A 55,723-nucleotide genomic window follows, 5' to 3' on the forward strand; every position below is an offset into this window, starting at 1 on the left:
CTTCACCTCCGTGAAGGTGATGCCGTAGAGCCGGCCCGCCAGGGTGAAGGCACCCTGCCGCACGGCATCGAGGGCGAAGTACGGCTTCACCGATTCCTCGTCGAAGTCGTACTTGGCCTGCTTCACCTTCTCCGCGTAGTAGCGCCAGTCCCAGGCTTCCAGCTTCTGGCCCGGCAGGTCCTTGGCCATCATGGCCTGCAGCTCGGCGCGCTCCTGCTTGGCGACCTCCAGCGCGGGCTTCCAGATCTGGTCCAGCAGGCCGTAGACGCCCTTGGGATCCTTGGCCATGTTCTCTTCGAGGACGAAGTCCGCCCAGGTGCGGTAGCCCAGCAGCTGGGCCTTCTCGACGCGCAGGGCGGCCACCTGGGCCACGATGGCATTGGTGTCCGTGTCGCCGCCCTGGTTGCAACGCTCCAGGTAGCCCGTGAGGATCCGCTTCCGCAGCTCGCGGTTCTGGGCGTACTCCAGGAAGGGCCAGATGCTGGGGCCATCCAAGGTGAACAGCCACTTCCCGTCCTGCCCCGCCTTCTTCGCCGCGGCCGCCGCGGCCAGGCGCGTGCCCTCGGGCAGGCCCGCCAGGTCGGCCGGGTCCGTCACCACCATCTGGAAGGCCTTGGTGGCCTTGAGGAGGCGGTCGCCGAAGTCGACGCCAAGCTTGGACAGCTCGGCATTGATGGCCCGCATGCGGGTCTGCTGGGCGGGCGTGAGCGCGGCGCCGGCCCGGACGAAGCCCTTGTAGGTGCGCTCCAGGAGGCGGGCCTGGTCGGGCTCCAGCTTCAGCGCGGCCCGGCCGTCCCACACGGCCTTCACGCGACCGAAGAGCTTCGCATCCAGGTTGATGTCGTCGCGGTGGGCGGCGAGGAGGGGCATCACCTCGCGGTTCACAGCCTGGAGCTTCGGGTTCGTCTCGGCACCCGTGAGGTTGAAGAAGACCGACCCGATGCGGTCCATGAACTGGCCGGACAGGTCCAGGGCCACGATGGTGTTGGCGAAGGTGGGAGCCTCCTTGGCCTCCGCGATGCTGGCCACTTCGGCCTTCTGGCGGGCCATGCCCTCCCTGAAGGCCGGAAGGAAATGCGCCTCCTTGATTTCCGCGAAGGGCGGCACGCCGAAGGGCGTCTTCCACTCCGAGAAGAAGGGATTGGCGGCGACAGACGGATCGGCGGCGAGGGCGGGCAGGGTCATGAGGGCGGCCAAGGCGGAAGCGGGACGCATGGAAGGCTCCTGGGGGGTCATACCCCACTCTAGCATCATCTTACGAGGGGTCGCCTCCCGGATGAGCCCCGGGAAGGGTCGGGTATTCTCGAAGGATGATCAGCCACATCTCCTCGCGCATCTCCCGGGCCGGGGCCCTGCTGGGTCTCGCCCTGCTCCTGGCCTGCCAGCCCCAGGCCCCCGTGGTGGTGCCTCAGGTGCCGCCACCCCAGGCCCAGCCCCCGGCTCCGCCCAAGCCGCAGGGTCCTCCGCCCAAACCGAAGATCGCCCTGGTGCTGGGCGGCGGTGCCGCGCGCGGGTTCGCGCACATCGGTGTCATCCGCACGCTCGAACAGGAGAAGATCCCGGTGGACCTGGTGGTGGGCACCAGCGTGGGCAGCCTGATCGGCGCCATCTACGCCGCGGACCGCAACAGCTTCGAGCTGGAGTGGACCGCCTTCCAGCTCCAGAAGGAGGACCTCTTCGACTTCGGCGTCCTCTCCACGGTGGCGGGCATGGGCTTCGCCAAGGGCGACAAGCTCGAGACCTGGGTCAAGGGCCACATCAAGCCGGCCAACATCGAGCAGCTGAAGATTCCCTTCGCCGCCGTGGCCACGGACCTCAACTGGGGCCAGAAGGTGGTGCTGGACCGCGGCTCCGTGGCCCGTGCCGTGCGAGCCAGCTCGGCGATTCCCGGCGTGTTCCAGCCCGTGCAGCACATGGGCAAGATCCTGGTGGACGGCGGCGTGGTGGACAACATCCCTATCTCCGTGGCCCGCGCCAAGGGAGCCGACCTGGTCATCGCCGTCGACATCAGCGCCAACGTGGGGAACACGGACATCACCAACCTGCTGGGCGTGAGCCTCCAGGCCGCCAACATCATGTTCGCCCTCAACGTGGAGCACTCGAAGAAGGACGCGGACGTGCTGATCTCACCGGCCATCGGCGACGTGGGCACCCTGGACTTCACCCAGAAGAAGCGTTGCATGGAGGCGGGCATCGTGGCCGCCCAACAGGCCATGCCTGCCGTTCGCCAGGCCATCGACAAGTGGGTGGCCGCCCGGATGGCCGCCCAGTCCACCGGCCAGTGAAGCGCTTCACGTTACGAAGATCATGTCCCCCATGGGGGTAAGGTCGAAGCGCTCGATCTTGAAGGCGTCGAACGAGCTGCAGCCGGCACGGGCCGGCGCCGCCAGCAGCTCGGCCCTGGCCACACGCCGTCCGGCCTATTCTAGGACCCGCTTCCCTCTCGGGATCGGGAGCTTGGCGAAGACCCCGGTGCCGTGGATGGTCGAGACCTGGACCCGGGTGAAGTCCCTGTCCATTCCTTGGCCTTTGGAACCCGGCAGGCCACCTCCTGGAGCGGCGGGGCAGAGGGGATGGAAGCGGCCCTCAGAACGGCGTGAGGGCTGATCGGCCGGAGGAGGTCCCCACCACGATCGCCCCCTGTCTGTGTAAACAGGAAATTCGGGCGGTTCCGGTCGCTCTCTCGGGACTGGCCCAGCGGTAATCCACGGACGTAGAATCCGGTCATCCGCAGAACGAAAGAAGCCCCCTTCTCATCCGAGCATTCCACGCCGAGGATGCCATGCCCGCGCCCCAGCCCCGACTGACGCCTTCACGGATCCTGTGGCCCGCCGCGCTCGCGGGGCTCCTGGCGGCCTGCGCCACCCGCCCGCCGATGGTCCGGCCGACCCCGGCACCAGCCCCCTCGCCCGCTCCGGCGCCCGCTCCCTCCCCTGCCCCCTTGCCCACTCCGGCGCCCCCGCCGCCGCCTCCGCCCGCGCCTTCCGCCCGCCCCCCCAGGCCCGAACCCCTGGCGGAAGCCGAAGCATCCCGGCCGCCCGAGGACCACCGCATGGCGGAAAGGGCCGAGATGCCCCGGCGAGCGGCTTCCTCCCGCCCGTCCCTGCCCCCTCCACGCCCCACCCCCGTGGGGGCCAACCCCAACGTGGACCAGACCCAGGCCTATGCCCGCGTATCCGTGATGTTCGGCACGGACCGCAAGCTCGATTCCCGCGCGGGGACCTTCGGCGGCGGGCGCGGCGAGCGGATCTCCTACGGCGAAATCACCGTCAGCATCCCCCACGGCCACAGGACCGGTGAGTTAGAGGCGCCGTCCCTCTGGAAGCTGGAGCTCAGCGAGGATCCCCGCAAGCACGTGGCCGTCCTTGACTGGTCGCCCCTCACGCGGCTCGGGTTCCTGAACCGTGTGAGGGCCCGGGTTCAGGCGCAGGGCGCTTCCGGATCCAGCTTCGTGTTCGTCCACGGCTACAACGTGGCCTTCGCGGACGCGGCCCGCCGGACCGCCCAGATCACCTACGACCTGGACTACCGGGGCGTGCCCGTGTTCTACAGCTGGCCCTCCCAGGGCACCCTCCAGGGCTACACCACGGACGAGAACAACGCCCAGTGGAGCGAGGCGAACCTGAAGCGGTTCCTCGTGGACTTCGCCCAGAAGAGCGGCGCGGCGGACATCTACCTCATCGCCCACTCCATGGGCAACCGCGTCCTCACGGGCGCCCTGCGGCAGGCCTTCGCGGAACAGCCGAAGCTCAAGGGCCGCTTCAAGGAGATCATCCTCACGGCCCCCGACATCGACGCCGAGATCTTCAAGCGCGACATCGCCCCCGCCCTGGTGGCGGGCTGCGACCGCATCACCCTCTATGCCTCCAATGGCGACAACGCCCTGCTGGCCTCCAAGAAGGTCCACGGCTACCCGCGGGCGGGCGACACCGCCGAGGGCATCGTCGTGGTGCCGGGCATCGAGACCATCGACGCCTCGGGCCTGGACACCAGCCTCCTGGAGCACTCCTACTTCGCCACCGCCCCGCCGGTGATCAGCGACATCCGCCGGGTGCTGCTGGACGGCCTCCGCGCCGCCCGCCGCGGCCTGGAGCCGCGCACGGCGGGCGGGGGGAACTACTGGAAGCTGAAGGCCGCGAAACCCTGAGCTACTTGGCCTTGTGGGCGTGGACCCGCGCGAAGAGCGCCGCATCGGCCTTCGCGCCATGGCACTTCCGGCAGAAGTCGAGGGTGGGCAGGACCAGGCCCGCGGCCTTCGCTGCCGCCGGGTTCTTCATCACAGACATGGCCTTGTAGTCGCCACCATTGCCGTGGCACGCCTCGCAGTCGAGCCCCTTCTTCGCGTGGGCCGAAGCGGACCAGGAGTCGTGCTGGACGCGATGGCACATCCTGCAGGCACTGGCCCCGACGGCCGAGTGGCCGTTGCTGGCCATGGAGGGCATGGGCCCGGCGGCGGACGCGGGCGCTGGCTTGGGGGCTGGCGCCGGGGCCGCGGCGGGAGCGGGTGCGGGGGTTGGCGCAGCGGCCACGGGCGCAGGAGCAGGCGTGGTCGCGGGCGTGGTGGCGGGCGCGGGCGCGGCGGCGGGAGTCGGCGCTGGAGCCGACGGGGCCGCGGCGGGTTTCGGAGCCATCTCGGCGGCCTTGGGAGCCGGAGACGCTGGCTCTGCCTTCGCCCCGGCGGGGGCCGGCTGGGAGGAGGGCTGTGACGACGGTTGAGCCGCGGGCGTGCCAGCCGCCGGGGCCGTCCCCGGGGTCGCTGCCGGAGCCGGCGCCTCCTTCTCGGCGCAGGCCAGCAGGCAGGCGAGCATCAGGGCAGGCAGGACCGTTCGACGCATGGTTTCTCCGGGGACTGACCCGATGCTACTTCCCGGTGTTCCCGAATGCCAGGTTCCGCACCAGGTCTTCGGTCTTCCAGGGGGCGGCGCCGCCGCCCAGGTACTTCTGGAACCACTCGAGGTGGGCGTTGTAGTAGACGGGCATGGACTTCAGGTTGTCCGGCCAGTGGCCGTCGTTCTTGAAGACGATGAGGCGGCTGGGCACACCCATCTCCTGCAGGTCCGTGAAGAACTGAAGGCTCTGCGTGTAGGGCACGCGGTAGTCCCGCTCGCCGGTGATGACGAGGCAGGGCGTCCTGAAGGCCTTCACGTGGCTGCTGGGGTTCATGCGCTCGTAGGCGGCGGCCTGGTCCCAGGGCGTGCCGGTGAGGTCGTGCTCGGGGAACCACAGCTCCTCGGTGGCGCCGTGCATGGATCGCAGGTCGTAGACGCCCATCATGGCGGCGAGGGCCTTGAAGCGCGTGGTGTGGCCCTCCAGCCACATCATGGCGTAGCCACCCCAGCTCCAGCCCATGGCGCCCATGCGGTCCTTGTCCACGTAGGGCAGCGCCGCGAGGTGGTCGGCCACCTTCGCGATGTCCGTCTGCACCTTGCCGTCCCAGTCGCCGCTGATGGCGTCCGTGAAGGCCTGGCCGTAGCCCGTGGAGCCGTGGGGGTTCGGGAAGGCAACGATGTAGCCCGCGCCGGGATACACCTGCCAGTCGCCGCGCAGGGTGTCGGACCACATCATCTGCGGCCCGCCGTGGACGTTGAGGATCAGCGGGTACTTCTTGGCGGGGTCGAAGCCGTGGGGCTTCACCAGGAACACCTGGATGTCCTTCCCGTCGGCACCCTTCACCCACTGCTCCTCCGCGGGCCGGATGTCCACCTCCTCGGCCACGGCCTGGTTGAAGGCCGTGAGGCGCTTCAGCTCCTTGCTGCCGAAGGCGTAGCGCCAGACCTCCACGGGCTCGCCCACGCGGGTCTTGCTGAGGTAGACCGCCTTCTCGTCGGGGCTCACCTGGAACTCGCGGATGCTCTGGCCCTCCAGCATGCGGGCGGTCTTCCCCGTGGCCACCTCCACGCGGAACAGCGGCCAGCGGCCCTTCTCCTGCACGGTGAACCAGAGCGCCTTGCCGTCGGCGGACCACTGGAAGGTGTCCACCCAGTTGTCGATGGCTTCCGTCAGCACTTTGCGCGTCTTGGTCTGCCGGTCGTAGACCGCCAGGCGGAAGCGGTCGGACTCGTGGCCGGGCCGGGTCTGGAAGCGGTAGGCGATGAAGCGGCCGTCCGGCGAGTACTTGGGATCCTGGTCGGCCGCCGGATTGTCGCCGGTGATGCGCTTCGGCGTCCGGTCGCCCTCCAGGGGGATCAGGAACAGGTCCTGGTTCGTGCTGCGGGCCGGCACGGGATCGGTGTTGGTGGTGACGCAGACCTCCTTGCCGTCGGGGCTCAGGTCCCAGGTCTGCCAGAAGGCGGGGAAGTCCTGGGCGCCACCGGTGAGGGCCTCGACCTTGCCCTCGAAGGTGGCCTTGAAGAGGTGGCTCACCTGGAAGTCCCGCCACTCGGTCCAGTGGCGGTAGAGCAGCGAGTCCGCCAGGTGGGCCTGCACGGGCCCTTTCTCCAGCTTATCCGCCAGCTCCTTCTGCTTGGCGCCGTCCGCCATGGCCTCGGGGAAGACGGAGGCCTCGAACACCACCTGGTTCCCGCCGGGCATCAGCCTGGGCGCGCTCACGCCGGCCTCGAAGCTGGTCACCTTGCGCGCCTCGCCGCCGGCGAGGTCCAGGGCCCAGAGCTGGCTTCCGCCGGCGCGGCTGGAGAGGAAGTAGAGGGTCTTCCCGTCCTTCGACCACTGGGGCGCCGTGTCGGACTTGCCCGAAAAAGTGAGCTGGCGCGAGGCGCCCGTGGCCGTGTCGAGCACCCATACCTGCGTGTTCCGCGTGGAAGCCTTCAGGTCCTGCGTGGACACTTCGAAAGCGAGTCTCGATCCGTCCGGGCTCAGGGCCAAATGCTGCACGCCCTTGAGGCGGTAGAGGTCCTCGATGGTGAAGGCGCGCTTCTCCGCCGCGGACGCGGGAAGGGACAGGATCAGGGAGGCGATGGGGACGAGGCAGAACCGGCGCATGGACCCTCCATGGAACCCCCCAGCATCGCATGAGTGGGTGAGGGCCTTGTGATCATGTTCACAACGCCTGGGATGGAACCTGAGTCATCTCTCCAGCCCGCCGATCTGTTCCATATCCAGCGGAGGCTCCATGCTGATCGCCGCCCTCGTCGCCTGTCTCGCCCAGGCGCCCGCGCCCCCGGCGGCTCCCGACGGGACTTCCCTGCGGCCCGCCCTGGCCACCCTGGCCGCCAAGGCACCCGGTCAGCCTGGATACGGGCTCCACATCACCACGGCCGAAGGCGCGTTCATCGCCACCAATCTCAGGTATGACGCCGAGAAACCGGACGGCGCCGCCAGCTTGTACCGTATTGCAGGCCCCGCGGGGATGGGCCCGTACCGCCTGGGCGCGGAGCTGGCATTCCGGTCCCAGGGCCGGGCCCAGCTTCCCAATGGAACGCTCGTCTGGGTCAACCCGCGGTTCCGGGTCATGAAGGTGGTTCCAGGCGGTGCCGCGGAGCGGGCGGGCCTGGACGACGACTGGGAGATCATGAAGGTAGACGGGCGGGTTTTCGACGGAAGCCTGGAGGCCCTGGTCTCGTACCTGACCAACCGGCCATTGGTGGATGTGCAGGCCTACAAGCACAAGGGATGGGGCTCGAAGAAGGAGAAGCACTTCGAGATCCACCTCGTGAAGGAGGAGAAGGCCGCCGACCCCGCGGACGGGAGACTGGTCGAGGAGCCCGTCGAGCGAGTCCCGGCCCTCGCCTCCCTCTTCGGGGCCCAGACCACCTGGTCGGAACTCATCCGTCTGCGTTCGCAGCACCCCCGGTTCCGCGCGGTCCAGGTGGAGGGCGCGGGGGAGACCCTCTGGGCCGTCCAGGGCGTCCCCAAGCCAGTCTCCGTGGTCCCGGCGGGAAGAAGCCGGGGCCGGGCGTTCGACGAGTTCTTCAAGACGGGAGGCTCCGGCGGAAGCGGGGCTGGTCCCACTTTCCTCGAGTTCTGGAGCGAGGATCCTGCCGCCGGGCCCCGGCAGACAAAGCCCGTGGCCTTGTGGGCCGAGCCCGCGGACGGGCTTCGGCCGAACCGGCTCCTGCGCCTGCGCACCCGCTGGTTCCGCATCCAGGAGGTGGCCCTGGAACCGCCGGATGGCGGTCTGGCCAGGCTCCGGCTCCAGCCCTGGACGCCGGACATTCCGAGTCTGATCGCCGGCGCGACCCTGGCCCAGGACCTCGGGCCCAGACCGGATCCCGCCCTCCGCGAGGCCCTGGAGCAACTCGCCAATGAGGACCTTGTGGCGTGGAAGACCCGCACCCTTCCGGGTGTGCTGGCCAGCCAGTCCCTCGCCTCGGCAGAAGAGCTGGTGGTGAGCCTCGAGAAGGGCCTGCTCACCCTGGACCTCGACGTGAAGGGCATCCGGACCCGCCTGGACGCCGCGGCCCGGGCCGAGGCCGAGCGCAAGGCGCAGGCGGAGCTGACGGGCAGGCAGGGGCGCCCGGCGCCTGCCGCCCTGCCCCCATCCGCCGAGAGCGAGCGCCTCGCCGACCTTCTCGACCAGCGCAAGGCCATCCTCATGGCCATCCTCGGCAACGCCAAGCAGTCCCTCGCCAGCCTCCGGAGATGACATGAGCCCGGTCCGCACCTCCTTCGCATGCGCGGCCCTGGCCTCCCTGCTGAGCGCACAAACCGCGCCTTCGCCCGCCGCCATCTGGGAACCCGCCTCGCCCGTCCTCGCCAAGAAGGCGCCCGGCAGCCCCGCCTACGGTCTGGTCCTGACCACCTCCCTGGGGAAGCTGCTGGCGACCTCCCTGGCCTTCGACCCCGGGACCCACAAGCCCCAGGCGCGGGTCTACCGCATCGACGGCCCCGCCGGATGGGGGCCCTACCGCTCCGGCCTGGAGCGGAGCCTCATGTTCAGCCCGGCCATGAAACGGCCGGCGGACAACAACGCCCTCCACTGGAGTTGGTACCGGGACTACTTCTCGTTCACGCCCGCCGAGAAGGGATCGGCCGCGGATGAGGCCGGCCTGGACCAGTCCAAGTACGCCCTGACCCGCATCAAGCACGTGGATCAATCAACCTTCCAGTGGGACGTGGCGGCCCTCGTCTACCACATCACCCAGAGTCCGGCGATCGTGGTGCAGACCATCAAGCTTCCGCTGCTCTTCGGTCCCAGCGAGCGCACGTACACCATCCAGAACCGCCGCGTCACCACACTTCCCGCTCCCGATGACGCCGACCTCGTGAACGCGCCGCCCAACCTGGAGGCCCAGAAGGCGCTGGCCTCCCCCGAGCCCTGGCGGGAACTCCTCAAGCTCCGGTCGCAGACGGCGACCCACGCCCCGCTCCCCGGGGTCCTGGATGGCCGGAAGGTCTGGATCGTCCGCCTCCCCACGCAACCGGCCAACGACAAGCAGGCTGGCCAGCCCGGCGCTCTGGAATTCTGGAAGACCGATCCGGGCACCGGAGCCTTCGAGGACGGCCTCGTTGAGGTTTACCCCGAACCGCCGGGAGGATTCGGCGCCGGGCAGTCCCTCCGCGTCAGCGGCGTGTGGTACCGCCTTCAGGCCCTCTCCCTGGAACCCGCCACCGGCCGCCTGACCCGGCTGGCCCTCGAGCCCTGGAAGGCCAATGTCCCCGCGCTCCTCGCCGGTCGCACCCTCGCCTCCGAGCTGGGCTCCCAGCCCCAGCTTCCCTTGTGGGAATCCCTGGAGCAGACCGCGAATGACACGCTCCTGGAGTGGAAGACCCTCACCTTTCCCGGAGAGCTCGAGGCCCTGGATCTGAAGTCGGCCGGGGCCCTGGTCGTGCGGATCGAGAAGGGCATGCTCGCCCTGGACCTGGAGGTCAAAGGCATCCGCACCCGCCTGGATGCGGCCACGCGGGCCACCGCCGAATGGAAGGCCCAGGCCGAACTGGCCGCCAAAGAAGGACGGCCCGCCCCTGCGACGCCGGCTCCGTCCGCCGAGAGCGAGCGTCTCGCCGACCTCCTCGACCAGCGCAAGGCCATCCTCATGGCCGTCCTCGGCAACGCCAAGCAGGCGCTCGCCAGCCTCCGGAAGTGACCCGTGCGGACCCTCACCGTCCTCCTCGCCGCATCCGCCTTCCCCCTGGTCCTCTCGGCCCAGGCGGGCCTGCATTGGGAGAAGCCGGATCCCAAGCCGTCCACCGGCCAGGGCTCGGACGCCCTCAGCCAGCTGGAAGCCCTCAGCGGCGGGAAGGTGGACCGCAGCAAGGTGGGCACCACCTTCAAGGTCCGGCCGCCCGCCCCACGGCCCAAGACCGTGCACCGCCAGCCCACGGCCAACCAGCAGGCCGCTTCACTCCTGGGCGGGATCTTCGGCAGCCTGCTGGCCCAGGCCCTGGCGCCCACAGGGCCTTCCGGGCCGAGCCCCGCGGAGCTGGCGCGCATCGAGGCCGAAAAGCAGGAGACCCTGCGGCGGGAGCAGGCGGAGCTCCAGGCCTGGGCCAGCGCCTACTCCTCACGGATGAGCAGCCTGGTGGCGCGCCAGCGCCAGGAGCGGGCGGCCCGGAACCAGGCCAGCATGGAGGATCTCCGCGCTTCCCTCTCGAGCGGATGGGACTCGGGCGGGGCCCAGGCCGGCGGCGGACTGGCCGCGGCCCTGAGCGATCCCGTGCCAGTGGTGGACCTCCGCGGAAGCCGGACCCTCACACCCAGCATCCTGCGGAACGCCGACGGCACGAAGCGCACCGAGCCCATGGCGCCCGACGAATTGCTCAAGCGCCGGGAGGCGGCGCAGGCCCGGCTGAAGGCGATGATGGCGGAGAATCAGGACCTCCGCCTGCTGGGCCAGCGCTTCTACGAGCTGGAGGCGCAGCTGGCGCGGCTGAAGCGGGAGGGCCAGAGCCTCGGCACCGAGGGCCGTGCCATCCAGCGGGAGATGGACTACTGGGGCTGGCGCATCGAGCAGGCCACCCAGGCCTGCATGGAGCGCGGCACCAGCCTGTTCACCGACGTGCTCCTGCCGAAGGGGACCGCCGCCGGGCTCAAGCGGCTCCAGGCCAATCCGAAGCTCTGGCCCCGCATGGTGGAGTCGCTGTCGAACGTCAACGACTTCTCCGAGTTCGCGGGCGGCCTCGTGGACCGCTACGACGCCGCGGGCCAGGCCCTCGACTGGGCCCAGGCCAAGCGGAACCTGATGAAGGACGTGGACTTCATCGCCTCCAACGCCCAGAACGTCACCTCGAAGCTGGAGCCCGTCAGCCTCCACTGGCAGGTGGGCAAGACCCTGGTGGGCACCAGCGTGGACCTGGCCGCCGAGATTGACGGCTGGGGCGCCATCCTCGAGCGCCAGGGCGACACCGCCCTCCTGCTCCAGAAGCAGAGGGCCCTGCAGGGGCGCCTCGAAGCCGTGGTGAAGGAACTCCAGACCAGCCGCACCCAGATTGCCGCCCGCCTCGGCGTGAAGCCCGAGGACCTGATCCCCGTCCAGGCCCGGCCCAAGGGCCTGGGCTCTGTGGTTCCTCCCCTTTGAGGTCCGACATGAACCTGCGATCCACCCTCCTTGCAATGGCCGTGGCCTGCGCCGCCCTGCCCCTCGGCGCGGGCTGGAAGAAGCCCGTACCGCTCTACCCGCCCCTGACGAAGCCGGAGGAGCTCCGCGAGACGCCCCTGCCCGAAGCCTGGGGGCCACAACTTCCGGGCGCGCCGTTCACCGGGGCCGTGCTCACCACCTACCTGGGCCGCTTCGCCATCCACCCGACCCGCTTCGACGCGCAGGGCCGCCTGCGCTGGCGGGCCCTGCGCGTGGAGGGCCCCGCGGGCCTCGGCCCCTACGACCACGGGCTGGAGGTGGAGATCGTCTCCGCTCCAGGTAGCGGCACGGACGTGGCGCGGATCACCGCCATCCGCGAGGAGCCGGGCATGGACCGGGTCCACGCGTGGAACGCGGGCGACTTCATGGAGCTGCCCGCCCAGTTCAACCCGGACCAGCCGGACCTGAGCCTCGGCGTCTTCCTGTTCCAGTACCGGCTGTCGAACCGGGACACCTTCTGGTTTCCTGCCTACGTGCCCAGCCGCGTGTTCCTCGTGAAGCGCTTTCCAAGCGGCACCTGGGCCAAGGCCCGCGCCGGCACGCCGGCCGACCTGCCCGCCACGTTCAACCCGGAGGGCCCCCTCCCCGTGGAGGCCGGCCCCTGGTTGAAGCAGGCCTCCGCCCGCCTCCTCGCCCTCCGCCGGGCCCAGCCCGCCTATCAGCCCTTGCGGATCGCGTGGGCCGGCCGGTCCTGGGATGCGGTGGGCCCCTCCCGCCCCGGCGCCTCCACCCAGCTTGAGTTCTGGCCGGCCGCGCAGACACCGGGGGCCCTGGCTGACGGGCCCGAGAGCACCCACGACCTCCCCAGGACATCCCAGGCCGCGGGGACTGTCTTCCCCCTTGGCGGCCAGGCCGCGCGCATCCGCGAGGCCGGTTGGGATCCTGCCACCGGGCGTCTTGCCCGGCTGGACCTCGAGCCCTGGGCGCCGGACGCTCTCGGGTTCCTGCTCGGCACCGTTACCGGGGGCACGGCCCAGGCGACCCTCGCCCAGGCCCTCAACGATGCCTTGGTGGACTGGAAGGTGAAGGGGCTGGGAGCCTACCTCCAGAACCAGACCGTCGGCGCCGCCGAGGACTTCATCGCCCGGCTGGAGAAGACCCTCCTCCGGATAGACCTGGAAAACCGGAAGCTGCGGCAGGCCGGGGATTCCCAGGAGCGGGAAGCCGCGAACCGCCAAGCCTCGGAGGGACTCCAGGCCGTACGGCAGGACGGTGGCCGCCGGTTCTTCCTCCTGCCCGCCGAGCGCCGCGACCTCGGCGAAGAGGATGGCCGGATGGCCACGGGCGCCTCCCCCGACCTCCTGGACCTCCTCGAGCAGCGGAAGGCCATCGTCTCGGCCATCCTCGCCAATGCCAAGCAGGCCCTCGCCACCGCGAGGCGCTGAGCCGGCCCAGCCCTCCAGGGCCCGGTGGTTCAGCCCTCCAGGGCCCGGTGGATATCCGCGAAATCGGCGCGGGAGGTGGCGTCCAGGCTCAGGGGCGTCAGGGCCACCACGCGCTCGCGGACGAGGGCGTGGACATCGGAATCCGGCTCCAGGGCGTCATGGTCCACCTGCACCGTGATGCGTCCGTCCTTCAGGCGGCTGTGGAGGCTCGGATCCTCGAAGGCGAGCTCGAAGTAGCGCTGCCGCGACAGCCGGCTTAGCCGCCAGGGCGTCTCCGGCGTGGCGCCCTCCGGCACGTCCAGCTTCAGCAGGTCCACGTCCTTCGGCAGCCGAGCGCCCACGAGCTTCCGGGCGAACAGGCGCAGGAAGTGCTCCGCGGCGCCCCAGTCGCGGGACACGTGGCGCATGAAGTGGTCAGGGTGCATCTGCTGGGATGCCGCCAGGGCCGGAATGCCGCGGGCGGCGGCCTCCATGGCCGCTCCCACCGTGCCCGAGGCGCCGATGCTGATGCCCACGTTCTCGCCGTAGTTGATGCCGGAGACCAGCAGATCAGGGCGGCGGTCCCGGCACAGGAGGTGGAGGCCATGACGCACCACCGAGGCGGGCGATCCCTCGCAGGCGTAGGCCCGGACCGCCGCGCCGTCCACCTCGAAGGGCACCGCCTCCAGCGCCGCCTCGGGCCGGCCCGTGAAGCTGCGACCCATGGCCGTCTGCTGCGTGGCCGGCGCCACCACCAGCACCTCGCCCAGGTCGCGCACGGCCCGGACCGCCGCCCGGAGGCCCGGAGACCCGATGCCGTCGTCGTTGGTGAGGAAGAACAGCGGGCGGTGGGTCATGCGCGGGCTCCACGTCCAGACTGGAGCCTGGAGAGGCCTGCGTCCACCACCCGCCCTTGGTATCCTGCCCCATGGCCGAATCCGCTTCCTCCGCGCCCTCCGATCTTCCCCGCGGCCGCGGCATCTTCTGCAACCGGACGCTGAACCTGCGCTCCGTGCGGGCCATCGGCTACGACATGGACTACACCCTGGTGGACTACCGGGTGGCGGCCTTCGAGCAGATGGTCTACGACCAGGCAGTGGACCGGCTGGCCTCCGAGGGCTGGCCCGCGGAGGCCCTCGCCTTCGACCCGCGCATGGTCACGCGCGGCCTCATCGTGGACACCGAGCTGGGCAACCTGGTGAAGGCCAACCGCTTCGGCTTCGTGAAGCGGGCCATGCACGGCACGCGCATGCTGGAGTTCGGCGAGCAGCGGGACGCCTACACGGGCACGCTGGTGGATCTCTCGGATCCCCGCTGGGTCTTCCTCAACACGCTGTTCTCGCTCTCGGAGGGATGCCTCTACGCCCAGGCCGTGGACCTGATGGACCAGGGCGCCCTGCCCCGCCCTTTCGAATACGCCAGCCTCTACCGGCACGTGCGCTCCCGGGTGGACGCCCAGCACCTGGAGGGCCACCTGAAGGCCGAGATCGCCGCCGCGCCCGAGCGCTACGTGGTGCAAGACCCCGAGGCCGCCCTCGCCCTGCTGGACCAGAAGGCCGCGGGCAAGAAGCTGATGCTCATCACCAACTCCGAGTGGAGCTTCAGCGCGAAGATGATGGCCCACGCCTACGACCGCCACCTGCCGGAGGGCATGACCTGGCGGGAGCTCTTCGACCTGGTGATCGTGGCCGCCCGCAAGCCCGCCTTCTTCACGGAGCGTGGCCCCTTCTTCGAGGTGGTGGACGAGTCCGGTCTGCTGCGCCCCCTCCTGGGCCCCCTGCGGCCCGGCGGCCTCTACCTCGGCGGCAGCGCCTCCCAGGTGGAGCGGGACCTGGGCATCGCCGGCGACGAGATCCTCTACGTGGGCGACCACATGTTCGGCGACGTGCATGTGAGCAAGCGCACCCTCAGCTGGCGCACGGCCCTGGTGCTGCGGGAGCTGGAGCGCGAGGTGGAGGCCCTGGAGGCCTTCCGGGAGATGGAGCTGAAGCTCATGGCGATGATGCATGAGAAGGAGGCCATGGAGGCCCGGCTCTCCCAGACGCGCCTCGCCCTCCAGCGCCTCCACGCGGGCTACGGCCCTCCGCTCGCCGCCGACGCCGCCGCGCTGGAGGCCCGGCTCCAGGACCTGCGGGGCCAGCTGGTGGCCCTGGACGCGGAGATCGGGCCCCTGGCCAAGGCCGGCACCGAGCTGGTCAATCCGCGCTGGGGCCTGCTCACCCGGGCCGGCAACGACAAGAGCCACCTCACCCGCCAGATCGAGCGCTACGCCGACATCTACACCAGCCGCGTGTCGAACTTCCTCCACGCCACGCCCTTCGCCTACTTCCGCTCGCCCCGGGGGAGCCTGCCCCATGATCCCCTGGATCAAGGACCTGAGTAGACTGTGATGCCGTAGTGCTCCGGATCCCAGGGCGGGCTGCTGTTCCAGTGGCCATAGGCATGGCTGTCGTCCGTGCGGAACCGCAGGGTGTAGGTTCCCTTGGGCAGGCTGACCACCTCGTCGGCCTGACGGTTCTTCGAGGCGCCGCCCGCGGGCTGGGTGCGGTCAAGTTCCATGGTCCACACCCGCTTCCCCGCGGCGTCCTCGATCCAGGCCTCGTCGTCCATGCCGTCCCCGCTGCCCTCGGCGATGGCGTAGATCCGCACCGATTGCGCATGCGTGAGGGAGAAGGGCGTGCTGCGGTCCTGGTCGTTCCCCACGCGCACCGCTTCCGCCAGCACAGCCCAGGCCAGCGGCTTCTCCAGCGAGGCCGCCGCCAGGTTCGCCTCCGAAGGGACCGAGATGGTCAGGCCGTACATCCCAGGATCGCAGGGGGGCGCGGCATTCCAGTCCGCCGGCGAGTGGGAGTCGTCCGTGACGAAGATGGCCTCGTAGTCTCCGGCGGGCAGCTGGATCGTCTCCACCTGGCGGCGGTTCTTCCTCGCGCCGCCGGCGAAGGCGCTCTTCTCCATGGTCATCTCCCAGACCCGGGCCCGGGTGCGGGCATCCACGATCCAGCCAGTGTCGTTCATGCGCCGCCCGCTCCCCTCGCCTTCGGCGTAGACATGGACCGACATGGGCTTCCGGAGGTGGAAGGCCTGGGCCCACTGCCCGCCGTCCGCGGCGGCGGACAGGGACACGAGCACGTTCCTCCAGCGCAGCGGCGTCTCGAAAATGGGCACCTCGGAGGCCTGGCCGCCAGGAAGGTAGATCTCCATCCCGTAGTTCACCACCTGCTCCTTCCAGTGGCGGAGGAGGCTGGTGCGGTCCGCCCCGAAGGCCGCCAGGAAGCCCCGGGGGCGCTCGGCCTGCTCTGAGGCCAGGCTGCGCCGGTCGATGTTGCGGGTCCACTGGGCCATGAGGAAGCTCTGGCCGAAGCCGTGGTTGGCGAAGTAGGCCTCGTAGCTGCCCGCGGGCAGGTCCAGATACTGGTCCGCCACGCGGTAATCCCAGTCCCGCTTCGTGTTCGCACCGTCCATCTGCCACACCACTTCGCGGGTGGTGGCGTTGAGGATCCAGCCGTAGGCGAAGAGGGGCTCTTCAGGCCGGGCGTGGACCAGGCGACGGAGACCTCCGCCCTTGGCGTACACATGGACCTTCATGGGGCGCGGAAGGGTGAAGCCCTGGCTTTTCACCTCGACGGCCTCGAAGCCCTTCAAGGAGACGATGCGGGGTTCCGGCTCGGCGGCGCGCAGGGTGACCACCCCGAGCAACAGGGCCAGGATGAACGCCGTGATGGCCTGCACCGTTCGGACCAGGGCGGCGGCTTCGGACATGAGAAAGGACGACATGGAACCCCCGACGGGACGCCTCCAAGGTAGGCCTGATCGTCCTGGCCACGGGCCCGGATCGGCGAACGGTGGCACCGGACCGGCCATCGATCCGGCTCCGGGGTTCACAAGCCCGCGGGCGCCCCCGCCCCACCGCCGGCCACGGCGTTCAGGTAGAAATCCAGCATCGCGGCGAGGGAGGCCGGGTCCCGCCGCAGGCGGCTGCGCAGGGCCGCGCCCTCCCAGCAGTCCACCAGGCGGTCCGCCAGCTGCCGCACATCGCATCCCTCGGGAAGCTCATGCCTCTGCAGGGCCTCGTCGAGGCAGGCGGCCATGCGTGCCGCGATGGCGGCGAAGCAGGCCTCGATCTTGGCCCGGAAGGCCTCGCTCACGCCCGACAGCTCCTGGCCGAGGCCGCCCAGCAGGCAGCCCATGTAGCCCTGCTCCCGGTAGGCTTGCTGAGTGAGCTCGAAGAAGGCTCGCACCCGGTCGAGAGGCGGCCGCGTCCGGTCCTGAAGACAGGCGTCCAGACCCGCGTGGACCTGGGCCATGTAGGCGTCCACCACCTGGAGGGCGAAGTCCTCCTTGTCCTTGAAGTGGTGGTAGAAGGAGCCCTTGGGGATCTCCGTGGCCGAGAGCAGGGCTTCGATGCCCAGGCCGTTGTAGCCTCGCTCCAGCAGCATGCGGAGCCCGGCCTCGATCAGGTGCTGCTTCGTCGAACGCGTCATCCCCTCGTCTTCTCGATCAGGTGGTCGATGACGCAGGTGTGTTCATGCTGAGGGCTGAACATGATGAGGTCCGCATCGGCGTCCACCCGCACATTGTGCCCGGGTGGCCAGTAGAACAGGTCGTCGGCGGCCACAGTCTCCTGGCGCCCCGCCGCGTCCGTGGTGGTGATCCGGCCTTTCAGCACGAACCCCCAGTGCGGGCACTGGCACAGATCGCCGTCCAGGCCCTTGAACAGCGGCGTGGTATCCACACCCGCCGCCAGGCTGAAGTACTCTCCGCTGAACTTCCCATAGCCGTTCGTGTCCCCGAAATCCCGCTGCTGGCGCATGGTGACCCCCGGAACCTGCAGCGCAGTCGGGACCGCATTCTTGGCGATCTTCATACCTCCTCCTTGTTTTTTTCAGGCACTAGACCGGTCAGTCCAGAGACACGATAGGCCGCCGCCACGCCTCGTCAACCAGGCAAGCGCAAAAAAATCATGCCGCCATCAATGCTGGTTTAATCCAATATCATGCACCGTTTAGCAGGCACCCATGGCATGGATCACGCAAGGATCGGTGGGGGCTCAGCCGCATTCTTTCAAAAAAAGCAACCAATGGGTTGCGTCATCCCCCGGTCCGCTTAACATGCAACCAGGAGGTTACACGTAATGACATCGAGCACCGACTGCATCAGGAAGGAGATCCATCTCCGCGCGCCCCGGACACGGGTCTGGAAGGCGCTGTCGGACGCCGAGGAGTTCGGCACCTGGTTCGGGATGAAGCTGGAGGGGCGCTTCGTGCCCGGCCAGCCGGTCTTCGGACGGATCACCCACCCCGACTACTCGCACATCCACCTGGAGATGAGGATCGAGCGCATGGAAGCGGAGCGCCTCTTCTCCTACCGCTGGCACCCCTATCCCATGGACATGAAGCGGGACTACTCCGTCGAGCCCATGACCCTCGTGGAGTTCCACCTCGAAGCGGCCGAGGGCGGCACCCTGCTCAAGGTGGTGGAATCCGGCTTCGACAGCCTGCCTCCGGACCGGCGCGACGAGGCCTTCCGCATGAACGACGCGGGCTGGACCGGCCAGATCACCCGGATCGAACGCCATGTCACGAGCTGAGGCTCTCTCTCCCACGCGGCTGAAGGATGCGGCCCCGCTCTTCGCCGCCCTGGGGGATGCCACGCGGTTGGGCCTGCTCGTGAGCCTCTGCTCCGGTGGACCGCTCACGGTCACGCGCCTGAGCGGCCAGTTCGACGTCTCCCGGCAGGCCATCACCAAGCACCTCGACGTGCTGGCCGAAGCGGGGCTCGTCAAGAGCAGCCGCCGGGGACGGGAGCGCATCTGGACCTTCGAGCCCAAGCGCCTCGAGGATGCCCACCAGTACCTGGAGCGCCTGTCCAGGGAGTGGGACGTCGCCCTGGGGCGGCTCAAGGCCTTCGTCGAAACCTGATACCCGTCCGGCCTCCGGGAACAGACACCCGTCCCCGATGCCTCCATCTCCTGCTTCCAGGCGGGCGGATCCCCGTCTGCCCCGCACGACCAACCCGCGCCACCGGCGCCCTTCTCAAGGAGGACCCATGTCCCAGCCCTGGACCACGCTCTTCTCCCTCAACCGTCAGGTCCTGATGGCAAGGAACCTGGCCGACGTCACCCAGGATCAGGCGGACCAGCCGCCGGCGCCCCACCTGAACAGCATCACGTGGATCCTCACCCACCTCGTGGAGAACCGGCGCTGGCTCCTGGAAACCCTGCTCGAGTCCGGCGACCGGCCGGCGGCGACCGGGCCCCGGTCCCTGGCGCAGCTCGATGCCGCGATGGACGAGACGCAGGCGGCCCTTGCGGAGGCCTTCGACGGCGTCGTCGACTGGCGCGAGCCGCGGACTCATCCCGCCATGCAGGTTGCCCTCCCCCTGGAGCAGATCGTGGGCACTTTCCTCATGGAGGAGGCCTACCACCTGGGCCAGATTGGCACCGCCCGGAAGCTCATGGGGATGCCTGGCGCGATGAAGGCTCCCGAGACCGCCAAGGTCTAGCCGGAGGTCCCCGATATCGGCGTGGAGTCGTCCCCGCCGGTGCGGGCCACCCCGCCCTTTCATCGACACGAGGAAAGAAGACATGACGCGTTCCACAATCGGAATCATCGGTGCTGGGAGCATGGGAGGGGTCCTTACCCGCCACCTTGCCGAACTCGGTCATCACGTCTTGATCGCGAACTCGAGAGGTCCCGAGAGCCTGATGGCGTTCGCGGCCACCATCGGCGCGACCCCCGCTCCCGTAGCTGAGGTCGCACATGCCGGAGACATCATCATCCTTGCGATTCCAACGAAGGCGGTCCCCAATCTTCCACCTGGGTTGTTTTCAAGTCTCTCGAGCAGCGTTGTCGTCATCGATATCGGCAACTACCATCCCGAACTCCGCGATGGCCGCATCCACGCAATAGACCAGGGGCTGACCGACAGCCAGTGGGTCGCGCAGCAGATCGGCCATCCCGTGATCAAGGCATTCAACAACATCTTCGCCGGGAGCCTTGCCGAACTAGGGGCACCGAAGGGGACAAGGGGGCGGAGGGCCCTGTCGGTCTGTGGCGATTCTGCTGAAGCCAAGGCGACCGTGCTCGGCCTCGTCGACGATCTCGGGTTCGACCCGGTCGATGGTGGCACTCTGCGCGAGTCCTGGCGACAGCAGCCCGGAACGCCGGCCTACTGCCACGATCTCGACGCCGCCTCCCTCCGGCGTGCACTCGCCGGGGCCGACCAGAGCCGGACCGCCCAATACCGCGCCGAGCAAGAGGCTCGCATCAGGCGATCCTTGCGAGGCCGCGAAGGATAACCCGACCGAAGCGAATGGCGATCACGGCGACAGCCAGAAGCGTCAACGGTTGATGCTTCTGGCGTCGTCGGGCCTCACTCCGCCATCTTCGCCCACTCCGCCAGCACGCGCTGGGCCTGGATCACGGGGCCGCCTTCGCCGGGCGGCATGGGCAGCAGCACGGCGCCGTCGGGGTTGAGCTGGGCGTCCTTCCGGGCGCGCACCCAGGCCATGAGCTGGGCGGCATCCACCGGCGTCTGGGGGCTGAGGCGCAGCTTGAGCCGGCCGGACTGGACCGTGACTTCGCTGACGGCGAGGTGCTGGGCCCGCAGCTTCACCTTGAGCACCTCGAAGAAGCGCTGGGTGTCGGGGTCGTCCTCGGGCACGCGGCCGAAGCGGTCCTCCAGATCGAGCCGGTAGAGGTCCAGGTCCTTCTCCTCGCGCAGCCGGGAGATGCGCTTGTACGCCACCAGCCGTTCGGCGGCCTGGTCGATCCAGCGGCGGCTGAGCTGGGCGCCCGGCGCCAGGCCGTCCACCTTCACTTCGAAGGCGGTGCTGGGCTGGCCCTGCAGCTCCTGGAGCGTCTCCTCCAGAAGCTTCACGTAGAGCTCGAAGCCGATGTCGTGGATGTGGCCGCTCTGCTCGCCGCCCAGCAGGTTGCCCGCGCCGCGCAGCTCCAGGTCCATGGCGGCGACGCGGAAGCCGGAGCCCAGCTCCGAGAAGTCCTCGAGCGCCTGGAGGCGCTTGCGGGCGTCCTCGCTGATCTCGTGCTTGGGCGGGATCATCAGGTAGGCGTAGGCTGGCACGTCGCTGCGGCCCACGCGGCCCCGCAGCTGGTAGAGCTGGCTCAGCCCGAAAGCGTCCGCCCGGTGGACGATGAGCGTGTTGGCGTTGGGCACGTCCAGGCCGTTCTCCACGATGGTGGTGGCCACCAGAACGTCGATGCGGCCTTCCATGAAGCCGAGCATCACCTGCTCCAGGCCCTCGTCGCTCATCTGGCCGTGGCCCACCGCCACGCGGGCGTCGGGCACCAGCTCCCGCACACGCTCGGCGATGCTGATGATGGACTCCACGCGATTGTGCACCAGGTAGACCTGCCCGCCGCGGCGCAGCTCGAACTGGACGGCCGTCTGCACCAGCTCGTCGCTCCAGGGCGCCACCACGGTCTCGATGGCCAGGCGGTCCTTCGGCGGCGTCTCGATGAGGCTGATTTCGCGCAGGCCCGTGAGGCTCATGTGGAGCGTGCGCGGGATGGGCGTGGCGGAGAGCGCCAGCTGGTCCACGTTGAGGCGCAGCTTCTTCAGCTTCTCCTTGTGGCCCACGCCGAAGCGCTGCTCCTCGTCCACCACCACCAGGCCCAGGTCCGCGAACGTCACCCGGGCGCCCAGCAGCTGGTGCGTGCCGATGACGATCTCCACCTTGCCGTCGGCCACCTCCTGGAGGATGCGCTTCTGCTCCGCCGGATCGACGAAGCGGTTGAGCATCTCGATGCGGATGGGGAAGCCCGAGAACCTTTCCCGGAACGTCCTGAAGTGCTGGAAGCAGAGCACGGTGGTGGGGCAGAGCACGGCCACCTGGCGGCCTTCCAGGGCCACCTTGGCGGCGGCGCGCATGGCGACTTCCGTCTTGCCGAAGCCCACGTCGCCCACCAGCAGGCGATCCATCGGTCGCGGCGACTCCAGGTCCGCCTTCACGGCCTCGATGGCCTCGATCTGGTCCGGCGTGGGCGTGAAGGGGAAGCTGGCGTCGAAGGCCGCCATATCCGGCCCGTCCGGCGGGTAGGCGTGGCCCTTCTCAAGTTTTCTCTGGGCGTAGAGCTTGAGCAGCTCGTCGGCCATGTCGCGGATGGCCTTCTTGGCCCTGCGCTTGACCTTGGCCCAGGAGGCGCCGCCCAGCTTGTCCAGGGGTGGCAGGTGGCCCTCGGCGCCGGTGTAGCGCTGCACGAGGTCCGCCCGCTCCAGGCTGACGTTGAGCTGGCCGCCGTCGGCGTAGCGGAGCTGGAGCACCTCCTGCTCCTCGCCGCCCACGGTGAGCGTGGCGAAGCCCAGGAACTCGCCGATGCCGTGGTCCAGGTGCACCACGCGGTCGCCGGGCTTGAGGTCCCGAAGGTCCGAGAGGAAGGCCGCGCTGCGGGATTTCTTCGGCGCCGCCTGGATGGCCTTGCGACCGAAGACTTCCCGCTCCGTGAAGAGGGCGAGGCGGCACTCCTTGATGAGCACGCCAGCGCTGAGGTTCAGGCGAAGGGCCCGGCAGCCCGTCTCGGTGCCGTAGGCCTGGGGCAGGTCGTAGTCCCGCAGGAACTCCGCGAAGCGGTCCCGCATGCCGGGCGTGCTGCCCGCCAGCACCACCCGGAAGCCCGTGAGCGCCAGCTCCTGTGCCTGCTCCGCCAGGTCCGGCAGGCGCCCCTGGAATTCCCGCAGGGGCTGGACCGTGACGGGCACCGTGGCCTCGCTTTGCCACTCGGTGAGGAGGAGTGAGATTCGGCTTGGGTCCGAAGGGAGGAAGCGGTCCTCGAAATCGGGACACACCACGCCACCGCGGCGCAGGGTGGCCAGGCCCTCCTCGATGCGGGCGCGCTCGGCTTCGCGCAGGGCCTCCTCCCAGGCAGGATCGAGGCGCACCCGCAGGCAGGGTGGCACCCAGTGCACCAGCTGCCCCTTGGGCTGGGCCAGCAGGGGGTGGAACAGCTCCTCGCCGGGGAAGTGGCCGTGGGTGGCCAGCCGCGCCCTGCGGAAGGCCAGGTCGTCCTCGGGTTCGGCGGTGCGGTCCGCCCGGGAGGCCACGGCGGCCAGCAGGACCTGTCCGTCACCGCGCTCGCCCTCGAAGCGCGGATAGAGGGTGAGCGATTCCAGCGACTCGCCCGTGCGGCGCTGGGTGTCGGGATCGAAGGGCGAGAGGCGCTCCAGCTCGTCGCCGAAGGTCTCCAGGCGCAGGGGCTGGTCCAGGTGGTCCGGCCAGAGGTCCACCACCATGCCGCGGGAGCTGAACTCGCCCGGCGCGCCGGCCATCTCCGTGCGGCGGTAGCCCAGGGCCACCAGGGTCTCGAGCAGCAGGTCCCGGGGCACCTCGGCGCCGATCCTCAGTTCCAGCTTCTGCTTCTGGAACCAGGTGGGATGGGGCAGGCGCTCGCTGGCCGTGAGGGGCCCCGTGACCAGTACCTGCACCCGGCGCTCCAGCAGGCCCACCAGGGTGGAGAGCCGGTCCCGCAGCACCATGCCCGGCGGGCTGCTCTCGCCGCCGACATAGGCCGCGAAGCCTGGGAAATGGGCCACACCCGCCTCGGGCAGCAGGGCCTGCAGGTCCTGGGCCAGGGTGCGGGCCTCGGCTTCGCTGGGGGCGTCCACCCACAGGGACTGGACCCGCCCACCCTTGGAGATCCAGGCCGCCAGCACCAGGGCCAGGGCCGGCGGCGACGCCCAGCGCAGCCGGGCCCCCGAGACCGCAAGGGCCTCCGCGGGAGCCTCGGCCAGGCGGAGCAGGTCCCTCAGATCAGCGCCGGCAGCAGTCATGGCACCCTCCAGAGTGCCTCAACCCGGCCCCGGAGACGAGTTCAGATTTCGCGGACCGCCCATTCCCGCGGCATGAGCACCCGGTCCCACCACACGCCCTTCTCGCTGCGCTTGCCCACGGCCAGGAACATGTTCACTTCCGCGCCGCGGGGCAGGCCCAGCAGCGCCTTGACCCGCCAGGGATCGAAGCCCTCCATGGGACAGCTGTCGTAACCCTCGGCCCGCAGGGCCAGCATGAAGGTGGCCGCGGCCAGGGCCGTGCTCTTGTGGGCCATGATCCGGAGGTCCTCCCGCGCCATGAGGTTCGGGGTGGGCTTGAACAACGAGATGGCCCGGCTCGCCAAGCGCTTCACCGGCCCCAGGATGCCCAGGGGACCGGTGGTGTAGATGGTCGGGATGATCTTCCGGTAGTAGGCCGCCTGGCTCGGGCGCAGGGGGCCGCGCGATTCGAACACCCGCAGGATCTCGTCCCGGTTCCGGCGCCAGGTATCCCGGCGGGTGACCAGGGCAATGAGCAGCGGCGCGGTCTTGGCGGGCATCTGGTCCAGGCAGGCCGCGTTGGCCGCCTGCCGGACCTTGGGATCCCGGATGACCACGAACTCCCACGGCTGGAGGTTGCTGGAGCTGGGCGCGAGCCGGGCGGCATCGAGGCAGCGGTCCAGTACCTCCTGGGGCACGGGATCCGGAAGGAAGTCACGGACCGTGCGCCGGGACTCCACCGCGGAGAAAAAGAGGGGCTCAGGCATCCGGCGCCTCCGCCAGGGGACGGACGGGCTGGGGTTCCGCCACCTCGCGGCCGAGACCGCGGCGGATCCGGGCCCAGAGCTTGGCCAGGCTGAAGTCCTCGAGGATCTCGAAGAACACGGGCACCACGATGAGGGTGAGCATGGTCGAGGTGATGAGGCCGCCCACCACGGCGCGGGCCATGGGGGCGCGCATCTCGGCCCCGGCGCCCAGCGCGAAGAAGAGGGGGGCCATGCCGCCGACCATCGCGAAGCTGGTCATGAGGATGGGCCGCAGCCGCACCATGCCCGCGCGGACGATGGCCTGGCGGCGGGGGATCCCCTCCTCGCGCTCCAGGTGCAGGGCGTGGTCCACCAGGAGGATGGCGTTCTTCGTCACCAGGCCCATGAGAAGGATCATGCCGATGCTCGTCATCATGGACATGGAGTCGCCCGTCACCAGCAGCATCATCACCATGCCCACCATGGAGAGCGGCAGGCTGGCCATGATGGCGATGGGCAGCTTGAAGCTCTCGAACTGGCTGGCGAGCACGAAGTAGATGAAGAACACGGCCAGCAGCAGGGCGGAACCCATGTAGCCCGCCGTCTCCTTCTGGTCGCGGGTCTGGCCCAGGAACTCCACCCGGACGCCCTCGGGCAGCTTGCCGCTGGCCTTCAGCTCGGCCACTTTCTGGGCGGCGCCGGCGCTGACCTCGCCCAGGGTGGCGCCCTCGAAGTTGGCGTCCACCTCCACCTCCTCCATGAGGTCGTGCCGCTGGAGCTTGGCGGGGGCGATGCCCTCCTCGAAGCGCACCACCTGGTTGAGGCGCACCAGCGGGTGCTTGCCGCCGCCGAGGTCCTTGGTGCTCTGCACGGTCATGTTGGCCAGCTGCGCCGAGAAGCGGCGCTCCTGGTCGGCGAGGCGCACGCGAACATCGCGCTGCTCGCCCCTCTCGTCCTCGTACTTGGCCACCTTCTCGCCATCCACCAGGGGACGCACGAGCTGGGACACCAGGGCCGGGCTCACGCCCAGGTCCGAGGCGGCCTTGCGGTCCACCACGAGGCGCAGCTCGGGCTTGCCGCTGTCCAGGCTGGTGGTGACGTCCACGGCGCCGGGCACGCTGCGCAGGGCCTCCTTCACGAGGGGCACGGCCTGGATGACCGCGTCCCGGTCCGGCGCCTGCACGGCGACCATGATGGGGAAGGTGGTGCCCCAGTCATTGACCGCGCCCACGGCGGCGTCCACGCCGGGCACCGTGCGGAAGGCTTCCCGGATCTGCCGGCGGATGACGACCTGGTTCGGGCGCCTGCCCTCCTTGAGCTTGATGTAGATGCTGCCGGCGTCCACGGTGCCGTTGAGGCCCGTACCGATGGTGGTGTAGGCGAAGGCCACGCCGGGGACGGACCGGATGGACTTCTCCAGGGCCAGGGCCTTCTCGCGGGTGGCCGCGAGGCTGGAGCCGGGCTCGGCCTTGAAGGTGGCCTGGAGGTCGCCGCGGTCGTAGTCGGGCATGAAGTTGTTGCCCAGGAGCCCCGCGAGCATCATGGCCAGCACGAAGCTGCCGCCGCCCAGGGCCATCACAGTCTTGCGGTGCTCCAGGGCCCACTCGATGGCCCCCTTGTAGACCACTTCCCACCGGTCCAGCATGCGGCTGAAGGCTTCCACGGCCCGCATGACGGGGTTCCGGCCCTGGTAGTGGACGTGTCCGTCAGAGCTCTTCTCGTGCTCGGGATCCGGCCAGACGGCGCTGAGCATGGGGTCCAGCGTGAAGCTGACGAACAGCGACACGGCCACGGCGAAGGCCACGACGATGCCGAACGGGAAGAAGAACTTGCCCACGATGCCGCCCATGAAGGCCACGGGCACGAACACCGCGAGGATGGACATGGTCGTGGCGATGACGGCGGGGCCGATCTCCGCCGTGCCCTCGCGGGCGGCGGTCACGTGGTCCTTTCCCATCTCCGCGTGCCGCGTGATGTTCTCGCGGACCACGATGGCGTCGTCGATGAGGATGCCGATGGCGAGGCTGAGTCCCATGAGGGTCATGGTGTTCAGCGTGAAGTCCATGGCCCGCATGATGATGAAGGTGGAGACCACGGACACCGGCAGGGTGAGGCTGGTGATGAGCGTGGACCGCCAGCTCTTCAGGAAGAAGAACACGATGAGCACCGTGAGCGCGCCGCCGACATAGATGGAGGTGTTCACATCGTCTACGTTGTCGATGATGAAGCGGGCGTTGTCCTTGGCCGTGGCCACCTCGACGCCCTGCTGGGCTAGCTCGGGCTTCAGCTCGTGCAGGGCTTTTTCCACCGCCGTGACCATGGCCACGGTGTTGCCGCCGGTCTGCCGCTGGATCTCCAGGGCCACCACGTCCTTGCCGTCCAGACGGGCCAGGCTGCGCTTCTCCTTGATGCCGTCCACCACCGTGGCCACTTCCCTCAATTCGATCGGCCGGCCTTCCTTGTTGCCCACGATCACGTGGTCGAAATCCGCCACGGACTTGGCCTTGGCGTCCACCTTCACGGACATTTCGCGGTTGCCCTGGAGCAGGTTGCCGCTGGGGATGGCCATGGTGTCCCCACCCAGGGCGTTCTTCACGGCCTGGAGAGAGAGCCCCTGGGACTCCAGCTTCTGGGGATCCACCTGGATGAGGATCTCGCGGGTGCTGCCGCCCACCGCGTCCACCTTGCCGACGCCGGGGATGTTCTCGATGCGGCGCTTGAGGAAGTCCTCGGCGATGCGGGTCAGCTCCCGGTCATCCATGCCCGGATGCTTCGCGTCCGGCTTCACCACGAGAGAGAGCACGGGCAGCTGCGCCGGGTCGAACTTGGAGATGACCGGCTCCTCGATGTTGCTCGGCAGGTCGCGGCGGATCTGGCCGATCTTGGTGCGCACGTCATTGAGAGCGTTGTCCACGTTGCGCCCCAGGTGGAACTGGATCACCAGCGTGCCCAGCCCCTCCTGGCTGGTGGAGCTGATCTCCTTGATCTTCTCGATGGGGTTGACGGCCTCCTCGATCTTGCGCACCACGTCCTGCTTGACGGACTCAGGGCTGGCGCCGGGGTAGACGACGGAGACGGTGACGGTGGGGATGTCGGTGTTGGGGTACTGGTCGATGCCCAGGGTCTTCACGGAGAAGAGGCCCAGCACCACCAGTGCCAGCATGATGCAGACCGTGAAGACGGGCCGGCGGATGGAGAGGTCGGACAGGAACATGGCTCACTTCCCTCCCGCGGCAGAGCCGCCATTGGCGTTGCTTGGCGCGGAGCCGCCATGGGCGTTGCTCGGCGTGGAGCCGCCATTCGGGCTGCCCGGGGCGGCGCCGCTGATCACGCGCAGGCGGCTGCCTTCGGACACCAGGTCCTTGCCGCTGTCGACCACCTGGGCGCCGAGTACCACGCCACTGACGATGGGACGGTAGCCGTCCTGCTCGGGCCCCAGCACCACCTTGTGGCGCCGCGCCACGTCCTGCTCCGCCACGAAGACTTCCGCATCGCGGTCCTGTGCCTTCACCAGCGTGGCCGGAAGGGCCGGGGCTTTGGTCGCGCCCTCGCCGAGGATGACCCCCTCCACGAAGAGGCCGCCCTTCAGCGTGCCGTCCACGTTGGGCACTTCGATCCGGACGCGCAGGGTGCGGCCGTCCTGGGAGAGGCTCGGACTCACCTGGGTCACGCGGCCCTCCACGAGGCGGTCCACGCCGATGCTGCGGAAGGTGGTCCGCTGGCCCACCTTCACCTGGGCCATGGCCTCGGCGGGCAGGTCCGCCCGGATCTCCAGCTTGCGGTTGTCCACGACCTCGAAGGCCGTCTGGCCGGGGCTGAGCATCTCGCCGGGCTGCACGGCCCTGCGCGCCACCTGCCCCGCGAAGGGCGCCACAAGGCGGGCCTTCTTGAGGCGCAGGCGGGCCAGGCCAAGGTTGCTGTCCGCGGCCTGGGCGGCGGCCTGGGCGGCGTGGTAGGCGGTCTCCGCCTGCTGCGCCGCCTGGCGGGTGATGCTGCGCTTCTCGAGCAGGGCCACGGAGCGATCGTTGTCGCGCTGGGTCTGGAGGGCCTGGGCCCTGGCCTGCGCGGCCTGGGCCTCGGCGGCCTGGACACCCAGCTGGTAGTCGTCCTCGTCCTGGGCACCCAGGAGGGCCCCGGCCGCGACGCTGTCGCCTTCCTGCACCAGTACGCGGGTCACGCGACCGGTCACTTCGGCCTTCAGCTCGGCGCGGTTCACGGCCAGCAGCGTGCCCGTGAAGGCCACGGCGGGCCGGAAGCTGCGTTCCTGGACCGGCACCAGGGTGACGGCCACGGAGCCTTCGGCCTTCACGGCGGCCTGGTGGTCCAGCTCGGCGTTGCGCTTGCCGCGGTGGAAGGTGGCGGCCCCGGCGATGATGGCGGCCGCGAGTCCGGTGGTGATGATCAGGGTTTTGCGGTTCATGGTCGACTCCAGGAATCGTCGGATTCGTTACAGAGGAGGGAGGCCGAGGGCACGGCGCTGGTCGAAGCGGGCAGACCAGAGGCCCAGCTCCGCGCGGCGGCGCTGGCTCTCGGCCTGGCGCTCGGCGCGCTCGGCCTGGAGGAGGTCGAGGGAGGTGATGAGGCCCTGGTCGAAGGACTCGCGGCTCATGCGCAGGGCCTCCACGGTGGCGTCGTGGGCCTTGCGGGCCGCCTCGTCCAGGGCGATGGCCTTCTCCAGCTCGCGGTCCGCGGTGCTCTGCTCGATGGCGATGGACCGCTCACGGTCGATGCGAGCCTGCTTCACCTGCTCGAGTTGGGCTGTGTTCTGGGCCCGCTTGCCGGAGCTGCGCAGCCCGTCGAAGATGGGGAACTTCATCGTCACGCTCACCTTCCAGGTGTCGTACGGCTCCTTGAAGAGGTTGTCGCTCTTCCCCGCCTGGTAGCCGTAGCTGGCGCTGAGGTCGAACTTGGGGCGCAGGTCCGAGGTGATGATCTTCTCGTTGGCCCGGTACATGGCCTCCTGCTGCTTCAGCTGGGCCAGCTCACTGCGCTCGGCGCCCGCGGGCCGGGCCGAAGGCTCGGGTTGGCCCAGGTCCGTCAGCGTCAGCGGCGTCTTGGGATCCAGGCCCAGCTGCCCGTTCAGAACCTCCAGGGCCCGCTTCACGTTGGCCTCGGCTTGGAGCGCCTCGGGGATCACGGCCAGCAGCTCGCTCTCGGCCCGCAGGCGGTCCAGCTCCGTGGCGGTCTGGGCCTCGAGCTTGGCCTTCACGTCCGAGACGAACTGCTCGGCGGTCTTCCGACGGGTTTCCACGACTTCCTGCTCGGCCTGGGCGGAGAGCACCGCCAGGTAGGCCTTGGCCACGCCGTGGAGGGTATCCAGCTCGGCGGTGGTGAAGCCGTAGCCGGCCTCCTTCTCACCCATCTTGGCGATCTCGATGGCCGTGCCCAGCTTGCCCCAGTAGAAGAGCGGCTGAGTGAGGTTCGCCTGGCTGGTGTAGATGCTGCGGGCGCCCACGAGGGAACTGGGGGACAGGCCGAACTGGGCGGCGCTGTCCGCAAAGCCGCTGTTGAGGATGGAGACGTCCCGCGCCCGGGTGAAGTCGCCGATGAGCGTCACCTGCGGCAGGGCGTCGGCGCGGGTGCTGGTGATGAGCCCCCGGCGCTCTTCCACGCGGGCCTTGGCGGCCCGGAGCATCGGGTTCTCGTTCCGGGCCCGGGCCAGGGCGCCGGCCAGGTCCAGGCTCAGCGGGGCGTGGGGCGCGGGTTCCAAGGCCGGCGCCGGGGCCGGGGCCTGGAGGGCGGGGGGAGCGAACAAAAGCATGGTCAGTTCCTCGGCTGGGGGAAGGCTTCGGGGATGCCGAGCCCACGCAGGCTGAAGTCGGTGAAGTGCCGGATGACCTCCTCGAGATCCTCCGGGTAGTTCGGGTTGCTGCGGATGAGCCGGGCGATCCCCAGGGAGTTGCGGAAATAGAGCAGCTGGCCCTGAATGCTCATGCCCATGTTCAGGAGGTCGCCCCAGGAGAGGTCCGGCCGCAGCACCTGGAGGCATTGCATTAGGTGGTCCACGTGGGGGCGGATCTGCTCCATGAGCAGGGCCGAGGAGGTCGCCCGCGGCGCCTGCATCTCGCGGGCCATGAGCGCCATGGCCGCCTCGCCCAGCGGGTCCTGGGGATCGAGGGGATCGCAGGCCATCAGGTCCTGCATGAAGGCGCGGATGTGGTCCTTGAGTCGCTGGATGGCGTCCTTCCGGGCCTCCGGCCCTTCGAGGGCGGGGGCCGTGGCCAGCTCGGCCACGCGGCAGGCCTTCCGGGCGAAGATGTACCGGAGGGCCTCCAGGTACAGCCCCTCCTTGCCGCTGAAGTGGTAGGTCACGAGGGCCGAGTTGGCCTTGGCCCGCAGGGCGATCTCGCGGATGCCGGCCCCATCGAAGCCCTTTTCGGCGAAGGTCAGGATCGCGGCCTCGATCAGGCGCTGCCGCGTATCAATGGATGCGTCGGTCGGCTGTGCGTTCATGACCCCTCGTTTCCAATCAACCAATCAAACGGTTGAACAACAGGTTTCAAGAATTAATCAATCGTTTGAACCAGTCAAGGGGAAAATCGCCCTCAGGGTGCCTTAATTGATGACTTGACGGTCGTAATTAAAATTCTAGATTCGGAATTTGGAATGCGGATTCGGAGGCTCCGGTGCTGGATCGGAAGGGCCTTGAACGGCAGCAGAGACGGGATCTCCTCCTCGGGGCCGCGGGCCGGGTGTTCGGCCGGAAGCCCTTCGACGAGGCCACGATGCAGGAGATCGCCGCCGAGGCCCAGATCGGCATGCAGGGGCTCTACGAGCACTTCGCCTCCAAGCAGGACCTCTACGAGCAGGTGATGATCCACCGGGCCGAGGCCTTCTCCACCCGGGCCGAGGAGGTCCTCCGGGTCCCCCGGCCGCCCCTGGAGCAACTACGATCCATGTTCCAGGCCTACGCCGACCACTTCCGGGGCCGGCTCATCTGGCTGCCGCTATTCATCCTCGAGCGGGTGCACTACGACTGGGGCTTCGAGTCCCGGTTCCTGCCTCGGCTCCAGGAGATCTACGAGGCCGAGCGGGCGCGGCTGAAGGGCATCCTCCACCGGGCGGTGGAGGCCGGGGACCTCCAGGACCTGGATCCCGACTTCCTCATCCAGCTCTGCTTCGGGGTGCTGGAGGCCTCCCTGCATCGGAGCCACCGGACGGGCCGGGAGGAGGACCCCGCTGCCTGCGTGGAGCGCGCCATGGCCTGCCTACTGCGCGGCGCTGGAGTCCGGCCATGAGATCAGCCATGAGGCCTGGAACCGTGCTCCTGGCCTGCGCGGCCCTGGCCGGCCTGCTTCAGGGCGGCGAACCGCTCAGCCTCGCCCGGGCCCTGCGCCTGGTCGGCGAGCAGTCCCAAGCGGCCGAGGCAGCCCGAGCCAGCCTGGCCGGGGCCCGGGAGGAGACCGCCCAGGTGCAGGGCCTCTACTGGCCCGAGGTGCAGATCCAGGGCGGCTACTGGACCACGGACCACCGCCCGGAGCTGCTGAGTCAGCCCCTGCGGATCGGCCCGCTCACAGTACCTTCCCAAGTCTTCCCCACCTCGGACAGCCAGGCCTGGCGCTACAAAGCCTCGGTCCAGTACCTGCTGTGGGATTTCGGCCGGCGGAGCGGGGCCCTCTCGGCCTCCCGCGCCCGGGAGGAAGCCGTCGCGGGCTCGGGGGATGCCGACCTCCTGAAGGCGCAGAGCGGGGTGGCCGCCCGCTACTTCACACTCCTGAACCTGAAGGCCCAGAAGCGCGTCCTGATCCAGCGACGGGAGGCCCTGGAGACCCACCTGGGCCACGTCCGGGCGCTCTTCGAGCAAGGCGTCGTGGCTCGCAATGATTTCCTGCGCACGGAGGTGGCCCTGCGGGCAGTGGGGGACGCAGAGCACGCCCTGGACCAGGCATACGCCTCGGCCCTGGAGGGCCTGAACGTGGCCATGGGCCTGCCTCCCGGCACCGCCCAGGAACTGCCGGAGACCCTCGCCGGCCCGCCCGCCCTGCCCTGGGATGAGGCGGGTTGCCGGGCCCGGGCGCGGGAGGCGAACCCGGCCGTGCGCGCGGCCCGCGCCAAGGCCCAGGCCCTGTCGGACCAGGCCACCTTCCGGCGAAGGGACTTCCTGCCCGCGTTGGCCGCCGAGGCCAGTCACACCTACGCGCAGAATCCCTTCCTGACCCACGAGCACGAGACGAGCCTGTTCGTGGGGCTCTCCTGGAAGCTCTTCGACGGCGGCGTCCGCGCCGCGCGGGTACGCCAGGCGGAGGCGGAGACCGCCCGCGCCCGCCGTGACCTGCAGGAGGCGGAGCGCCAGGCCGAAGCGACCGCCGCGGCGTCGCTGCGAGCCTTCCATCAGTCCCTGCGCGAAGTGGGCACCGCGCGCCTGAACGTGGCCGCCGCCGAGGAGAACCTCCGCATGACGGGCGACCAGTACCAGGAGGGCCTGGTGCGCAACACGGACGTGCTGGACGCGGAATCGGTGCTGGCCGAGAGCCGCAGCGCCCTGGAGGACCGGCGCTACCGGGCCTACGCCCAGCAGGCCGCCCTGCTCGCGGCGCTGGGCGAGGACCTGCCGGCCTTCTTCGAGGCGGACGCGCCCCGGGAGCAGTGAGATGGATGCGAAGACGAAGCAGTGGGTCTCTCTGGGAGTCATCCTCGCGCTGGCCGTGCTCGGCACCGTCTGGGCCCTGGTGCGCTGGCGCCACGGCCAGGTGTTCGTGGCCACGGACAACGCCTACGTGAAGGGCCACGTGGTGCCGGTGTCGAGCCACATCCCTGGGCCCCTCCTCCAGGTGTCGGTCCAGGAGAACCAGTCCGTCCGGATGGGGCAGACCCTGGCCACCCTGGATCCCCGCGACTACGACGCGGCCGTGGCCCGGGCCGAGGCCTCCCTGGGGGAGGCCCGGAGCGCCCTGGCCCTGAACGAGGCCCAGATCGCCCAGGCCCGGGCCCAGGTCCAGGCCGCCGAGAGCCAGCGGACCCTGGCGGGCCTCGAGAAGCGGCGCATGGACGCCCTGCTCGCGCGGCAGTCCATCCCCCGCCAGAAGCACGACCAGGCCGCCACCGCCGAGGAGGTCGCCACGGCCCAGGTGGCGGCGGCCCGGAAGCAGGTGGCCGCCGCCCAGGGCCTGCTGGGCGTGAGTCGGAGCAAGGTCCAGGTGGCCCAGGCGGCCCTGGACCAGGCGCGGCTCCACCGCTCCTACTGCGCGATCGCAGCGCCCTGCGACGGCACCGTGAGCCGCAAGCTGGCGGAGCCGGGCATGGTGGTGGCCGCGGGCCAGCCCCTGCTGGCGGTGGTGCCCCTGGGCCAGGAGGACCTCTGGGTGGAGGCCAACTTCAAGGAGACCCAGCTCCGCCGAGTGAGGCCGGGCCAGAAGGTGCGAATGAAGACGGACCTCGACGGCCGGACGTTCACGGGCACCGTGGAGAGCCTCTCCGCGGGCACCGGCGCCGCCTTCAGCCTGCTGCCGGCGGAGAACGCCACGGGCAACTGGGTGAAGGTCGTCCAGCGCCTCCCCGTGAAGATCGCCCTCGACCCCGGCGCCGACCCCGAGCGCAGGCTGCGCCTGGGGTTGAGCGTGGAGGCCGAGATCGACACCCGGAGCCGCTGAGGCCGCCATGGACTCGCCGCGGGGAACCGCCCACAAGTGGATCGTCGCCCTGACGACCATGCTGGGCACCTTCATGGAGGTGCTGGACACCTCCGTGGCCAATGTGGCGCTGCCTCACATGAAAGGTACCTTCGCCGCGGGCACGGACGAGATCACCTGGGTCATCACCAGCTACCTCGTGGCCAACGCCATCATCCTGCCCATCACGGGCTGGCTGGGCGCCGCCTTCGGCCGCAAGCGCCTCTACCTGCTCTGCCTGGCCATCTTCACGCTGGCGAGCCTCGGGGCCGGCGCGGCGCCCAGCCTGACGTGGCTGATCCTCATGCGCGTGATCCAGGGGCTCGCGGGGGGCGCCATGGTGCCCATGTCCCAGGCCATCACGCTGGAGGCCTTCCCTCAGGAGGAGCACGGCATGGCCTCGGCGCTTTTCGGGATCGGCGTGATCTTCGGCCCCATCCTCGGGCCTCTGGTGGGCGGCTGGATCACGGACAACTGGACCTGGCCCTGGATCTTCTGGATCAACATCCCCGTGGGCGTGGTGGCGTACTACCTGGCCTTCACCTTCGTGGAGGACCCGGACTACCTCCGGCGGCCCGAGGGCGCGGTGGACTACTGGAGCCTGATCTTCGTGGCCGTGGGGCTGGGCTGCCTGGAGCTCTTCCTCAGCCGCGGCGAGCGCCTGGACTGGTTCGCGTCGAACGCCATGAAGGTCTGCGCGGGCCTCGCCGCCCTGGGGATCACGCTCTTCATCTGGCGCTCCCTCACCGCCGAGCATCCGCTGGTGGACCTGCGCATGTTCCGGCTGCCGGAGTTCGCCGGCGGCATGGCCATCATCTTCCTCGTCAGCCTCGGCCTCTACGCGGCATTCATCCTGCTGCCATTGTTCGTGCAGAACCTGCTGGGCTTCACGCCCACCTGGGCGGGCCTCCTGCTGAGTCCCGGCGGCGTGGCCTCCGTGGTGGCCATGGTGGCCGTCGGCCTGGCCATGGGGAAGGTGGACGTGCGCCTCATCGTGGCCGCGGGGGCGGCCTCCCTGGCCTACTCCGCCTGGCTGCTGACGCACGTGAACCTGCAGACCGGGATGCCCTACCTCGTGACCGCCTGGATCTTCCACGGGCTGGGGCTGGGCTTCGTATTCGTTCCCGTCGCCACGGCGGCGGTGCAGCGCATCCCGCCGGCGCTCGTGGGCACGGCCTCGGGCATGTTCAACCTCATGCGGAACGAGGGCGGCAGCGTCGGGATCGCCCTCGCCAGCACGCTCCTGGCCCAGCGCGCCCAGTTCCACCACGCGCGGCTCGCCGAGCACATCACCCCGTTCAACGGGGCGCTCCAGGTCAGCTACGCAAACCTCAACCAGGGTCTCTTTCCCCGGGCGGGCCTGGATCCCGTGTCCGTGCGGAGCCTCAGCCAGGGCCTCATTGGCGCCGAGGTGACGCGCCAGTCCTTCCTCATGAGCTTCGTGGACGTCTTCGGCTTCCTCGTCGTGGTCTTCCTCCTGGCCCTGCCCTTCGTCCTGACCCTTCGCAATCCCCAGGGAGGCGGCCTCTCCCTGCACTGAGGCCGGTCCTCCACTTCTCATCGAAAGGAGCCCCACCATGACCATCCGGAGCCGGACCGCGCGGCTGGACGATGCCTCGGGAGAACTCGCCCTCTCGCTGGCCAAACTCGAGCTCGAGGCGGCCCACGGGTCCCCCAACCCTGACGAGCAGATCGACTTCGTCCGGGATCTCTCCCGGGTCGCCGTCGAGAAGCGGATCCGCCCCTGGCGCCTGCGGGCGATCCAGGCCACGATCCTCGGCCTGGCCTGCCTGGCCGGGACCACCGGTGTTCCCACCCTCTGGCCCGGCGCGCCCAGGGAGGCCGCGGCCATCCTGCTGGGCCTGGCAGTCCTCTTCCTGCTGCTGGCCGGGATGGGCCTGACAGTCTATCTGCGACTCAACCAGCGCGAACACCAGTGGCTGAGCCAGAAGGAGGCGGCCATCCGGGCCGGCCGGACCATCCTGGACGAAGGCTGAAGGCCATGGGAGCAACCCGCGCAGGTTGTGACCCATGCACCGAATTCCGCCCGGGGGCCGGGAAATCGTGATAGGAAGAAAGACGAGGTACGCCCATGCTCTTCCTGGTCTTCTATTTCATCCTGTTCGCCATCCTCCTCTTCCAGGGCACCCACGTGGCCGGCGAGGTGAAGAACCCCCTCGGGACCGTGCCCGAGGAAGTGGGCCAGGCCCCCGTGGCCTCCGCCCGGTGGGGCATCCTGCTCCTCGGCACAGGCCTCCTGGGCACGCTGGTCGGCCTCGCGAGCTTCAACTGGACCGGCCTGGTGACCCTCCGCCAGCCTCTGTTCTACCTGGGCCTCGGCGTGCTGATCCTGTTCGCCTTCTGGGTGGTCTTCCTGGGCCGCAAGGCCGAGTTCATCGGCAAGCCCACGGTCATGGACGAGCACGGGCACCACTGACCGACAGCCCTGGCCGGCGGCGCCGGACGGGAACCTGAATGAGAAAAGGCGGCCCGAAGGGCCGCCTTTTCAGTTGAACGGTAGAAGGACTAGAGCTTCTGGACGTTGGTCGCCTGGGGGCCCTTCTGGCCCTGGGCGACTTCGAAGCTGACGCGCTGATTTTCGTCCAGCGTGCGGAAGCCGCCACCCTGGATGGCGGTGTGGTGGACGAAGAGATCAGCGCCGCCCTCATCGGGGGTGATGAAGCCGAAGCCCTTCTCGGCGTTGAACCACTTGACGGTGCCTTGAGCCATAACTGTTTCCTGCAGAACGTCTGGTGATGATGTAGCGATGACTTTCCCCAGACAAGGCCGTCATTGCGTTGATGTGAATTCCGCCCCTGGCGGGTCACGCAAAACAGCATGACAGGATTGCCGCCGTCCACCGCTTTTTTCTGCGGCCGGTCTTTTCAGGCGCCGCGCCGGGGGGGCGTCCCCCGGCGCTCAGAAGCGGATCACCAGGCCCAGACCCGTGATCCGCCGGTCAGCCCGCAGGTCCAGGTCCCCCTCTACGGACCCCCGGGGGATATGTGCGCGACCATCCTCGAAGAACACCCGCAGCCCGAACTTCGGATAGAGGTAGGCCCGGGCGTCCACGCCGTACCGGAAAGAGGTGGCGCTCCGGTAGGTGATGTACCGGGCGTAGACCCGGGATTCCAGAAGGCCGTCGACGCCCGAAGACCAGCCCGTGAGACCCACCTGGGGGACGATCCAGCTGGAGTGTTCTGACTGGCTTCGGGGGGTCGATGTGAGGGTGAGGGCCTGGAGATCCACCCGGAAAACCTGCGCGCCGAGGTCGAAGCCCAGCCACGCATCAGGGCGCCGCACGAACTTGTAGGTCCAGAGGCCCTCCAGAACCTCGACCTTCGCCTGCGTCTGGAGCGGGGTGCCCGCCGCGTAGGACCTCCCGTCGATGAGGATGGCGCGAGGCAGCACCCGATCGCCCCGGTAGCGCGCGGAATCATAGGTGAGCTGGAAGCCGTGGGCTTGGCCCTGGTATTCCAGGAGCGCGCCGAAGGGATTGCCGTCCCTCCCCAGCCCGAGATCCGAATCCGTGTCCACCAGGGAGGCCTTCCCGTCGCGAATTCCATCGATGCTCGCGGACAGCGAGGGCTGCACCCGCTGGAATCCCAGGGTCCAGCCCGTCAGAGGCGCGCCGGAGACGCCATCGGCGCGGCCCAGCTGGGCGAAGACCGGAACGCCCAGGAGAAAGAGCAGGATTGGAGCCAGGCGCATGGACCCTCCGGTCATGGCCCATCCTATCGGTCTCTCGCGGAGAATTCCTTCCCCGATTCAGACGACGGCGAGCTTCCGGTAGGCCTCCAGGAAATCCTTGGGCTGGGGCAGGATCTCGTCCTCCAGGGACGGATGGTAGGCCACCCAGGTGTCCTTGGCGGCCAGGCGGCGGACCGGGGCGTCCAGGTGGAAGAAGAGCTCGTCGGCGATGCGGGCGGCGATCTCGGCGCCGTAGCCCCAGCTGAGGGTGTCTTCGTGGGCCACGAGGACCCGGTGCGTCTTCTTCACAGTCCGCTCGATGGCTTCCCAGTCGTAGGGATTGAGAGTGCGGAGGTCGATGATCTCGACGGAGATGCCTTCCTTCTCGGCCTCCCGGGCGGCCTGGACCGCGCGGTGCACGGTGTTGCCGAAGGTGATGACGGAGAGACTGGTGCCTTCGCGCACGGTCCGGGCCTTGCCGAAGGGAATCAGGAAGTCGGGGCCGGGGTCGTTGCCCTTGTTGTGGGTCTGCCGATAGAGGTGCTTGGGCTCCAGGAAGAGCACGGGGTCTTCGCAGCGGATGGCCGTGCGCAGCAGGCCCGCCGCGTCCAGGGCCCGGCTGGGGCACACCACCCGCAGACCGGGGATGTGCGTGAAGGTGCTCTCGCCGCACTGGCTGTGGTACGTGGCGCCGCCCATGAGGTAGCCGGCGATGGGCACGCGCACCACCACGGGTGCCTTGAAGGCCCCGTTGGAGCGCCACCGGATGGTGGCCAGCTCGTCGCGCAGCTGCTGCATGGCAGGCCAGATGTAGTCGAAGAACTGGATCTCCACCACCGGCTTGAAGCCACGGACCGCCAGGCCGATGGCGCGGCCGATGATGGTGGCCTCCGCCAGGGGCGAGTTGTACACGCGGTGGCTGCCGAACTGCTTCTGGAGGCCATGAGTGGCCTTGAAGACGCCGCCCTTGCCCTTCACTTCGCCGAGGATCTCCGTCCGGCTGGCGTCCGCCACGTCCTCGCCGAAGACGAGGATGCGCGGATCGCGGGCCATCTCGTGCTTCAGCGTGGCGTTGACGAGATCGATCATGGTCTTGGCGCCCGTGGCCTGGTCGCCCGCCGCCTGCTCCGTGTCGAAGGCCGCCGAGGTGGGATCCACCTCCTCGCTGTAGAGGTGCCGATAGAAGCTGCCGGATTCGGGTTTCGGGGCCGCGTCCGCCTCCTCCCAGGCCGCGTCGATCTCCGCCTGGACCTCCTCCTTCAGCATCTGGAGCTGCTCGGGGCTGATGTCCCCCCAGGCCACCAGCTGATGGGCGTAGATGGCCACGGGGTCCCGCAGGGCTTCCGCCTCCCGCTGAGTCTTCGACTTGTAGAGCTGCTCGTCATCGGACAGCGAGTGGCTGTAGGGCCGGATGACCCGGGCGCGCACCAGGGCAGGGCCCTTGCGGGCGCGCACATGGTCCGCCGCGGCCTTCATGGCCTGATAGCTGGCCAGGGGATCGCACCCGTCCACGTCGTCCAGGATCAGCAGGCCATGGGGTTCGTAGCCCTTGAGGAGGGCCGCCACGTTGCCGCCGGGGTACTGCACCTCCGTGGGCACGCTGATGGCGTAGCCGTTGTCCTCCACCAGGAAGACCACCGGGGCCTTCAGGTTCACGGCGTTGCTGACGGCCTCCCAGAACTCGCCTTCGCTGCAGGTGCCGTCCCCGGTGGTCACCAGGACCACCTGATCCGAGGCGATGCCCAGAACCTCTTGCAGGCCTCCCTGCTCGGCCCGGAGCACCGCCTCCGCGGCGCCCACCGCCTGAAGGAACTGGCTGCCCGTGGGGCTGGAGGTGGTGAAGATGTTGAGCCGCTGGTTCCCCCAGTGGCTGGGCATCTGCCGGCCGCCACTAGCGGGATCCTCCACGGAACCCACCGAGCCCAGGAACATCTCCTTGGCGGAATAGCCCAGCCCATAGGCCAGCGCGCGGTCCCGGTAGTAGAAGAAGAACCAGTCGTGGCCGGGCTTGAACACCATGGAGGCGGCGGCCTGGATGGCTTCGTGGCCCACGCCGTTGATCTGGAAATAGACCTTGTTCTGGCGCTTGCCGGTGATTTCCTTGTCGTCGATGCGGCGCGCCGCATAGATCGTGCGGAAGAGCCTGACGCGCTGCTCGCGGGTCAGGGTCGTGGCGGGCGCGGACAGGTCGGAACGGGCGGCCAAAGGCACTCCTCACAAGGGGTTCTGAGCCATCTGGGGCCCCTCAATCTAGCACGGAGGCCAGCCGTCTACAGATCACCCGTCTACGAGGGGGATCTCCGGGCCAATCTCGTGTCATTTGAGGCCTCGACACAGACCAGTGCAGATCAATAAGTGATGCATGGGTCGATAAATCGCGCCCACGAACCTTATGGATAGAATGGGCCCTTTGCGAGTGGCCCATGCCCCTGTCCCCTTCCGAGATCCGCGCCATCCACGACCTGCCCGTGCCCGAGCTGCTGTACCGGGCCGCCACGGCCCACCGGGCGCACTGGAACGCCGAGGAGATCCAGTTCTGCACCCTGGATTCCATCAAGACCGGCGCCTGTCCCGAGGACTGCGCCTACTGCCCCCAGAGCGCCCGCTACCAGACCGCGCTCAAGGTCGAACCGCTCAAGGACGTGGAGAAGGTGCTGGCCGGCGCCACCGAGGCGAAGGCGAACGGCTCGACGCGGTACTGCATGGGCGCTGCCTGGCGCGAGGTGAAGGACGACGCCAACTTCGACGCCGTGCTCGACATGGTGCGCGGCGTCTCCGGCATGGGCATGGAGGTCTGCGTCACCCTCGGCATGCTGAATGAGGATCAGGCCCGGCGGCTCAAGGGGGCCGGATGCCAGGTCTACAACCACAACATCGACAGTTCCAGGGACTTCTACGAGACCATCATCCACACCCGCAAGTTCGACGAGCGCCTGGAGACCATTCAAGCCGTGCGTGCCGCGGGCCTGGAAGTCTGCTCCGGCGGCATCGTGGGCATGGGCGAGACCATCGACCAGCGCATCCACTTCCTCCAGGAGCTGACGGAGCTGGAGCCCGCGCCCGAGAGCATCCCCATCAACCAGTTCGTGGCCGTGGACGGCACGCCGCTGGCCGACGTGGATCCCCTGCCCCCGCTCGAGCTCGTGCGCATGATCGCCACAGCCCGCATCCTCTTCCCGAAGAGCCGCATCCGCCTCAGCGCCGGCCGCACGCAGATGAGCGACGAACTGCAGGCCCTCTGCTTCTTCGCGGGTGCCAACAGCATCTTCACGGGCGAGAAGCTCCTCACCACGCCCAACCCCGGCGGCAACCACGACCACTGGCTGCTGAACGCCCTGGGCATGCGGGTGGAGGGCGCCGCCGTTAAGCTGTCGGCATCATGAAGCTCCTCGACGACCTCCGCGCGGAACACGACCTCATCGAGCAGGTGCTGGGCTCCCTGCGGACCTTCGTGAAGATCCGGCTCGAGGGCGGGGGCGATCCGGCCGACGGCGCGCGCTTCATGGCCTTCTTCCGGCGCTATGCCGGGGACTTCCACCACCACAAGGAGGAGGAGGTCCTGTTCAAGGCCCTGGCGGAGCGGGCCGAGCTGCCCGCCCACCGGGGCCCCATCGCGGCCCTCACCGTGGAGCACCGGCGCATGGCCGGCCTTCTGGATGGCCTGGAAGGCCTGTTGGGCTCTGCCCTGGCCGCAGACGGGGACCGCCGCCAGGTGGAGGCACTGGCCGTGGACTACAGCCGCTCTTTGTGGCGCCACATCGACGCCGAGAACTCCGTGCTCTACCCCCAGGGCGAGGAGCGCCTGCGCCGCTTCCACGTGCGGGACCTGCCCTCCCGTCCCATGACCGGCGTCGAGGCCGCGGCGCGGGAGGGCGCCCTGGCCCTGCTCGCGACCTACCCGCCCCTGCACGACGCCGAGGTCCACCGCGGCGACGGCTGCGTCGCCTGCCCCTCTTTCGGCGTCACCTGCGAGGGCCTCGAGTACGAGTGGTGGACCGAGCTGGAGTGGGAGGAGGCCGAGGAGCGCCGGGACGATTGAATCTTGTCTGGACGACGGGACTATAGTGGTCTTCCATCCACCGGCACCCCGACAGGAGGCTCGCCATGACGGATCCCACGCCCCACATCGCCCAGAAGGGCCCCTTCCAGGTGGAGGTCGAAGCGGGCAAGACCTACCACTGGTGCGCCTGCGGCAACAGCAAGAAGCAGCCGTTCTGCGACGGTTCCCACAAGGGCGGGCCGTTCGTGCCCCTGGCCTACACCGCCGACATCACGGGCACGAAGTGGTTCTGCGGCTGCAAGCACAGCGGCACCAAGCCCATGTGCGACGGCACCCACAAGAAGCTCTGATCCCGGCTCCGGAAAGCAGCCGGATCACTCCGGCGCCAGCACTTTAGCCTTGAGCCCCGCCCGGAAGCGTCCCTCGGGATTGGGCACCACGACCCGCACGCGGACCCTCCCAGTGGCGTCGGCGCAGGGGTCGACCAGGGTGACCTCCCCCTCGGCGCTTCCGGCGGCGGGCTCGGTGAAGAGCACCTTCACCTTCTGGCCTGGCGGAAAGGCGGACAGGAGGCTTGGGCTCACGGCGCACTGGACCACCACGCGGCTCAGGTCCATGAGGCGGAACATGGGCTGGGCTCCGGAGACCGCCTCGCCTTCGTCGCGGTACCGCTCGACCACGATGCCGTCCATGGGGGCCACGATGGTGCGGAGCCGCACCTGTTCGGCCGCCGTCTCGTACTGAAGGCGGGCCAGTTCCAGGTCGATGCGTGACTCCAGGGCGCGCGCCTCGGGGATGATCTTGCTGTCGTAGAGGCGCTTGGCACCCTTGGCCTCGAACTCCCGCCGCTCCAGCAGCGCCTTGGCCCGCTGCATCTCGAGCTCCTCCAGCTTCCCGTAGAGCAGGGCCAGGGGCTGGCCGGCCTTCACCGTCTCCCCCTCCTTCACCCGCATGTCCACGATCCGGCTCGAGACCGGGGCGCTGACCTCGACCTGGCGATAGGGGAGCACCTGGCCCTCCAGGGCCAACCCTCCAGCGAAAAGCGCCACCTGACCGGACAGGAGCAGTGACAGGAAGCGGATACTCGGGCCCATGGTTCCTAGGGTACCGGCAACCGCGGGCCCGGGGGGCTCACTTGATCTTGAAGGTGAACTTCCCCTCATGGCACTCCAGGCACTTCACCGCGGGCGCCTTGTGCTGGCGGTGGCAGTCCGTGCAGGGGTAGGGCTCGTGGGGCGAGGCCTGGGGAGGGGCGTGGGGATTGGGCTTGGCGTCCTTCGTCAGGGCCTTCATGGCCGGGTAGTCCCCGTGGCAGACCATGCAGGCCTCGTCCGGCACCGCCGCGGTGGTGGGCTTCTCCTTCTGATGGCAGTCGTGGCAGATGAGCTTGGCCTTCACGTGGGGGGCCGGCAGAGGCCGGTCCTGGGCCAGGCCGATCCCGGCCGCCAGCAGCCCCGACAGCCCCAGGATCCCCATTCGAAGAAGACGCATGTAGCCCCCTCATCCATGCCGCGATGCAAATGATGACCATGATATCGCATTACATTCAAGGGCCTTCCCCCTGGGCCCCCAGCCTGGAAGGCCAGTGTCCCCACGGGTAAACTGATCCATTGGGCTGGCCGCTCCGAATGCAGTCGTTCACATCGATCCAAATCGGCAAAACCGGTTTGGATCCGGGAAAGGCAAGGCAAAGATGGCAATGCGTGAGATGGACAAGGCATTCGATTTCAGGACGGCGCAGACGCGCTGGTACGAAGTGTGGGAGGAGTCCCGCGCCTTCGAGGCGGCGCCGGAGAGCGGCAAGGAGCCCTGGTCCATCGTCATCCCGCCGCCCAACATCACGGGCAACCTGCACATGGGCCACGCCCTGGTGAACACGCTGCACGACGTGCTCACGCGCTTCAAGCGGGCCCAGGGCTACGACGCGCTGTGGGTTCCCGGCACGGACCACGCGGGCATCGCCACGCAGATGATGGTGGAGCGGCAGCTCAAGGCCGAGGGCACGGACCGCCACAAGCTGGGCCGCGACGCCTTCGAGCAGCGCATCTGGGAGTGGAAGGAGAAGAACCAGGGGGCCATCGAGCACCAGCTCAAGCGCCTGGGCTGCTCCGTGGACTGGACCCGCAACCGCTTCACCCTGGACCCCACCCTCAACAAGGCCGTGCGCAAGGTCTTCGTGGAGAGCTACAGGGCCGGCCGCATCTACCGCGGCCCCCGCATGATCCAGTGGGATCCGGCCCTCCAGACGGCCCTCAGCGATCTCGAAGTGAAATACGAGGAACGGAAGGGCAAGCTCTGGTACCTGCGCTACCCCCTGGCGGACGGCAGCGGCGAGGTGGTGGTCGCCACCACGCGGCCCGAGACCATGCTGGGCGACACCGCCGTGGCCGTGCATCCGGACGACGAGCGCTACCAGGGCATGATCGGCAAGCTCATGAACCATCCCCTCACCGGCCGCCAGATCCCCGTGGTGGCCGACAGCTTCGTGGACCCGGCCTTCGGCACCGGCTGCGTGAAGGTCACGCCGGCCCACGACCCCAACGACTTCGCCGCGGGCCAGCGCCTGAAGCTCGACTCCATCACCATCATCGGTTTCGACGCGAAGATGACCGCCGCCGCTGGGGCCTACGCGGGGCTTGACCGGTTCGAGGCCCGCAAGCGCGTGGTGGCGGACCTCGAGGAGCAGGGCTACCTCGTGAAGGTGGAGGACTACGTCCACAAGATCAGCCTCAGCGACCGCAGCGGCGCCGTGCTGGAGCCGCTGGTCAGCGAACAGTGGTTCATGGACGTGAAGGACGCCGCCGCCAAGGCCCTGGAGGCTGTCCGCGACGGGCGCATCCAGTTCACGCCCTCACATCACGCCGCTGTGTGGGAGCACTGGCTTACCAACATCCAGGACTGGTGCATCAGCCGCCAGCTCGTCTGGGGGCACCGCATCCCGGCCTGGACCTGCGCCACGTGCGGGGAGCTTCACGTCGAGTTGGAGCAGCCCTCCGCATGCCGGGCCTGCGGAGCGGGAGAACTGATCCAGGATCCCGACACGCTGGACACCTGGTTCAGTTCGGCGCTCTGGCCCTTCAGCGTGTTCGGCTGGCCCGAGGAAACCGAGGAACTGAAGCGCTACTACCCCACCAGCGTGCTCATCACCGGCTACGACATCCTGTTCTTCTGGGTGGCCCGCATGGCCATGGCGGGCCTCACCTGGATGGGCGACGTGCCCTTCCGAAAGGTCTACTTCAACAGCCTGGTGCGCGACGCCAGCGGCCAGAAGATGTCGAAGACTAAGGGCAATGTCATCGACCCGCTCGAAGTGATGGAGGAGTTCGGCACGGACGCCCTGCGCTTCGCCTTGGCCATCATGGCCGCGCCCGGCACCGACATCGCCATGAGTCCTGCGCGGCTGGAGGCCTCCAGGAACTTCTGCAACAAGCTCTGGAACGCGTCACGCTTCGTGCAGATGAACCTCGGGGCGGAGGTCACGCTGGCGACAGAAGCAGAATTCGGCGAAGCCGAATTCTGGATGGCTGGGCGCCTGAAGACGGAGCTCGGCGCTGTGACCGAATCCATCGAGACCTTCCGGTTCCACGATGCGGCCGAGCGGCTCTACCACCTGGTCTACGACGACTTCTGCGCCACCTACATCGAGCTGGCCAAGGTCCAGCTCCAGAGCGGCACGACGGCCCAGAAGGCGGCCATCCTCCACTTCCTGGACATCCTGCTGCGGGCCCTGCACCCCTTCGTGCCCTTCCTGACGGAGGAGATCCACGAGGCCGTCATGACGGAGCGCCTGCCCGCCGGAGAGCCGAAGCTGCTGGCCCAGCGGCCCTGGCCCATCGGCGAGGCCCTCCTCCAGACGGAGGGCGGGGACGTCACCCTCATCCCCCGCCTCCAGGAGGTGCTCTCCGCCTTCCTGCGCCTCAAGGCCGAGCAGGGCGTGGATCCCGCGAAACGCGTGGCGGCTTTCTGCTCCTTGCCCGAGTTGGCTCCCTTCAGTGATGCCCTGAAGTCCATCGCCCGGCTGGAATCCGTCACCTTCACGCAGGGCGACCTGGCCTCGCCCACCCGGGCCGTGGCCGTGGTGGCCGGCGGCGCCGTGGCCCTGGAGCTGGCGGGCCTCAAGGATCCCGCGGCCGAAAAGGCCAAGCTGGAGAAGGAGCTGGCCAAGCTTGAGAAGGAGCTGGAGCCCCTGCGGGCGCGCCTCGCCGACGAGAGCTTCGTCACCAAGGCCCCTGAGCCCGCCGTGGCCAAGCTGCGCGGCCAGGCCGAGGAGAAGGAACAGCGTCTGGCCCAGGTGAAGGCCCTGCTGGGCTGAAGCGATCCCCGAGGCACGACACCACCTCCCGGCTGGAGGACGGCGCCGTGCCCCGGGGAACCGGCTCAGTCGCCGCCGCCCGAGCCCCCGCGCGCCTTCCACTGGAACTGGTGGGGCCACTTGGCCTGCTGGGTGACGTCCTGGAATCCCGTGTGGCAGATGTTGCAGGCGGAGGGCTGGTTGTCGCCTGCGGCAGTGTGCTTGTGGGCGAACTCGCTGAAGCCGCCCCCCCGGTTGGAGCTGTGGCAGGCAGCGCAGCTGGCGATGGCCTTGGCCTTGCCTTGGTACTGGATGGCCTGGGCGTTATCCGAAGGCTGGGAGGTGGGCACCATCGCGTGAGGGCTGCCGTGGCAGGCGGAGCAGTAGAGGTTGCCGTGGCCCCGCGCGTTCCGGTAGAGCGCGGAACCCGTATCCACCTCGGCGACGCCGCTGTGGCAGGTCGCGCACTTGGGCTCGCTGGCCCAGGGCACCCGGGCACCGCTCTTGATGGTGTTCGCGACGTTGGCCATGTCCCCGTGGCAGGTGGTGCAGTTCCCGTCGGCCGCGGTGTGGGCCAGGCTCCGGTTGCACTTGGTGGTGGCGCCGGGATGGCAGTCGTAGCAGGCGGCGCCGCGGGTGGCGTGGAAGCCGTGCACGGCCTGCGAGAGGTACATCCCCGAAGAGCCCGGCCCGGAGGTGCCGAGGGCCGGACTGCCATGGCAGCTGGCGCACAGCACGGGCTTGGTCGCGAAGAGCTGGGTGCCGTGGGCCGCATCATGCTTCCGGAGCACCTCGTTCAGGGCGTCGGCGCCGTGGCACTTCGAGCAGCTGATCTCATCCGAGGTGGGCACCGTGGTCGTGGTCTGGGCCACCACCTTGCCACTGGTGTCCTTCACCGTGATCTCGCCCACCTGATAAGGGTTCCACACGCCCCTGTCGTCGATGGGCGTCAGCGGAATGCCCGAGGCCAGGAAGTGGTCGCCCTTGGGCAGCATGGTCCCGGAAAGGCCATTGTTCACAGCCGGATCATCGAGGTTGAGACCCTTGTCCGCGGGAAGGGACACGCCGAACAGCTTCTGCATGTTCGTCCAGAACTGCCCGAAGCTCCCCTTGGTCGAGGACTTGGTGTTGTTGAGGATCCGGTAGCTCACCGTGACGCCGGAGGTGACGGGCTGGGGCGGGTTGCCCCGCTTCACCACCTGGGCCACCACCGTGTTGTAGGGGGGCAGAATCACCGCGGCGTCATAGCTGGGGTTCAGACAGTGCATGCCGAGGTCGTTCCAGGCCAGCACCACGTAGGCGGAAGAACCGGTCCGGTTGGGCAGGGCCCTCTGTTCCTGAGTCGGCGCGGCGGAGGTCGCCGGGGCGTCCGGCTTCGAGCCGCCGCAGGCGGCGATGAGGCCTGCGAGCGCCAGGGCCGACGCGGCGCCGGCGAGGGTCTTGAAGGCAGTCCGAGTCATGGGTCCTCCCAGGAAGAGGTGGAGCGTGAGGGGGATGGACGCCCAGGAAACGAAAAGCCGCGGACGCCGGGATGACCGACGGTACGACCTGCGTCACGGTTGCGCCATATGACTTAAATCACATATTATTATATAGTTACAACTGCCGAACCCGACCTAGCACCTTGGGCCTACCGGCCCGGCCCCATTCGTTCTGTCCCGCTTCCCCAGTGCTAGTCTTGTGTCATGACGAAGATCTACTACGCCGGCCAGGATGTGGATGCCCCCTGCGGGCGCTGCGGCGGCGAGACCCGCCACCAGGTCCTGACCGTGACCAACGGCGTGCCCGACAAGCTCATCTGCGGAAACTGCAGGTCCGTGCACAAGTTCCGCGCGGCCAAGCCCGAGCCCCTGCCCCGCGCCCCCCGGATTCCCGCGGCCGCCAAGGCCGGCGGGCCCCGGCCCGGCTCGCTGGTGGCCCAGTTCCAGGAGGCCGTGGCCCGCGAACAGGGCGGGGCCCAGGCCCGACCCTACTCGGTGGCCGAACGCTGGGAGGAGGGCGCCTGGATGGACCATCCCGCCTTCGGCCTGGGGCGCGTCCAGCGGCGCATGGGCCGCAAGGTGGACGTGCTCTTCAAGGACGGCCTGAAGACCCTGGTCAGCGCATGACCCAGGATGCCCTCCTCGAGACCAGCTCGCCCGCGCTGCGGGAGCTGCGCTTCGCGGTGCTGGACCTGGAGACCACGGGCGGGAGCCCCAAGGCCCGCTGGGGCAAGGACGGGCGGTTCATCCAACCCTCGGAGATCACCGAGGTGGGCATGGTTCGCCTCTCGGGCCCGGTGGTGGAGGACCGCTTCTCCAGCCTGGCCGCCATCCAGGGCTTCCTGCCGGAGGAGATCCAGCGCCTCACGGGCATCAGCCTGCCCATGCTGGCGGGCGCGCCCCCCTGGGAGCAGGTGGCCCTGAAGCTGGCGCCGAGGCTGGAAGGCCGCGTCTGGGTGGCCCACCACGCCCCCTATGACGGCAGCTTCCTCAAGGCCTGGCTGCCCGAGGGCATCTGGCGGCGCCACCGCCTCGTGTGCACACGCCTGCTGGCCAAGAAGCTCATCCCCGAGCTGCCCCGACGCAGCCTGGCGGAACTCTGCGAGTTCCTCGGTATCACGAACACCCGGGCCCACCGGGCCCTGCAGGACGCCGAGGCCACCGCCGAGGTGCTCCAGCATCTGCTGCAGCGCGCGGAGGACCGGGGCATGGACGGCGAGGCCTTCCTCGCCGCCGGCGAAGTGGCCTGGAACAAGGTCTGACGGGCTACTGGATGATCTTCTTCGCCTTCTCGGCGGAGGCCTTGGCGTAGTAGGCGCAGACCCCCTTCTTGGCGTCGGGCGCGATGCCGGCGGCCTTGAAGGCCTCCTTGAGCTTCTTCTCGGGCACGCCCAGATCCTTGGCCCAGGCCGACGCCGTCTTCAGATCCTCCGCCATGGGAGCCTCCCTCCGGCCCCCGGGCCGGCTCCCGAAGGATAGCGGTACACTCCCCGCATGGATCTCACCCGCTTCCTCGATCTCGTCCGCACCCAGGGCTGGCAGGGCTGGTCCCTGTGGGCCGTGCTGCTGGCCCAGGCCCTGCTCTGGGTGGGGCTGGTGCGCCTGCACCTCTCCCTCCACCGCGAGGAGGCGCCCTGGGAGGAGTGCATCGGGAAGATCCGCAGCGCCTTCCTCCGCAAGCTGAACGGCGAAGAGGAGATCCAGGAGCTGAAGGTGCACCGCTACGCGCCCCTCGTGGACCAGCTCCTGGCCCTGCACTTCGCCGAGGAGAAGAGCGACCGCTTCGACCGCTGGCTGCTCCTGCGCTGGAAGGTGAAGGAGGGGCTGCGGCCCTTCTGGATCCGTTGGGGGCACCTCATCATCGCCTTCGGCGCGGTCACCTGGTTCCTCCAGGGCCTGCGCCTGGACCTGGGCACGGAGGTGCTCAAGCGCACGCCTGTGGATCCGCGCATCCTCTGGGTCTGGCTGGGCTACGCCATGATCCTCGCCTGGAAGATCGTGCGCCTCCACGGCAACCTCGAGCGCGTCCAGCGCAGCCTGCTGCTGCCCCGGCGGGACGAGTAGCGCCATGCCCTTCCTGATCCAGCCCTTCCAGGCGGGCCTCGAGGACCAGGTGCTCGACCTGATCCTCCCCATCCAGCAGATCGAGTTCGGCGTGCCCATCACCGCCCGGGACCAGCCGGATCTGGCGCGGATCCCCGAGGTCTACCAGGCGGGCCGGGGTGGATTCTGGGTGGGCCTCGCGGAGGGCCATGTGGTGGGGACGCTCGGCCTCATCGATTTCGGAAGCGGTGGCGCCCTGCGGAAGATGTTCCTCCACAGGGATCATCGCGGCAGCGGGCTGGCCCAGGCCCTGCTGGACACCCTGCTCGACCACGCCTGGAACCACGCCATCCCGGGCCTCTGGCTGGGCACCCTCCCCCACATGGGGGCCGCCCACCGTTTCTATGAGCGCAACGGGTTCCAGCGCACGGAGCCGGAGGAACTGCCCCCGGACTTCCCTCGCATGCCCGTGGATACCGTGTTCTACACCTTGGACCTCCCCCGTGCGACGCGGTGAGGCGGCCCGGCGCCTTGGCCTTCGGGCCGAACGGCTGACGCTCTGGCTGCTCTGGGCCCGGGGCTGGGACCTGGTGGCCTGGCGGCAGAAGCTCGGCCGCTACGAGCTGGACCTGCTCCTGAGCCGCGGGCCGGAGCTGCGCCTGCTGGAGGTGAAGGCCCGGCGGCCCGGCGCCTGGGTGGGCGCCGACACGGCCCTGGAGCCCGAACAGCGCCTGCGTCTCCAACAGGCCTTCCGCGCCTGGCTCGACCGGGTGCCCTGGCCCGGGCAGGTCACCTTCCAGCGGGTGAGCTGGGCCGGCCTGCGGTGCCGCTTCCATCCGCCGGAGCGCTGGGACGCCCTCAAGCTCCGGCCCTGAGGCCACCCGGAACCTGCGCTCCGGGCGCCCGGCTCCGGGACCCGGTCCCCGTGGCACAACCCTCGCCCCACACCCACCGGGTGTCGGTATGTTGACCTTCCAGGACTGTCTGCTTCCATCACGGGCCCGCTCGGCCCGTCGGTCGGGCTCAGCCGCCTTCGGCCTTCCGCCGGAGCAGGCCGGGGCGTCCGCATGAGCGACCACCCGGTTCCCCGGCTCCGCAGCCTTCCTCTGGGCCAGGGCAGCGAGGCGCCCATGTTCGCCGCCCGGGTCGTGGCCATCACCTCCGGCAAGGGCGGGGTGGGGAAAAGCAACGTCACCGCCGGCCTGGCCATGACCTTGGCCCGGCAGGGCCAGCGGGTGGTGGTCATGGATGCCAATTTCGGCCTCTCCAACCTCGACATCCTCCTGGGCCTCTCGCCTAAGTACACGCTGGAGCACGTGTTGCGCGGCGAAAAGGTGTTGGAGGAGATCCTCGTCCAGGGACCGATGGGTGTGCAGATTCTGCCCACAGGCAGCGGCCTCCAGGAGCTGACCCGCCTCGACACCTTGAGCGAGCTGCGCCTGGTCCAGGGCCTCCAACGGGTGGCGGAGACGGTGGATTGGCTGCTGATCGACACGGCCGCCGGCATCCACGAATCGGTCCTCAAGCTGCTCCTGGCGGCCCAGGAGGTCATCCTCGTGGCCACACCCGAGCCCACCAGCCTGGTGGACGCCTACGCCATGGTGAAGGTGCTGCACCTGCGCGAGCCTTCGAAGCCGCTGTGGCTGCTGGTGAACAACGGCCACAGCGCCGACGAGGCCCAGGAGACCATCGACCAGCTCCAGGAGGCCACGGAACGGTTCCTGGGCAAGCGACTCCAGGTGCTGGGCATGATCCCCCACGATCCCCACATCCTCCAGGCGGTGCGCCAGCAGCGAGGTGTAGTGGAGCTCTTCCCAGACTGCCCCGCCGCCCGGGCCTTCGGCGTCATCGTCCGGCAACTGCTGAGTCAAACGTCCTTGCAGGTCGGGGACTTTGCGGCATTCTGGAAGCTGCCCGCGCCCGGTGACGCACCCTAGGAACTTGGATGGTCGTGATTCCTGACCATGAGCCTCCCGATTTCGGTCCATCGACCGATGACGAAATCGCCCGCGCCATGGCGTCGGCCCCCGCCGCCCTCCGCCCCTGGGCGGCCCTGCTGGCGGCCAGCGAGCGGGCGAAGGAATCCGAAGCCTCCACCGCCGAGGACGACGGCGAACCGGAAGTCTTCGACCGGGACAACCGCGAGCAGATCATCAAGGACTACGTGCCCCTGGTGAAGTTCGTGGCCCACCGCATCGCCTCGCGCCTACCCTCCCACGTGGAGCTGGACGACCTCATCAACAGCGGCATCCTGGGCCTGATGGACGCCATCGAGAAGTTCGAGCCCACCCGCAACATCAAGTTCAAGACCTACGCGGAGCTTCGGATCAAGGGCGCCATCCTGGACGGCCTGAGGGATCTGGACTGGGTTCCCCGCAGCCTCCGGCGGAAGAAGAAGGACATCGAGACCGCCTACCGGCTCATCGAGCAGCAGAAGGGCCGGGCGGCCTCGGACGAGGAGGTGGCGCACCACCTGGGCATTCCCCTGGACGAGCTGCACAAGAACCTGGATGAGCTCAAGGGTGTCACCCTCGGCACCTTCGTGGAGGCAGGCGAGGACGGTGAAGGCGAAAGCCTCATCAGCTTCGTGCCGGATCCGGACGCGGAGGACCCCCACCAAGTCTTCCAGACCGCGGAGATCAAGGACATCCTCCAGTCGGCCATCGAGGGGCGTCCCAAGAAGGAGAAGTTCGTGGTCCAGCTCTACTACTTCGACGAGCTGACCATGAAGGAGATCGGGATCCTCCTGAACATCACGGAATCCCGGGTTTCCCAGCTGCACACCAAGGCCATGCTGCAGCTCCGCAGCAAGCTGCTGGAGAAGCAGATCCGGGGGTGACGGGGCCCGGCGTGGCGCTGGCGCCACAGCCTGTGGTTCCGGGCCCACCGCAGCCCGTGGCCCTCCCACCACATTGGTCCGGCTGGTCGTGCGCGCTAAGGTGAACGCGGATTGGAACGGAGGTCGACATGTGCGGCATCGTCGGATACATCGGCCAGCAGGGCGCGGCGGGCATCCTGGTGAACGGCCTGAGAAGCCTGGAATACCGGGGCTATGACAGCGCGGGCGTGGCCCTGTCGGACCCCAAGGATGGCTTCCGCGTCATCCGGGCCTCGGGCAAGCTGGCCAACCTCGCGCAGAAGGTGGATCTGTCGGATCCCACGCCCCTGGGCATCGGCCACACCCGCTGGGCCACCCACGGCCGGCCCACGGAGGAGAACGCCCATCCCCACCGCAGCAGCGACGGGCAGGTGGTGGCCGTCCACAACGGCATCTTCGAGAACTTCCTGGAGCTGCGGGCCGAGCTGAAGGCCGCCGGCGAGACCTTCCGCTCCGAGACGGACACCGAGTGCTTCCCCGTCATGGTGTCCCACCTGATGAAGCACGGCATGACCTTCCCCGAAGCCTTCCGCGAGGCCGTGGGCCGCATGCGGGGCATCTATGCCCTGGCCTGCCTCCAGGCCTCGGACCAGGATCGCATCCTCGCCGCCCGCAGCGGCCCCCCGCTGGTGCTGGGTCTGGGCGAGGGCGAGACGTTCCTGGCCTCGGACGTGGTGCCCCTCCTGCCCCATACCCGACGCGTGATCTTCCTGGAGGACGGCGACCTGGTGGAGCTGACCCGCGAGGGCGCCCGCATCTTCCGCCTGGACGGCAGCGAGGCGCACCGCCCCGTCCACACCATCCCCTACGATCCCATCGCCGCAGAGAAGGGCGGCCACAAGCACTTCATGCAGAAGGAGATCTTCGAGCAGCCCCAGGCCCTCTCAAACACCCTGCTGAACCGGCTCCCCCTGGATGCCGAAGCCATCCCCCTGGACCTGCCCTTCAGCGCCGAGGAGCTGGCGGACCTCAACCGCATCCACATCGTGGCCTGCGGCACCAGCTGGCACTCGGGCCTGGTGGGCAAGTTCCTCATCGAGCAGCTCAGCCGCGTGGCCGTGGAAGTCGACTACGCCAGCGAGTACCGCTACCGCGAGCCCGTGATCCAGCCGGGCACGCTCCTCATCGGCATCACCCAGAGCGGCGAGACCGCCGACACCCTGGCCGCCATGAAGGAGGCCGCCGCCCGCGGCGCCCGCACCCTGGCCGTCTGCAACGTCATGGGCTCCACCGCCACCCGCCAGGCCGAAGCCACCATCCTGACCCACGCGGGCCCGGAGATCGGCGTGGCCTCCACCAAGGCCTTCACCACCCAGCTCGCCGTGCTCACCCTGCTGGCCCTGAAGCTGGGCGAAGCCAAGGGCACCGTGGATGCCGTGCTCAAGGCGGAACTGCTCCAGGGCCTGCGGGAGCTGCCCGCCCACCTGGAGCGCCTCAACAGCCTGGAGCCCCAGATCATCCAGTGGGCCCAGCGCTGGAAGGACGCCACGGACTTCCTCTACCTGGGCCGTGGCCCCTGCTATCCGATCGCCCTGGAAGGGGCGCTGAAACTGAAGGAGATCTCCTACATCCACGCCGAGGGCTACCCGGCCGGCGAGATGAAGCACGGCCCCATCGCCCTCATCGACAAGACCCTGCCCGTGGTGGCCCTTATGCCCCATGACGCCCACCGCGAGAAGACCCTCAGCAACCTCCAGGAGGCCGCGGCCCGCGACGGCCGCATCCTGGCCCTGGTCACCGAGGGCGACACCGGGCTCACGGGCATCGCCGAGGACGTGCTGGAGCTGCCCGCCGTCCACCCCTGGCTGGCCCCCATCGTCTACGCCGTGCCCCTCCAGCTGCTGGCCTACCACATCGCGGTCTTGAGAGGCTGCGACGTGGACCAGCCCAGGAACCTGGCCAAGAGCGTCACCGTGGAGTGAGGTTATGGCCCTCCCTGCCGGGGGCCCGGCGCCGCAGGCTCCCCCGGAGCCTGCTCTGCCACCCGGCGGTCGGTCCGGCTGCGACGTGGGCCAACCGCGCAACCTGGCCAAGAGCGTGACGGTCGAATAGCCAGGCCCGAAGTTCCAGGAAAGTCACAGCGCCCGCCAGGGCCCGGACCCATCCTCACCTGTGGACGGGTGTCCCCTGGATGGAGGCTGCCATGGCCGCCCACTTCCTCCGCCGCCACGACTTCACGCACGACCCCTCGATCGATTGGCTGCTGATCCTGATCGGGGCCCTGTTCGCCTGGCTCTTCTGGCCGGCCGCCCACGTTCACCATTGACCCTTTCCGGAGGGTTTGGATGGCGCTGGGCAAGTTCGCGACCCATGTTGGGCATGGACCGTGGTCCTCAGGATCGGAGGTTCCCATGACCACCCACGCCCACCCCCATCCTCATGGCCATCCCCACGTTCATCCCCAGGTGCCCCTCGCCCGGTTCACCCTGGATCATCCCTACGCCGCCGAGTGGACCCTGGTGATCCTCGGCACCGTGGCCGCCCTGCTGCTCTGGTACTGGAACCGCTGACCCCCGCCCCGCCTGGAGGCTCGACAGCCGCCCCCGTTCCGCTAAGATAGAGCTTCGCGCTGGCGCGTAGCTCAGGGGTAGAGCACTACCTTGACACGGTAGGGGTCGGCGGTTCGAGACCGCCCGCGCCAACCACTGAAGGCCGCTGACAAGCGGCCTTTTCTGTATCTCCAATCGGGCGGTCTCGGACCGCCGAGAAAGTCCGGCGGGCAGCTAGGGGCCCGGCGGAGGCGCTCCAGTGGAGCGCCGGAGACGATCAGGCCCCGTGCCCAGCCGGACACATGCTGACTCGGGGCTCCGCCCCTCGCCCTTCGGGCGGCAATCCGCTCTGCGGATTCCGTCCTATCCTCCCTCCGCTCCGCTGCGGTCGAATGGTCGAGACCGCCCGCGCCAACCACTGAAGGCCGCTGACAAGCGGCCTTTTCTGTATCTCCAACCGGGCGGTCTCGGACCGCCGAGAAGCAGCGGCGGCCCGGTAGCGGCCCGGTGGAGACGCGCCCGTGGCGCGTCGGAGCCGCTTGGCCGCGGGGCCAGCCGCGCGCCGGTTCGAGACCACCCCGATGAAGCGCTGTGGACACTTGGGCAGTCAGGCCCGGCTCATGGCCTGGCCGTTCTTCGCGATGACCTTGTCGGCAGCGGCCTGGATCTGCCCACGGGACTCCGCGTCATGGAGACCGGTGGCCAGGTCGCGGAGCGCCAGCGCGATGAGGATCTGGGTGGTGGGACGCTTCCCCCACTCGGGATCCTCCCAGTGGCCATGGAACCAGTCCGTCAGGCGAAGCAGGAAATCCAGGGCGGCTTTGGACAGCATGGGGTCCTCCTGAAACCGGGTTGCCTGGGGGCGCCGCCATGGCCGCAACCCGTTCGCGACAGC

At 69.2% G+C, this 55,723-nt stretch carries 52 protein-coding genes and 1 tRNA gene (1 of these 53 only partly in view); 32 read left to right on the top strand and 21 right to left on the bottom strand.

What is annotated here, in order from left to right:
- Window positions 1-1,215, bottom strand: the 5' portion of a protein-coding gene (locus ML539_RS13540; protein WP_243324686.1) for a M3 family metallopeptidase. The gene continues 879 nt to the left of window position 1, outside the view; only the first 1,215 of its 2,094 coding nucleotides appear in the window; it begins with the start codon at window positions 1,213-1,215; its stop codon lies beyond the left edge, outside the window.
- A 95-nt stretch (window positions 1,216-1,310) separates the two neighbouring features.
- On the opposite strand from ML539_RS13540, the gene ML539_RS13545 reads away from it, so the two are divergent.
- Window positions 1,311-2,285, top strand: a complete 975-nt coding sequence (locus ML539_RS13545; protein WP_243324688.1) for a patatin-like phospholipase family protein — start codon at window positions 1,311-1,313, stop codon at window positions 2,283-2,285.
- Window positions 2,286-3,052: 767 nt separating this feature from the next.
- Window positions 3,053-4,147: an alpha/beta fold hydrolase gene (locus ML539_RS13550; RefSeq protein ID WP_243324691.1), complete on the top strand. Its 1,095-nt coding sequence runs from the start codon at window positions 3,053-3,055 to the stop codon at window positions 4,145-4,147.
- A 1-nt stretch (window position 4,148) separates the two neighbouring features.
- Here ML539_RS13550 and ML539_RS13555 read toward each other — a convergent pair whose 3' ends face one another.
- Both ML539_RS13555 and ML539_RS13560 read right to left on the bottom strand, forming a co-directional pair.
- A complete protein-coding gene (locus ML539_RS13555; protein ID WP_243324698.1) occupies window positions 4,149-4,835 on the bottom strand; it encodes a hypothetical protein in 687 nt (228 codons plus the stop codon).
- A 25-nt stretch (window positions 4,836-4,860) separates the two neighbouring features.
- Entirely contained in the window at window positions 4,861-6,939 is a 2,079-nt protein-coding gene (locus ML539_RS13560; RefSeq protein WP_243324700.1) for a S9 family peptidase, read from the bottom strand.
- A gap of 130 nt (window positions 6,940-7,069) precedes the next feature.
- Here ML539_RS13560 and ML539_RS13565 point away from each other — a divergent pair, with 130 nt between their 5' ends.
- From ML539_RS13565 to ML539_RS13580, 4 genes are read left to right on the top strand one after another with little or no spacing between them, the layout of a single operon-like run.
- A complete protein-coding gene (locus ML539_RS13565) occupies window positions 7,070-8,542 on the top strand; it encodes a PDZ domain-containing protein (protein ID WP_243324702.1) in 1,473 nt (490 codons plus the stop codon).
- A 1-nt stretch (window position 8,543) separates the two neighbouring features.
- Window positions 8,544-9,983 (top strand): hypothetical protein, encoded by a 1,440-nt coding sequence (locus tag ML539_RS13570; protein WP_243324705.1) that lies wholly within the window; start codon window positions 8,544-8,546, stop codon window positions 9,981-9,983.
- A 3-nt stretch (window positions 9,984-9,986) separates the two neighbouring features.
- Window positions 9,987-11,414, top strand: a complete 1,428-nt coding sequence (locus ML539_RS13575) for a hypothetical protein (RefSeq protein ID WP_243324707.1) — start codon at window positions 9,987-9,989, stop codon at window positions 11,412-11,414.
- Window positions 11,415-11,422: 8 nt separating this feature from the next.
- The gene (locus ML539_RS13580; protein WP_243324708.1) at window positions 11,423-12,859 is read left to right on the top strand and encodes a hypothetical protein; all 1,437 of its coding nucleotides are present in this window, start codon (window positions 11,423-11,425) and stop codon (window positions 12,857-12,859) included.
- 29 nt (window positions 12,860-12,888) lie between these two features.
- Here ML539_RS13580 and surE read toward each other — a convergent pair whose 3' ends face one another.
- On the bottom strand, window positions 12,889-13,695 hold the full coding sequence (surE, locus tag ML539_RS13585; RefSeq protein ID WP_243324712.1) for a 5'/3'-nucleotidase SurE: 807 nt from the start codon (window positions 13,693-13,695) through the stop codon (window positions 12,889-12,891).
- A gap of 71 nt (window positions 13,696-13,766) precedes the next feature.
- Here surE and ML539_RS13590 point away from each other — a divergent pair, with 71 nt between their 5' ends.
- Window positions 13,767-15,221: an HAD-IG family 5'-nucleotidase gene (locus ML539_RS13590; RefSeq protein ID WP_243324714.1), complete on the top strand. Its 1,455-nt coding sequence runs from the start codon at window positions 13,767-13,769 to the stop codon at window positions 15,219-15,221.
- Here ML539_RS13590 and ML539_RS13595 read toward each other — a convergent pair.
- The 3 genes from ML539_RS13595 to ML539_RS13605 form a co-directional block, all read right to left on the bottom strand.
- Window positions 15,206-16,612 (bottom strand): hypothetical protein, encoded by a 1,407-nt coding sequence (locus ML539_RS13595; RefSeq protein ID WP_243324716.1) that lies wholly within the window; start codon window positions 16,610-16,612, stop codon window positions 15,206-15,208. The two genes, ML539_RS13590 and ML539_RS13595, sit on opposite strands and share 16 nt — an antisense overlap.
- Window positions 16,613-16,716: 104 nt before the next feature.
- The gene (locus ML539_RS13600) at window positions 16,717-17,319 is read right to left on the bottom strand and encodes a TetR/AcrR family transcriptional regulator (protein WP_243324718.1); all 603 of its coding nucleotides are present in this window, start codon (window positions 17,317-17,319) and stop codon (window positions 16,717-16,719) included.
- On the bottom strand, window positions 17,316-17,702 hold the full coding sequence (locus ML539_RS13605; RefSeq protein WP_243324719.1) for a hypothetical protein: 387 nt from the start codon (window positions 17,700-17,702) through the stop codon (window positions 17,316-17,318). The genes ML539_RS13600 and ML539_RS13605 overlap by 4 nt, the downstream gene beginning before the upstream one ends.
- 267 nt (window positions 17,703-17,969) lie before the next feature.
- Between ML539_RS13605 and ML539_RS13610 the strand changes: the two genes are divergently transcribed.
- The 4 genes from ML539_RS13610 to ML539_RS13625 all read left to right on the top strand — a co-directional run bounded on the left by ML539_RS13610 (window position 17,970) and on the right by ML539_RS13625 (window position 20,135).
- On the top strand, window positions 17,970-18,425 hold the full coding sequence (locus ML539_RS13610) for an SRPBCC family protein (RefSeq protein ID WP_243324721.1): 456 nt from the start codon (window positions 17,970-17,972) through the stop codon (window positions 18,423-18,425).
- Entirely contained in the window at window positions 18,412-18,756 is a 345-nt protein-coding gene (locus ML539_RS13615; RefSeq protein ID WP_243324723.1) for a metalloregulator ArsR/SmtB family transcription factor, read from the top strand. The genes ML539_RS13610 and ML539_RS13615 overlap by 14 nt, the downstream gene beginning before the upstream one ends.
- 127 nt (window positions 18,757-18,883) lie before the next feature.
- Window positions 18,884-19,339: a DinB family protein gene (locus ML539_RS13620; RefSeq protein ID WP_243324724.1), complete on the top strand. Its 456-nt coding sequence runs from the start codon at window positions 18,884-18,886 to the stop codon at window positions 19,337-19,339.
- Between the two features lie 82 nt (window positions 19,340-19,421).
- The gene (locus ML539_RS13625) at window positions 19,422-20,135 is read left to right on the top strand and encodes an NAD(P)-binding domain-containing protein (RefSeq protein ID WP_243324726.1); all 714 of its coding nucleotides are present in this window, start codon (window positions 19,422-19,424) and stop codon (window positions 20,133-20,135) included.
- A gap of 74 nt (window positions 20,136-20,209) precedes the next feature.
- Here ML539_RS13625 and mfd read toward each other — a convergent pair whose 3' ends face one another.
- From mfd to ML539_RS13655, 6 genes are read right to left on the bottom strand one after another with little or no spacing between them, the layout of a single operon-like run.
- Window positions 20,210-23,623, bottom strand: a complete 3,414-nt coding sequence (gene mfd, locus ML539_RS13630; RefSeq protein ID WP_243324728.1) for a transcription-repair coupling factor — start codon at window positions 23,621-23,623, stop codon at window positions 20,210-20,212.
- Between the two features lie 41 nt (window positions 23,624-23,664).
- A complete protein-coding gene (locus ML539_RS13635; RefSeq protein ID WP_243324730.1) occupies window positions 23,665-24,369 on the bottom strand; it encodes a nitroreductase family protein in 705 nt (234 codons plus the stop codon).
- On the bottom strand, window positions 24,362-27,562 hold the full coding sequence (locus tag ML539_RS13640; protein ID WP_243324732.1) for an efflux RND transporter permease subunit: 3,201 nt from the start codon (window positions 27,560-27,562) through the stop codon (window positions 24,362-24,364). Before ML539_RS13640 ends, ML539_RS13635 begins: the two co-directional genes overlap by 8 nt.
- Before the next feature lie 3 nt (window positions 27,563-27,565).
- Window positions 27,566-28,768 (bottom strand): efflux RND transporter periplasmic adaptor subunit, encoded by a 1,203-nt coding sequence (locus tag ML539_RS13645; RefSeq protein ID WP_243324736.1) that lies wholly within the window; start codon window positions 28,766-28,768, stop codon window positions 27,566-27,568.
- 27 nt (window positions 28,769-28,795) lie between these two features.
- A complete protein-coding gene (locus ML539_RS13650; protein ID WP_243324738.1) occupies window positions 28,796-30,109 on the bottom strand; it encodes a TolC family protein in 1,314 nt (437 codons plus the stop codon).
- A 2-nt stretch (window positions 30,110-30,111) separates the two neighbouring features.
- On the bottom strand, window positions 30,112-30,801 hold the full coding sequence (locus ML539_RS13655; protein ID WP_243324740.1) for a CerR family C-terminal domain-containing protein: 690 nt from the start codon (window positions 30,799-30,801) through the stop codon (window positions 30,112-30,114).
- A 173-nt stretch (window positions 30,802-30,974) separates the two neighbouring features.
- Between ML539_RS13655 and ML539_RS13660 the strand changes: the two genes are divergently transcribed.
- The 6 genes from ML539_RS13660 (at window position 30,975) to ML539_RS13685 (ending at window position 36,393) form a co-directional block, all read left to right on the top strand.
- A complete protein-coding gene (locus tag ML539_RS13660; protein WP_243324741.1) occupies window positions 30,975-31,586 on the top strand; it encodes a TetR/AcrR family transcriptional regulator in 612 nt (203 codons plus the stop codon).
- Between the two features lie 8 nt (window positions 31,587-31,594).
- A complete protein-coding gene (locus ML539_RS13665) occupies window positions 31,595-32,938 on the top strand; it encodes a TolC family protein (protein ID WP_243324751.1) in 1,344 nt (447 codons plus the stop codon).
- A gap of 1 nt (window position 32,939) precedes the next feature.
- On the top strand, window positions 32,940-33,938 hold the full coding sequence (locus ML539_RS13670; RefSeq protein ID WP_243324753.1) for an HlyD family secretion protein: 999 nt from the start codon (window positions 32,940-32,942) through the stop codon (window positions 33,936-33,938).
- Between the two features lie 7 nt (window positions 33,939-33,945).
- Window positions 33,946-35,496 carry a DHA2 family efflux MFS transporter permease subunit gene (locus tag ML539_RS13675; protein WP_243324761.1) on the top strand — a complete coding sequence of 517 codons (1,551 nt, stop codon included), beginning with the start codon at window positions 33,946-33,948 and terminating at the stop codon, window positions 35,494-35,496.
- A 37-nt stretch (window positions 35,497-35,533) separates the two neighbouring features.
- Window positions 35,534-35,953, top strand: coding sequence for a hypothetical protein (locus ML539_RS13680; protein ID WP_243324762.1), 420 nt, complete (start codon window positions 35,534-35,536; stop codon window positions 35,951-35,953).
- A gap of 95 nt (window positions 35,954-36,048) precedes the next feature.
- A complete protein-coding gene (locus ML539_RS13685) occupies window positions 36,049-36,393 on the top strand; it encodes a hypothetical protein (protein ID WP_243324763.1) in 345 nt (114 codons plus the stop codon).
- An 89-nt stretch (window positions 36,394-36,482) separates the two neighbouring features.
- On the opposite strand, the gene ML539_RS13690 is transcribed toward ML539_RS13685, so the two are convergent.
- From ML539_RS13690 to ML539_RS13700, 3 genes are all read right to left on the bottom strand, one after another.
- Window positions 36,483-36,686 (bottom strand): cold-shock protein, encoded by a 204-nt coding sequence (locus ML539_RS13690; protein ID WP_243287678.1) that lies wholly within the window; start codon window positions 36,684-36,686, stop codon window positions 36,483-36,485.
- A 189-nt stretch (window positions 36,687-36,875) separates the two neighbouring features.
- Window positions 36,876-37,667, bottom strand: coding sequence for a hypothetical protein (locus ML539_RS13695; protein WP_243324764.1), 792 nt, complete (start codon window positions 37,665-37,667; stop codon window positions 36,876-36,878).
- A gap of 57 nt (window positions 37,668-37,724) precedes the next feature.
- Entirely contained in the window at window positions 37,725-39,851 is a 2,127-nt protein-coding gene (locus ML539_RS13700) for a dehydrogenase E1 component subunit alpha/beta (protein WP_243324765.1), read from the bottom strand.
- 218 nt (window positions 39,852-40,069) lie between these two features.
- Between ML539_RS13700 and bioB the strand changes: the two genes are divergently transcribed.
- From bioB to ML539_RS13715, 3 genes are all read left to right on the top strand, one after another.
- Window positions 40,070-41,029: a biotin synthase BioB gene (gene bioB, locus ML539_RS13705; protein ID WP_243324766.1), complete on the top strand. Its 960-nt coding sequence runs from the start codon at window positions 40,070-40,072 to the stop codon at window positions 41,027-41,029.
- Window positions 41,026-41,685: a hemerythrin domain-containing protein gene (locus ML539_RS13710; protein WP_243324767.1), complete on the top strand. Its 660-nt coding sequence runs from the start codon at window positions 41,026-41,028 to the stop codon at window positions 41,683-41,685. Before bioB ends, ML539_RS13710 begins: the two co-directional genes overlap by 4 nt.
- 65 nt (window positions 41,686-41,750) lie before the next feature.
- The gene (locus tag ML539_RS13715; RefSeq protein ID WP_243324770.1) at window positions 41,751-41,996 is read left to right on the top strand and encodes a CDGSH iron-sulfur domain-containing protein; all 246 of its coding nucleotides are present in this window, start codon (window positions 41,751-41,753) and stop codon (window positions 41,994-41,996) included.
- Between the two features lie 24 nt (window positions 41,997-42,020).
- Here the strand turns inward: ML539_RS13715 and ML539_RS13720 are convergent, their stop codons facing one another.
- On the bottom strand, window positions 42,021-42,740 hold the full coding sequence (locus ML539_RS13720) for an efflux RND transporter periplasmic adaptor subunit (RefSeq protein ID WP_243324772.1): 720 nt from the start codon (window positions 42,738-42,740) through the stop codon (window positions 42,021-42,023).
- A gap of 37 nt (window positions 42,741-42,777) precedes the next feature.
- A complete protein-coding gene (locus tag ML539_RS13725; protein ID WP_243324774.1) occupies window positions 42,778-43,137 on the bottom strand; it encodes a cytochrome c3 family protein in 360 nt (119 codons plus the stop codon).
- Between the two features lie 217 nt (window positions 43,138-43,354).
- On the opposite strand from ML539_RS13725, the gene ML539_RS13730 reads away from it, so the two are divergent.
- A complete protein-coding gene (locus ML539_RS13730; RefSeq protein ID WP_243324784.1) occupies window positions 43,355-45,958 on the top strand; it encodes a valine--tRNA ligase in 2,604 nt (867 codons plus the stop codon).
- Between the two features lie 65 nt (window positions 45,959-46,023).
- Here the strand turns inward: ML539_RS13730 and ML539_RS13735 are convergent, their stop codons facing one another.
- Window positions 46,024-47,397: a cytochrome c3 family protein gene (locus ML539_RS13735; RefSeq protein ID WP_243324786.1), complete on the bottom strand. Its 1,374-nt coding sequence runs from the start codon at window positions 47,395-47,397 to the stop codon at window positions 46,024-46,026.
- A gap of 225 nt (window positions 47,398-47,622) precedes the next feature.
- Between ML539_RS13735 and ML539_RS13740 the strand changes: the two genes are divergently transcribed.
- Complete coding sequence (locus ML539_RS13740) at window positions 47,623-48,045, top strand: hypothetical protein (RefSeq protein ID WP_243324788.1); 423 nt, start codon at window positions 47,623-47,625, stop codon at window positions 48,043-48,045.
- Window positions 48,042-48,680, top strand: coding sequence for a 3'-5' exonuclease (locus ML539_RS13745; protein WP_243294940.1), 639 nt, complete (start codon window positions 48,042-48,044; stop codon window positions 48,678-48,680). The genes ML539_RS13740 and ML539_RS13745 overlap by 4 nt, the downstream gene beginning before the upstream one ends.
- Before the next feature lie 4 nt (window positions 48,681-48,684).
- Here ML539_RS13745 and ML539_RS13750 read toward each other — a convergent pair whose 3' ends face one another.
- Window positions 48,685-48,855: a hypothetical protein gene (locus ML539_RS13750; protein WP_243324790.1), complete on the bottom strand. Its 171-nt coding sequence runs from the start codon at window positions 48,853-48,855 to the stop codon at window positions 48,685-48,687.
- 57 nt (window positions 48,856-48,912) lie between these two features.
- On the opposite strand from ML539_RS13750, the gene ML539_RS13755 reads away from it, so the two are divergent.
- The 9 genes from ML539_RS13755 to ML539_RS13790 all read left to right on the top strand — a co-directional run bounded on the left by ML539_RS13755 (window position 48,913) and on the right by ML539_RS13790 (window position 54,984).
- Window positions 48,913-49,482, top strand: a complete 570-nt coding sequence (locus tag ML539_RS13755; RefSeq protein ID WP_243324791.1) for a hypothetical protein — start codon at window positions 48,913-48,915, stop codon at window positions 49,480-49,482.
- Between the two features lie 4 nt (window positions 49,483-49,486).
- On the top strand, window positions 49,487-49,978 hold the full coding sequence (locus ML539_RS13760; RefSeq protein ID WP_243324793.1) for a GNAT family N-acetyltransferase: 492 nt from the start codon (window positions 49,487-49,489) through the stop codon (window positions 49,976-49,978).
- Window positions 49,965-50,336, top strand: a complete 372-nt coding sequence (locus ML539_RS13765; protein WP_243324795.1) for a YraN family protein — start codon at window positions 49,965-49,967, stop codon at window positions 50,334-50,336. Before ML539_RS13760 ends, ML539_RS13765 begins: the two co-directional genes overlap by 14 nt.
- Window positions 50,337-50,528: 192 nt before the next feature.
- A complete protein-coding gene (locus ML539_RS13770) occupies window positions 50,529-51,398 on the top strand; it encodes a MinD/ParA family protein (protein WP_243324797.1) in 870 nt (289 codons plus the stop codon).
- Between the two features lie 77 nt (window positions 51,399-51,475).
- A complete protein-coding gene (locus ML539_RS13775; RefSeq protein ID WP_243324801.1) occupies window positions 51,476-52,300 on the top strand; it encodes a FliA/WhiG family RNA polymerase sigma factor in 825 nt (274 codons plus the stop codon).
- Between the two features lie 128 nt (window positions 52,301-52,428).
- On the top strand, window positions 52,429-54,261 hold the full coding sequence (glmS, locus tag ML539_RS13780; protein WP_243324802.1) for a glutamine--fructose-6-phosphate transaminase (isomerizing): 1,833 nt from the start codon (window positions 52,429-52,431) through the stop codon (window positions 54,259-54,261).
- Between the two features lie 221 nt (window positions 54,262-54,482).
- Entirely contained in the window at window positions 54,483-54,605 is a 123-nt protein-coding gene (locus ML539_RS15585) for a hypothetical protein (protein ID WP_279341662.1), read from the top strand.
- A gap of 85 nt (window positions 54,606-54,690) precedes the next feature.
- Window positions 54,691-54,849: a hypothetical protein gene (locus ML539_RS13785; protein WP_243324805.1), complete on the top strand. Its 159-nt coding sequence runs from the start codon at window positions 54,691-54,693 to the stop codon at window positions 54,847-54,849.
- Window positions 54,850-54,909: 60 nt separating this feature from the next.
- A tRNA-Val gene (locus ML539_RS13790) sits at window positions 54,910-54,984 on the top strand.
- A gap of 451 nt (window positions 54,985-55,435) precedes the next feature.
- On the opposite strand, the gene ML539_RS13795 is transcribed toward ML539_RS13790, so the two are convergent.
- Window positions 55,436-55,660, bottom strand: coding sequence for a hypothetical protein (locus tag ML539_RS13795; RefSeq protein ID WP_243324807.1), 225 nt, complete (start codon window positions 55,658-55,660; stop codon window positions 55,436-55,438).
- Window positions 55,661-55,723: the final 63 nt, after the last annotated feature.

It is taken from the genome of Geothrix sp. SG200 (assembly GCF_022808935.1).
Lineage (GTDB): Bacteria > Acidobacteriota > Holophagae > Holophagales > Holophagaceae > Geothrix > Geothrix alkalitolerans.

Excerpts from the sequence above, each read along its gene's own strand:
- bioB (WP_243324766.1), top strand. The coding sequence starts at position 40,070 with ATGCCCCTGTCCCCTTCCGAGATCCGCGCCATCCACGACCTGCCCGTG.
- ML539_RS13620 (WP_243324724.1), top strand. The coding sequence starts at position 18,884 with ATGTCCCAGCCCTGGACCACGCTCTTCTCCCTCAACCGTCAGGTCCTG.
- ML539_RS13710 (WP_243324767.1), top strand. The coding sequence starts at position 41,026 with ATGAAGCTCCTCGACGACCTCCGCGCGGAACACGACCTCATCGAGCAG.
- ML539_RS15585 (WP_279341662.1), top strand. The coding sequence starts at position 54,483 with ATGGCCGCCCACTTCCTCCGCCGCCACGACTTCACGCACGACCCCTCG.
- ML539_RS13615 (WP_243324723.1), top strand. The coding sequence starts at position 18,412 with ATGTCACGAGCTGAGGCTCTCTCTCCCACGCGGCTGAAGGATGCGGCC.
- ML539_RS13590 (WP_243324714.1), top strand. The coding sequence starts at position 13,767 with ATGGCCGAATCCGCTTCCTCCGCGCCCTCCGATCTTCCCCGCGGCCGC.
- ML539_RS13670 (WP_243324753.1), top strand. The coding sequence starts at position 32,940 with ATGGATGCGAAGACGAAGCAGTGGGTCTCTCTGGGAGTCATCCTCGCG.
- ML539_RS13695 (WP_243324764.1), bottom strand. The coding sequence starts at position 37,667 with ATGCGCCTGGCTCCAATCCTGCTCTTTCTCCTGGGCGTTCCGGTCTTC.
- ML539_RS13635 (WP_243324730.1), bottom strand. The coding sequence starts at position 24,369 with ATGCCTGAGCCCCTCTTTTTCTCCGCGGTGGAGTCCCGGCGCACGGTC.
- ML539_RS13570 (WP_243324705.1), top strand. The coding sequence starts at position 8,544 with ATGAGCCCGGTCCGCACCTCCTTCGCATGCGCGGCCCTGGCCTCCCTG.
- ML539_RS13605 (WP_243324719.1), bottom strand. The coding sequence starts at position 17,702 with ATGAAGATCGCCAAGAATGCGGTCCCGACTGCGCTGCAGGTTCCGGGG.
- ML539_RS13735 (WP_243324786.1), bottom strand. The coding sequence starts at position 47,397 with ATGACTCGGACTGCCTTCAAGACCCTCGCCGGCGCCGCGTCGGCCCTG.
- ML539_RS13725 (WP_243324774.1), bottom strand. The coding sequence starts at position 43,137 with ATGCGTCTTCTTCGAATGGGGATCCTGGGGCTGTCGGGGCTGCTGGCG.
- ML539_RS13775 (WP_243324801.1), top strand. The coding sequence starts at position 51,476 with ATGGCGTCGGCCCCCGCCGCCCTCCGCCCCTGGGCGGCCCTGCTGGCG.
- ML539_RS13755 (WP_243324791.1), top strand. The coding sequence starts at position 48,913 with ATGGATCTCACCCGCTTCCTCGATCTCGTCCGCACCCAGGGCTGGCAG.
- ML539_RS13565 (WP_243324702.1), top strand. The coding sequence starts at position 7,070 with ATGCTGATCGCCGCCCTCGTCGCCTGTCTCGCCCAGGCGCCCGCGCCC.
- ML539_RS13715 (WP_243324770.1), top strand. The coding sequence starts at position 41,751 with ATGACGGATCCCACGCCCCACATCGCCCAGAAGGGCCCCTTCCAGGTG.
- ML539_RS13675 (WP_243324761.1), top strand. The coding sequence starts at position 33,946 with ATGGACTCGCCGCGGGGAACCGCCCACAAGTGGATCGTCGCCCTGACG.
- ML539_RS13740 (WP_243324788.1), top strand. The coding sequence starts at position 47,623 with ATGACGAAGATCTACTACGCCGGCCAGGATGTGGATGCCCCCTGCGGG.
- ML539_RS13750 (WP_243324790.1), bottom strand. The coding sequence starts at position 48,855 with ATGGCGGAGGATCTGAAGACGGCGTCGGCCTGGGCCAAGGATCTGGGC.
- ML539_RS13685 (WP_243324763.1), top strand. The coding sequence starts at position 36,049 with ATGCTCTTCCTGGTCTTCTATTTCATCCTGTTCGCCATCCTCCTCTTC.
- ML539_RS13625 (WP_243324726.1), top strand. The coding sequence starts at position 19,422 with ATGACGCGTTCCACAATCGGAATCATCGGTGCTGGGAGCATGGGAGGG.
- ML539_RS13770 (WP_243324797.1), top strand. The coding sequence starts at position 50,529 with ATGAGCGACCACCCGGTTCCCCGGCTCCGCAGCCTTCCTCTGGGCCAG.
- ML539_RS13650 (WP_243324738.1), bottom strand. The coding sequence starts at position 30,109 with ATGCTTTTGTTCGCTCCCCCCGCCCTCCAGGCCCCGGCCCCGGCGCCG.
- ML539_RS13580 (WP_243324708.1), top strand. The coding sequence starts at position 11,423 with ATGAACCTGCGATCCACCCTCCTTGCAATGGCCGTGGCCTGCGCCGCC.
- mfd (WP_243324728.1), bottom strand. The coding sequence starts at position 23,623 with ATGACTGCTGCCGGCGCTGATCTGAGGGACCTGCTCCGCCTGGCCGAG.
- ML539_RS13610 (WP_243324721.1), top strand. The coding sequence starts at position 17,970 with ATGACATCGAGCACCGACTGCATCAGGAAGGAGATCCATCTCCGCGCG.
- ML539_RS13760 (WP_243324793.1), top strand. The coding sequence starts at position 49,487 with ATGCCCTTCCTGATCCAGCCCTTCCAGGCGGGCCTCGAGGACCAGGTG.
- surE (WP_243324712.1), bottom strand. The coding sequence starts at position 13,695 with ATGACCCACCGCCCGCTGTTCTTCCTCACCAACGACGACGGCATCGGG.
- ML539_RS13795 (WP_243324807.1), bottom strand. The coding sequence starts at position 55,660 with ATGCTGTCCAAAGCCGCCCTGGATTTCCTGCTTCGCCTGACGGACTGG.
- ML539_RS13730 (WP_243324784.1), top strand. The coding sequence starts at position 43,355 with ATGGACAAGGCATTCGATTTCAGGACGGCGCAGACGCGCTGGTACGAA.
- ML539_RS13745 (WP_243294940.1), top strand. The coding sequence starts at position 48,042 with ATGACCCAGGATGCCCTCCTCGAGACCAGCTCGCCCGCGCTGCGGGAG.
- ML539_RS13600 (WP_243324718.1), bottom strand. The coding sequence starts at position 17,319 with ATGACGCGTTCGACGAAGCAGCACCTGATCGAGGCCGGGCTCCGCATG.
- ML539_RS13785 (WP_243324805.1), top strand. The coding sequence starts at position 54,691 with ATGACCACCCACGCCCACCCCCATCCTCATGGCCATCCCCACGTTCAT.
- ML539_RS13545 (WP_243324688.1), top strand. The coding sequence starts at position 1,311 with ATGATCAGCCACATCTCCTCGCGCATCTCCCGGGCCGGGGCCCTGCTG.
- ML539_RS13560 (WP_243324700.1), bottom strand. The coding sequence starts at position 6,939 with ATGCGCCGGTTCTGCCTCGTCCCCATCGCCTCCCTGATCCTGTCCCTT.
- ML539_RS13720 (WP_243324772.1), bottom strand. The coding sequence starts at position 42,740 with ATGGGCCCGAGTATCCGCTTCCTGTCACTGCTCCTGTCCGGTCAGGTG.
- ML539_RS13595 (WP_243324716.1), bottom strand. The coding sequence starts at position 16,612 with ATGTCGTCCTTTCTCATGTCCGAAGCCGCCGCCCTGGTCCGAACGGTG.
- ML539_RS13665 (WP_243324751.1), top strand. The coding sequence starts at position 31,595 with ATGAGGCCTGGAACCGTGCTCCTGGCCTGCGCGGCCCTGGCCGGCCTG.
- ML539_RS13655 (WP_243324740.1), bottom strand. The coding sequence starts at position 30,801 with ATGAACGCACAGCCGACCGACGCATCCATTGATACGCGGCAGCGCCTG.
- ML539_RS13645 (WP_243324736.1), bottom strand. The coding sequence starts at position 28,768 with ATGAACCGCAAAACCCTGATCATCACCACCGGACTCGCGGCCGCCATC.
- ML539_RS13690 (WP_243287678.1), bottom strand. The coding sequence starts at position 36,686 with ATGGCTCAAGGCACCGTCAAGTGGTTCAACGCCGAGAAGGGCTTCGGC.
- ML539_RS13550 (WP_243324691.1), top strand. The coding sequence starts at position 3,053 with ATGGCGGAAAGGGCCGAGATGCCCCGGCGAGCGGCTTCCTCCCGCCCG.
- ML539_RS13555 (WP_243324698.1), bottom strand. The coding sequence starts at position 4,835 with ATGCGTCGAACGGTCCTGCCTGCCCTGATGCTCGCCTGCCTGCTGGCC.
- ML539_RS13640 (WP_243324732.1), bottom strand. The coding sequence starts at position 27,562 with ATGTTCCTGTCCGACCTCTCCATCCGCCGGCCCGTCTTCACGGTCTGC.
- glmS (WP_243324802.1), top strand. The coding sequence starts at position 52,429 with ATGTGCGGCATCGTCGGATACATCGGCCAGCAGGGCGCGGCGGGCATC.
- ML539_RS13680 (WP_243324762.1), top strand. The coding sequence starts at position 35,534 with ATGACCATCCGGAGCCGGACCGCGCGGCTGGACGATGCCTCGGGAGAA.